This window comes from Pseudoalteromonas sp. 1181_04 (genome assembly GCF_052850545.1).
Genome location: NZ_VXCS01000019.1, coordinates 1 through 57,671, shown reverse-complemented (window position 1 = coordinate 57,671; position 57,671 = coordinate 1). Strand labels below are relative to the sequence as shown.

Annotated in this window: 53 protein-coding genes; 24 read left to right on the top strand and 29 right to left on the bottom strand. The window is 40.5% G+C overall.

Going from position 1 to position 57,671, the window contains the following annotated elements; translation table 11 throughout:
- The first annotated feature begins 205 nt into the window (after nucleotides 1-205).
- The 4 genes from FW757_RS16235 (at nucleotide 206) to FW757_RS16220 (ending at nucleotide 5,316) form a co-directional block, all read left to right on the top strand.
- Nucleotides 206-703 carry a TlpA family protein disulfide reductase gene (locus tag FW757_RS16235; RefSeq protein WP_145240416.1) on the top strand — a complete coding sequence of 166 codons (498 nt, stop codon included), beginning with the start codon at nucleotides 206-208 and terminating at the stop codon, nucleotides 701-703.
- 123 nt (nucleotides 704-826) lie between these two features.
- On the top strand, nucleotides 827-2,905 hold the full coding sequence (locus tag FW757_RS16230; RefSeq protein WP_182735591.1) for a TonB-dependent receptor plug domain-containing protein: 2,079 nt from the start codon (nucleotides 827-829) through the stop codon (nucleotides 2,903-2,905).
- Between the two features lie 139 nt (nucleotides 2,906-3,044).
- Entirely contained in the window at nucleotides 3,045-3,308 is a 264-nt protein-coding gene (locus FW757_RS16225) for a GrxA family glutaredoxin (RefSeq protein ID WP_182767915.1), read from the top strand.
- 160 nt (nucleotides 3,309-3,468) lie between these two features.
- A complete protein-coding gene (locus tag FW757_RS16220; RefSeq protein WP_145240410.1) occupies nucleotides 3,469-5,316 on the top strand; it encodes a DEAD/DEAH box helicase in 1,848 nt (615 codons plus the stop codon).
- Nucleotides 5,317-5,471: 155 nt separating this feature from the next.
- On the opposite strand, the gene FW757_RS16215 is transcribed toward FW757_RS16220, so the two are convergent.
- The 5 genes from FW757_RS16215 to FW757_RS16195 all read right to left on the bottom strand — a co-directional run bounded on the left by FW757_RS16215 (nucleotide 5,472) and on the right by FW757_RS16195 (nucleotide 10,632).
- Nucleotides 5,472-6,785, bottom strand: coding sequence for an ABC1 kinase family protein (locus tag FW757_RS16215; RefSeq protein ID WP_149983015.1), 1,314 nt, complete (start codon nucleotides 6,783-6,785; stop codon nucleotides 5,472-5,474).
- Between the two features lie 153 nt (nucleotides 6,786-6,938).
- On the bottom strand, nucleotides 6,939-8,498 hold the full coding sequence (locus FW757_RS16210) for an AbgT family transporter (RefSeq protein WP_182767916.1): 1,560 nt from the start codon (nucleotides 8,496-8,498) through the stop codon (nucleotides 6,939-6,941).
- Nucleotides 8,499-8,660: 162 nt separating this feature from the next.
- Complete coding sequence (locus tag FW757_RS16205) at nucleotides 8,661-8,936, bottom strand: YfcL family protein (RefSeq protein WP_145240403.1); 276 nt, start codon at nucleotides 8,934-8,936, stop codon at nucleotides 8,661-8,663.
- A 36-nt stretch (nucleotides 8,937-8,972) separates the two neighbouring features.
- Nucleotides 8,973-10,088 carry an ATP-NAD kinase family protein gene (locus tag FW757_RS16200; RefSeq protein WP_182767917.1) on the bottom strand — a complete coding sequence of 372 codons (1,116 nt, stop codon included), beginning with the start codon at nucleotides 10,086-10,088 and terminating at the stop codon, nucleotides 8,973-8,975.
- Nucleotides 10,078-10,632, bottom strand: coding sequence for an elongation factor P hydroxylase (locus FW757_RS16195; protein WP_149983018.1), 555 nt, complete (start codon nucleotides 10,630-10,632; stop codon nucleotides 10,078-10,080). The genes FW757_RS16200 and FW757_RS16195 overlap by 11 nt, the downstream gene beginning before the upstream one ends.
- Nucleotides 10,633-10,892: 260 nt before the next feature.
- Here FW757_RS16195 and FW757_RS16190 point away from each other — a divergent pair, with 260 nt between their 5' ends.
- A complete protein-coding gene (locus FW757_RS16190) occupies nucleotides 10,893-11,597 on the top strand; it encodes a 2'-5' RNA ligase family protein (protein WP_182767919.1) in 705 nt (234 codons plus the stop codon).
- Between the two features lie 13 nt (nucleotides 11,598-11,610).
- Here the strand turns inward: FW757_RS16190 and FW757_RS16185 are convergent, their stop codons facing one another.
- Both FW757_RS16185 and FW757_RS16180 read right to left on the bottom strand, forming a co-directional pair.
- Nucleotides 11,611-11,964: a DUF4112 domain-containing protein gene (locus FW757_RS16185; protein WP_145240395.1), complete on the bottom strand. Its 354-nt coding sequence runs from the start codon at nucleotides 11,962-11,964 to the stop codon at nucleotides 11,611-11,613.
- Nucleotides 11,965-11,998: 34 nt separating this feature from the next.
- Entirely contained in the window at nucleotides 11,999-12,649 is a 651-nt protein-coding gene (locus tag FW757_RS16180; RefSeq protein WP_145240393.1) for a glutathione S-transferase family protein, read from the bottom strand.
- 109 nt (nucleotides 12,650-12,758) lie between these two features.
- Between FW757_RS16180 and FW757_RS16175 the strand changes: the two genes are divergently transcribed.
- Nucleotides 12,759-13,604 (top strand): LysR family transcriptional regulator, encoded by an 846-nt coding sequence (locus tag FW757_RS16175; RefSeq protein ID WP_446441436.1) that lies wholly within the window; start codon nucleotides 12,759-12,761, stop codon nucleotides 13,602-13,604.
- 17 nt (nucleotides 13,605-13,621) lie between these two features.
- Here the strand turns inward: FW757_RS16175 and FW757_RS16170 are convergent, their stop codons facing one another.
- Entirely contained in the window at nucleotides 13,622-15,622 is a 2,001-nt protein-coding gene (locus FW757_RS16170) for a winged helix-turn-helix domain-containing protein (RefSeq protein WP_446441435.1), read from the bottom strand.
- A 128-nt stretch (nucleotides 15,623-15,750) separates the two neighbouring features.
- Here FW757_RS16170 and FW757_RS16165 point away from each other — a divergent pair, with 128 nt between their 5' ends.
- A complete protein-coding gene (locus FW757_RS16165) occupies nucleotides 15,751-17,760 on the top strand; it encodes a fused MFS/spermidine synthase (RefSeq protein ID WP_182767922.1) in 2,010 nt (669 codons plus the stop codon).
- A gap of 81 nt (nucleotides 17,761-17,841) precedes the next feature.
- On the opposite strand, the gene aroC is transcribed toward FW757_RS16165, so the two are convergent.
- A complete protein-coding gene (aroC, locus tag FW757_RS16160) occupies nucleotides 17,842-18,939 on the bottom strand; it encodes a chorismate synthase (RefSeq protein ID WP_145240385.1) in 1,098 nt (365 codons plus the stop codon).
- Between the two features lie 67 nt (nucleotides 18,940-19,006).
- Nucleotides 19,007-19,942: a 50S ribosomal protein L3 N(5)-glutamine methyltransferase gene (prmB, locus tag FW757_RS16155; RefSeq protein WP_145240383.1), complete on the bottom strand. Its 936-nt coding sequence runs from the start codon at nucleotides 19,940-19,942 to the stop codon at nucleotides 19,007-19,009.
- A gap of 147 nt (nucleotides 19,943-20,089) precedes the next feature.
- On the opposite strand from prmB, the gene smrB reads away from it, so the two are divergent.
- Together smrB and FW757_RS16145 are read left to right on the top strand one after the other, a co-directional pair.
- Complete coding sequence (gene smrB / locus FW757_RS16150; RefSeq protein WP_145240381.1) at nucleotides 20,090-20,647, top strand: endonuclease SmrB; 558 nt, start codon at nucleotides 20,090-20,092, stop codon at nucleotides 20,645-20,647.
- Nucleotides 20,648-20,683: 36 nt separating this feature from the next.
- Nucleotides 20,684-21,607: an AEC family transporter gene (locus FW757_RS16145; protein ID WP_182767923.1), complete on the top strand. Its 924-nt coding sequence runs from the start codon at nucleotides 20,684-20,686 to the stop codon at nucleotides 21,605-21,607.
- Between the two features lie 3 nt (nucleotides 21,608-21,610).
- On the opposite strand, the gene FW757_RS16140 is transcribed toward FW757_RS16145, so the two are convergent.
- The 4 genes from FW757_RS16140 to sixA form a co-directional block, all read right to left on the bottom strand.
- Nucleotides 21,611-22,348 carry an SDR family oxidoreductase gene (locus FW757_RS16140; RefSeq protein WP_182767924.1) on the bottom strand — a complete coding sequence of 246 codons (738 nt, stop codon included), beginning with the start codon at nucleotides 22,346-22,348 and terminating at the stop codon, nucleotides 21,611-21,613.
- A 28-nt stretch (nucleotides 22,349-22,376) separates the two neighbouring features.
- Nucleotides 22,377-22,850: an ASCH domain-containing protein gene (locus tag FW757_RS16135; protein WP_182767925.1), complete on the bottom strand. Its 474-nt coding sequence runs from the start codon at nucleotides 22,848-22,850 to the stop codon at nucleotides 22,377-22,379.
- On the bottom strand, nucleotides 22,831-23,181 hold the full coding sequence (locus tag FW757_RS16130) for a RidA family protein (protein WP_182784340.1): 351 nt from the start codon (nucleotides 23,179-23,181) through the stop codon (nucleotides 22,831-22,833). Before FW757_RS16130 ends, FW757_RS16135 begins: the two co-directional genes overlap by 20 nt.
- 74 nt (nucleotides 23,182-23,255) lie before the next feature.
- Nucleotides 23,256-23,732 (bottom strand): phosphohistidine phosphatase SixA, encoded by a 477-nt coding sequence (sixA, locus tag FW757_RS16125; protein ID WP_179959228.1) that lies wholly within the window; start codon nucleotides 23,730-23,732, stop codon nucleotides 23,256-23,258.
- A 180-nt stretch (nucleotides 23,733-23,912) separates the two neighbouring features.
- On the opposite strand from sixA, the gene FW757_RS16120 reads away from it, so the two are divergent.
- The gene (locus FW757_RS16120) at nucleotides 23,913-26,633 is read left to right on the top strand and encodes an insulinase family protein (RefSeq protein ID WP_182731359.1); all 2,721 of its coding nucleotides are present in this window, start codon (nucleotides 23,913-23,915) and stop codon (nucleotides 26,631-26,633) included.
- A 157-nt stretch (nucleotides 26,634-26,790) separates the two neighbouring features.
- Nucleotides 26,791-28,923 carry a putative bifunctional diguanylate cyclase/phosphodiesterase gene (locus FW757_RS16115; protein WP_257326390.1) on the top strand — a complete coding sequence of 711 codons (2,133 nt, stop codon included), beginning with the start codon at nucleotides 26,791-26,793 and terminating at the stop codon, nucleotides 28,921-28,923.
- Nucleotides 28,924-28,931: 8 nt separating this feature from the next.
- On the opposite strand, the gene FW757_RS16110 is transcribed toward FW757_RS16115, so the two are convergent.
- Nucleotides 28,932-29,240, bottom strand: a complete 309-nt coding sequence (locus FW757_RS16110; protein ID WP_182718636.1) for a hypothetical protein — start codon at nucleotides 29,238-29,240, stop codon at nucleotides 28,932-28,934.
- Between the two features lie 86 nt (nucleotides 29,241-29,326).
- Here FW757_RS16110 and FW757_RS16105 point away from each other — a divergent pair, with 86 nt between their 5' ends.
- Nucleotides 29,327-29,803: a DUF4234 domain-containing protein gene (locus FW757_RS16105; RefSeq protein ID WP_182740100.1), complete on the top strand. Its 477-nt coding sequence runs from the start codon at nucleotides 29,327-29,329 to the stop codon at nucleotides 29,801-29,803.
- Nucleotides 29,804-29,850: 47 nt separating this feature from the next.
- On the opposite strand, the gene FW757_RS16100 is transcribed toward FW757_RS16105, so the two are convergent.
- From FW757_RS16100 to efpL, 7 genes are all read right to left on the bottom strand, one after another.
- On the bottom strand, nucleotides 29,851-31,170 hold the full coding sequence (locus tag FW757_RS16100; RefSeq protein ID WP_182830642.1) for a DUF58 domain-containing protein: 1,320 nt from the start codon (nucleotides 31,168-31,170) through the stop codon (nucleotides 29,851-29,853).
- Nucleotides 31,167-32,150 carry an AAA family ATPase gene (locus FW757_RS16095; protein WP_182761606.1) on the bottom strand — a complete coding sequence of 328 codons (984 nt, stop codon included), beginning with the start codon at nucleotides 32,148-32,150 and terminating at the stop codon, nucleotides 31,167-31,169. The genes FW757_RS16100 and FW757_RS16095 overlap by 4 nt, the downstream gene beginning before the upstream one ends.
- A complete protein-coding gene (locus tag FW757_RS16090; protein WP_149983035.1) occupies nucleotides 32,147-33,292 on the bottom strand; it encodes a hypothetical protein in 1,146 nt (381 codons plus the stop codon). Before FW757_RS16090 ends, FW757_RS16095 begins: the two co-directional genes overlap by 4 nt.
- Nucleotides 33,282-34,748, bottom strand: a complete 1,467-nt coding sequence (locus FW757_RS16085) for a hypothetical protein (protein WP_446441434.1) — start codon at nucleotides 34,746-34,748, stop codon at nucleotides 33,282-33,284. The genes FW757_RS16090 and FW757_RS16085 overlap by 11 nt, the downstream gene beginning before the upstream one ends.
- On the bottom strand, nucleotides 34,738-35,376 hold the full coding sequence (locus FW757_RS16080) for a stage II sporulation protein M (protein WP_182761608.1): 639 nt from the start codon (nucleotides 35,374-35,376) through the stop codon (nucleotides 34,738-34,740). Before FW757_RS16080 ends, FW757_RS16085 begins: the two co-directional genes overlap by 11 nt.
- Before the next feature lie 302 nt (nucleotides 35,377-35,678).
- Complete coding sequence (locus FW757_RS16075; protein ID WP_182797953.1) at nucleotides 35,679-36,407, bottom strand: RDD family protein; 729 nt, start codon at nucleotides 36,405-36,407, stop codon at nucleotides 35,679-35,681.
- Nucleotides 36,408-36,818: 411 nt separating this feature from the next.
- Entirely contained in the window at nucleotides 36,819-37,391 is a 573-nt protein-coding gene (gene efpL, locus FW757_RS16070) for an elongation factor P-like protein EfpL (protein WP_145240366.1), read from the bottom strand.
- Nucleotides 37,392-37,593: 202 nt separating this feature from the next.
- Here efpL and FW757_RS16065 point away from each other — a divergent pair, with 202 nt between their 5' ends.
- On the top strand, nucleotides 37,594-37,980 hold the full coding sequence (locus FW757_RS16065; RefSeq protein WP_182718614.1) for an MmcQ/YjbR family DNA-binding protein: 387 nt from the start codon (nucleotides 37,594-37,596) through the stop codon (nucleotides 37,978-37,980).
- Nucleotides 37,981-38,033: 53 nt separating this feature from the next.
- Here the strand turns inward: FW757_RS16065 and FW757_RS16060 are convergent, their stop codons facing one another.
- The 3 genes from FW757_RS16060 to fadI form a co-directional block, all read right to left on the bottom strand.
- Complete coding sequence (locus FW757_RS16060; RefSeq protein WP_446441433.1) at nucleotides 38,034-38,552, bottom strand: GNAT family N-acetyltransferase; 519 nt, start codon at nucleotides 38,550-38,552, stop codon at nucleotides 38,034-38,036.
- Nucleotides 38,553-38,697: 145 nt separating this feature from the next.
- Nucleotides 38,698-40,992 (bottom strand): fatty acid oxidation complex subunit alpha FadJ, encoded by a 2,295-nt coding sequence (fadJ, locus tag FW757_RS16055; protein ID WP_182731357.1) that lies wholly within the window; start codon nucleotides 40,990-40,992, stop codon nucleotides 38,698-38,700.
- The gene (fadI, locus tag FW757_RS16050; RefSeq protein WP_145240359.1) at nucleotides 40,992-42,302 is read right to left on the bottom strand and encodes an acetyl-CoA C-acyltransferase FadI; all 1,311 of its coding nucleotides are present in this window, start codon (nucleotides 42,300-42,302) and stop codon (nucleotides 40,992-40,994) included. Before fadI ends, fadJ begins: the two co-directional genes overlap by 1 nt.
- A 285-nt stretch (nucleotides 42,303-42,587) precedes the next feature.
- Here fadI and FW757_RS16045 point away from each other — a divergent pair, with 285 nt between their 5' ends.
- The 9 genes from FW757_RS16045 (at nucleotide 42,588) to FW757_RS16005 (ending at nucleotide 51,885) form a co-directional block, all read left to right on the top strand.
- A complete protein-coding gene (locus FW757_RS16045; RefSeq protein WP_182718611.1) occupies nucleotides 42,588-43,544 on the top strand; it encodes an AAA family ATPase in 957 nt (318 codons plus the stop codon).
- Between the two features lie 3 nt (nucleotides 43,545-43,547).
- Nucleotides 43,548-44,492 carry a DUF58 domain-containing protein gene (locus FW757_RS16040; RefSeq protein ID WP_145240355.1) on the top strand — a complete coding sequence of 315 codons (945 nt, stop codon included), beginning with the start codon at nucleotides 43,548-43,550 and terminating at the stop codon, nucleotides 44,490-44,492.
- Between the two features lies 1 nt (nucleotide 44,493).
- Entirely contained in the window at nucleotides 44,494-44,931 is a 438-nt protein-coding gene (locus FW757_RS16035; protein ID WP_145240353.1) for a DUF4381 domain-containing protein, read from the top strand.
- Nucleotides 44,924-45,910 carry a vWA domain-containing protein gene (locus FW757_RS16030; protein ID WP_145240351.1) on the top strand — a complete coding sequence of 329 codons (987 nt, stop codon included), beginning with the start codon at nucleotides 44,924-44,926 and terminating at the stop codon, nucleotides 45,908-45,910. The genes FW757_RS16035 and FW757_RS16030 overlap by 8 nt, the downstream gene beginning before the upstream one ends.
- Nucleotides 45,910-47,763: a VWA domain-containing protein gene (locus FW757_RS16025; protein ID WP_446441432.1), complete on the top strand. Its 1,854-nt coding sequence runs from the start codon at nucleotides 45,910-45,912 to the stop codon at nucleotides 47,761-47,763. Before FW757_RS16030 ends, FW757_RS16025 begins: the two co-directional genes overlap by 1 nt.
- The gene (locus FW757_RS16020) at nucleotides 47,757-49,403 is read left to right on the top strand and encodes a BatD family protein (RefSeq protein ID WP_182740091.1); all 1,647 of its coding nucleotides are present in this window, start codon (nucleotides 47,757-47,759) and stop codon (nucleotides 49,401-49,403) included. Before FW757_RS16025 ends, FW757_RS16020 begins: the two co-directional genes overlap by 7 nt.
- A 69-nt stretch (nucleotides 49,404-49,472) precedes the next feature.
- Nucleotides 49,473-50,030 (top strand): sigma-70 family RNA polymerase sigma factor, encoded by a 558-nt coding sequence (locus FW757_RS16015; protein WP_182718608.1) that lies wholly within the window; start codon nucleotides 49,473-49,475, stop codon nucleotides 50,028-50,030.
- Nucleotides 50,030-50,833 (top strand): DUF3379 family protein, encoded by an 804-nt coding sequence (locus tag FW757_RS16010; RefSeq protein WP_182767930.1) that lies wholly within the window; start codon nucleotides 50,030-50,032, stop codon nucleotides 50,831-50,833. Before FW757_RS16015 ends, FW757_RS16010 begins: the two co-directional genes overlap by 1 nt.
- Before the next feature lie 212 nt (nucleotides 50,834-51,045).
- Nucleotides 51,046-51,885, top strand: coding sequence for a Tim44 domain-containing protein (locus tag FW757_RS16005; RefSeq protein ID WP_182761612.1), 840 nt, complete (start codon nucleotides 51,046-51,048; stop codon nucleotides 51,883-51,885).
- Nucleotides 51,886-52,011: 126 nt separating this feature from the next.
- Here the strand turns inward: FW757_RS16005 and FW757_RS16000 are convergent, their stop codons facing one another.
- The 4 genes from FW757_RS16000 to FW757_RS15985 form a co-directional block, all read right to left on the bottom strand.
- Complete coding sequence (locus FW757_RS16000) at nucleotides 52,012-53,202, bottom strand: amino acid aminotransferase (RefSeq protein ID WP_149983417.1); 1,191 nt, start codon at nucleotides 53,200-53,202, stop codon at nucleotides 52,012-52,014.
- A gap of 79 nt (nucleotides 53,203-53,281) precedes the next feature.
- Nucleotides 53,282-53,941 carry a histidine kinase gene (locus tag FW757_RS15995; protein ID WP_182740821.1) on the bottom strand — a complete coding sequence of 220 codons (660 nt, stop codon included), beginning with the start codon at nucleotides 53,939-53,941 and terminating at the stop codon, nucleotides 53,282-53,284.
- Between the two features lie 54 nt (nucleotides 53,942-53,995).
- A complete protein-coding gene (locus FW757_RS15990) occupies nucleotides 53,996-55,654 on the bottom strand; it encodes an ATP-binding SpoIIE family protein phosphatase (RefSeq protein ID WP_446441431.1) in 1,659 nt (552 codons plus the stop codon).
- The gene (locus FW757_RS15985) at nucleotides 55,654-55,959 is read right to left on the bottom strand and encodes an STAS domain-containing protein (RefSeq protein ID WP_145240332.1); all 306 of its coding nucleotides are present in this window, start codon (nucleotides 55,957-55,959) and stop codon (nucleotides 55,654-55,656) included. The genes FW757_RS15990 and FW757_RS15985 overlap by 1 nt, the downstream gene beginning before the upstream one ends.
- Before the next feature lie 157 nt (nucleotides 55,960-56,116).
- Here FW757_RS15985 and FW757_RS15980 point away from each other — a divergent pair, with 157 nt between their 5' ends.
- A complete protein-coding gene (locus FW757_RS15980; protein WP_145240330.1) occupies nucleotides 56,117-56,446 on the top strand; it encodes a stress response translation initiation inhibitor YciH in 330 nt (109 codons plus the stop codon).
- A gap of 140 nt (nucleotides 56,447-56,586) precedes the next feature.
- On the top strand, nucleotides 56,587-57,138 hold the full coding sequence (locus FW757_RS15975) for a hypothetical protein (RefSeq protein WP_182740823.1): 552 nt from the start codon (nucleotides 56,587-56,589) through the stop codon (nucleotides 57,136-57,138).
- The last annotated feature ends 533 nt before the right edge of the window (nucleotides 57,139-57,671 follow it).

The following is a 57,671-nucleotide window of genomic DNA, read 5'->3' as shown; positions in this document are numbered from 1 at the left end:
AATTTCAATTACTTATGTTTAGTTGGGACCCATCAGGCGTCCTCACTAAACTATATATGGACGGCAAAATTGTTTTCAAGATTATTTTTGAAAAAAGTTTTATTTTTTTCAAAATCTCTTTTTGCCTACTCAATAAAGTGAGGACTCAAAGTTTGCTTTTCAAGTCTTTAAATAGTAATAAGGGGAATTAGCTTTAGAGGTCGATATGAAAAAAGTAACGAGTTTGCTGCTCAATATAATTATGTTAGTTGTGGTGTTTTTTGTAGTGACTACATATCAGCAACGCAATTTACTCAGCTCAGATAGCAGCCCTGCTCCATATTTTAATTTACCTGTGCTCAATGACAGCGAACAACGTATTGATATTGCGATGCTCAAAGGTAACACCACCGTGGTTTATTTTTTTGCGCCATGGTGCACAATCTGTCGTTACAGTATGCCAAACCTAGAAGCGGCATTGGTTGATTCTAATATCAACGCCATTGGCATTGCACTTGATTATAAAAATGAACAAGCAGTTGCGCAGTTTGTTAGTGAACTTAAACTCACAATGCCCATTTTACTAGGCGATAAAAATACCCAGAGTAATTATAAAATCAGCGCCTTTCCTACTTACTATGTAATTGATCAACAACTGCGAATAACCGCACGCTCAATGGGCTATTCAAGCCAATTAGGTATTACTATCAGAGCTCAAAACTAAATGTAACAGCTTGTAACACCTCCCTACATTTGCCTACATTTTCGTACAGTTTACTACGTATTTTTATATATTTTCTCATTACTATAGGTCGCAGTCACACTTACTCATAACCATGGAAGAATCATGTTAGCCACCTGCTTGCCATCACTTTACCGTTTAACGCCACTGGCGTTGTGTTTGCCATTTTTAACGCACGCCAACGTTGATGCTAATGAAGAAATAATAGAGCGTCTTGAAACCGTTTATAAACGCAGTAGCATTACCAGTGAAATAACCGAAAATACTGAAAAACTGATCACTATGCCCGGTGCTATGGGCGATCCACTGCGGGCAGTATTTGCATTACCAGGCGTTGTCGCCGCTGGCGGCTCAATGAGTGAACCGGCGGTACGTGGCTCATCGCCCGATGATAATTTGTTTGAAGTGGATTTTATGCCTGCAGGCTATATTTTTCATGATTTCGGCAGTTCTATTTTCAACAAGTACATTATTCAAGATTTTCAACTTTACTCAGCCGGCTATGGCACCAGTTACAGCAACGCCACCGGTGCCGTATTTGACGTAACACTGCGTAATCCTAAATATCAACCGATTACTACCACGCTTGATCTTACAATGTTTAATGCCGGTGTCTTTGTTGAAGGGCAACTCACGCAGAACACCGCGTTTTATTTATCAGCACGTAAAAGTACATTACCACTGTTCTTCTCTAAAGGTGAAGAGCTTGAAAACGACGATGGTGAACTCAGTGGTATCACCATCAATGATCCCCCAGATGATCATGATTACCAAGGCAAATGGATCTGGGATATAAACAATCAAAACGCCCTAACAGTGTCATTTACAGGCGCAAAAGACTCGGTTGCAGCAGGCTTTAATCAACGCGCTGAACTTTCACTAAAAAATCCTGAGTATCAAGGCGATGCTGATTTTATTCGTGAATTTACCAGCCAAAGTATTTTATGGGATCACTTTAATAAAGACTTTCATTTACGCTTAGGCGTTGGTTCGCTCGAACATTCTGGCCGATTGGAATACGCTAAACGTGCCACGCTAAGTGATGGCTATTTTGATGAAGAACAACAAAAGCAAATCACTTATAAAGGACGATTAAATTGGCGTGTTACTAAAGCCCAGCAACTGGTGTTTGATGCCGCCTATTTTGATAACGACAGTACTTACAGTTACGATAGTTTTCAATATCTTTGTACCGAGCTCGATCCTGATTGCGATCTAAACAAAGGTGAGCGAATAACGGGTAAAGACAAGCTAGCCCTTGATAAGTTCTTTGTTGGTGTTAGCCATGTTTGGGTTATTAACGAACAATGGCAAAGCGAAGTCGGCGTGCAATATCAAAGCAATGATTACACTGATGAAGATTTTGTGATGCCGCGTCTTGCGCTTAGCTATTTTATTAATGATCACAATAGCATCAATGCTAAATACGGGCATTATAATCGCATGCAAGATATTGACACTCTATTGCCTGAACACGGCAACCCGAATTTACGTTCGCAAACCTCAAAACACAGCAGTTTAGGTTTTGCACAAGAACTTGCCGATGAATGGACATGGTCTATTGAAGGGTATTACAAAACCATGGACGATTTACCGTTGGCATTAAACAATTATTCCGATGCAGCAATTCGTTACAGTAATGATGTAACTGGGCGAGCTTACGGTGTTGATCTATTAATAAACAAAAATAAAACTGATAAATGGTATGGCTGGCTTGCAGTTAGTTATGCCAAAAGTGAACGCACTGACCAACGCCAAAATATCACTCGGGATTATTACGCTGATACCCCTTTAGTTGTCAACATGGTGTTTAATTACCAAATCAGTGAAAAATGGCAAGGGGGCTTTAACTTTACTGCCCGCAGCGGTCAAGCTTACACCCCGATTGTTGGCGTCACAGAAAATTCCGAATTCGAAGGACGTTTTTTACCACAATATGGTGATCCATTTTCTGAGCGTTTCGATGTTTATCATCGGCTTGATCTTCGTTTTGAACGTCAAACCGACTTTTGGGGCTTAGACGGTGTGTTAATTTTAGAATTAATGAACGCCTACGGCCAAGCAAACACCAGTAGCATTGATTTAGATTATCAGAAAGTAACCTCGACTAATGATTTAATTATCAAAGAAAACGAGGATGATTTTGAAATGCGCCCTTCAATTGGCTTTAGTGTTAAGTTTTAATTAGCCACCCCACATACACCTTTAATACTGATTAAAGGTGTATGTAATCATTAAAATAGAATTCATCAATCGTTTTTTTACGCTGTTTATTTTTTCTCAATTAGTTAAGATGAATGTAAATAAAATCGAGGAGAGCGATATGTTAACTGTAATTTTTGGCCGTGAAGGCTGCCCTTATTGTGTGCGTGCTAAAGAGGTTGCTGCAAAACTAGCAAATGAACGTGATGATTTTAAATACCGTTATGTTGATATTATTAAAGAAGGCGTGAGTAAAGCCGATTTAGAACAATCAGCAGGTAAGCCTTGCCCAACCGTGCCACAAATCTTTATTGACCAAGCACACATCGGTGGTTTCACTGAGTTTGAAGCTTACGCTAAAGAAAATCTTGGACTTTATCAATAAGTTCTGTATAAAATTTGTTAATCAATTTGATTTACCCACAATCAAATTGATTAAATTATGACCAACATCAACTACATACAAATTAGTTTCAATTTATACAAGCATTTGCCTCGTAAATCCTATACAATGCGCGCCTCTTTAAATTCGTTGAGGCGTATTAATGTCAGAACCAGTCACGTTTGAATCTCTAAATCTTTCTCCTGCAATTTTGAAGGCAGTTGAAGAGTTGGGTTACAAGACACCATCTGAAATCCAAGCTCAATGTATACCGTTATTGCTAGAAAGAAAGGACGTACTGGGACTAGCTCAAACGGGTACAGGTAAAACCGCAGCATTTGCACTGCCATTACTTAATAATATTGACCCGTCTGTGAAGCAGCCGCAGATCCTTGTACTCACACCAACCCGTGAGCTTGCGATCCAAGTAGCTGAGGCATTCGAACAATATGCTAAACATGTTCGTGGTATTGAAGTATTGGCACTTTATGGTGGCCAGAGCTACAGTATCCAATTAAGTGCACTTCGTCGTGGCGCGCAAGTTATTGTCGCTACTCCAGGTCGCTTAATCGATCATATTAACCGTGGCACTATCAAGTTTGACAGCTTACAAGCTCTTGTACTTGATGAAGCCGATGAAATGTTACGTATGGGCTTTATCGATGATGTTGAAAACATCATGGAAAAAACGCCGCGCGAAAAGCAAACATGTCTTTTCTCTGCGACCATGCCGAAGCAAATTCAAAACATCAGCAGCAAATATATGAATAACCCTGAACAGGTTCATATATCTGCGCGTAACTCAACGGTATCATCTGTTGAGCAAGTGTTTTGGAATGCCAGCGTACACAAGAATAAAGCGATTGTTCGCTTTTTAGAAGCTGAACAATATGAAGGCGCGATTGTTTTCGTACGTACACGTAACGATACAGTACAACTTGCTGAATTATTAGAGCGCGAAGGTTTCTCTGCAGCTCCACTTAACGGTGACATGAACCAGCAAGCACGTGAACGCACAGTAGAACGCTTAAAAAGTGGCATGCTAAACGTTGTTATCGCAACAGACGTTGCAGCACGTGGTCTAGATGTTGACCGTTTAAGCCTTGTTATCAACTACGATATCCCACAAGATTCTGAAGCTTATGTTCACCGTATTGGCCGTACAGGTCGTGCTGGTCGTACTGGTAAAGCGATTCTTTTCGTAAAACATAACGAACGTTATTTACTTAAAAATATCATTCGTCATACGAATTCAGATATTGTACAAGTTGAACTACCAACTGCAAAAGTTGTTGAAGAAAAACGTATCGAAGCGTTACAAGCTAAATTAGCTATTGCGCTTGAAAATAAAGATATTACTTTCTTTAATGAAGTAGCAGCTAATATGGCGCAAAAGCTTGAACTTGCTCCTGAAGACCTAGCAGGTGCGTTACTGTGTTTAGCACAGCAACAATCACCAATTAAGGTTGAAGAAGTTAAGATCCAACAACGTGAGCGTAGCGAACGTAATGACCGTAACCCACGTGAGCGTAATGATCGTGGTGACCGTGGTCGTCGTAATGAACGCAGCGAACGCCCTGCACGTGACCGTGATGCTAAACCACGTGAACGTAATAGCCGTGATGCAGGCCCTATGGATACTTACCGTATCGAAGTAGGTCGTGAACATGGTGTTCAAGTTAAGAACATTGTTGGCGCTATCGCTAACGAAGCTGACATCTCAAGCAAATTTATTGGTGATATTCGTTTACACGACAATCACAGTACGGTTCAATTACCGCAAAACATGCCTAAAGATGTACTTGATCATTTCCAAAAAGTGTTTATTTGTAAACGTCCAATGGGCTTAACATTAACACAAGATCAAGGTCCTGCTGAACCACGTGCTGAACGCTCTGAGCGTCCATCAGGTGACAAAAAACGCAGCTTTAACAAAGATGACAGTGCACGCGGTGATAAGCGTAGCGGTCCTCGTAAAGAACGTCGCCCAGTAAGCTTCACAGCTAAATAAGCAACGACTCTTTAATAAAAAAACCTTGCCACGAAAGTGACAAGGTTTTTTTGTGTTTGGAATAAAGTAAATATTCGTGAGGGGAAGATTTTGTGAAGTCATAAGAGTCGTTGATAGCAATTGCATTGAATGAATATTTGAATTCGCTAAAATAATCATGTTTTTAATAAAATTGGCATAAATAACGCTCTAACATCTATTTTTGCTTCTAAGCGAGCCGCAATCAAATATAAACCAGCAAGTTTACGGTGAATAAATAATGCATCCACTGGTGGTGTATGCCATTGCTGTGCTTGTGCACTAAGTTGCAACCCAGCATCTTTAATATTTGCTGCCAGTTGGCTATTTTTAAAATCAAAATCACCATCGTGACGCAGTGGCTCACACGCCATTAAAAATAGCTCTATGACATTATCTTTATAACTGTCACGCAATGTATCTTTAAAATAACCAATCTGAGTGGCCGCATTTAATACCCCATCACGATTATTCTCACTGCCTGCTTTAAATAAAGCTAGATAAGCTTGGCTCAACTGAGGCGAAATCTCGCGGGTTGCCCCAAAATCAAATAAAACGATTTTTTGTGTGGCTGGTTGATAATGAAAATTAGCAAAGTTTGGATCTGTTTGTATCAGTCTAAATTCAAACATTTCTTTGAAAAATAACGCAATAAGTTGCTGTGCCACAAAGCTTTGCTCTGCTTTGGGTAAATCGGTAATTCCCTCTATAGGCTGAGCCTCAATATACTGCATCGTTAATATTTGTTTAGTACTGTGCTCTTTATAGACGTTAGGAACAATAAAGTGTCGGTTATTTGCCAATGCATTTTTATAACGTAATAAATACTGCGCTTCACGATGATAATCAGCTTCCGCTAATAATTGTATTTTAGCCTCTGCGACGAGTGGCTTAATATCAAGATCTTTAGGTAATAAACGAGACAATGTAAGCAGCGATATAACATTATCAACATCACTGACCACACTTTTTGCGATCCCCGGGTATTGAATTTTTACAGCTAATTGCTCGCCGTTTTCATGGTAGGCCAAATGCACTTGACCAATAGAAGCGGCAGCAAATGGCCTAAGCTCAATATGTGAAAAGCGCGATAACCAGTCATCTCCCCACTGCTCTTTTAATACAGTAATGAGTTGTTTGTGTGGCATGGGGTTAGCGTCTGATCGAAGTAATGCAAGTAATTGAGCAAGCTCTGGACTGAGTAGATCCCCAGCATCCATTGACAGTAGCTGCCCTAATTTCATTGCCGCACCGCGTAAGTGTGATAGTTCTGTCGCTAGGTTTTTTATGTTTTTAGGCTGCAGTAATAAGCTCTTATTATCCCAACCCTTTCCTGAAAGAGTACTTTTGGCTCCCTCAAATAACATATTACTCGCGACACTGGTTGCTAATGAGCCTAACTTTGCAAAGCGTGAAAATCGAGATGTAGGAACAGCGCGTTCATTGGCCATACTAAAACCTAGTTAACGAATATATTTACCGGTTTATACGTACCAAGCTGGGTATACGATCGAATTGACAACTGGCTGGATAAAACTAACCACAAAAAAACCTCGCCATTATAATGACGAGGTTTTTACACATAAATATTTAGCCGTGATTTATTAAGGCGCGACTGCTGGGTACACGTAACTTGCGTCTAATCCAAGCGGGATACCCAGTGCCCAGTAACCGAGTAAAAATAAGCTCCAGCCAATCATAAAAGCGATTGAATATGGCAGCATCATCGCGATAAGCGTGCCAATGCCCGTGCCTTTGACGTATTTTTGGCAGTACACCACAACTAATGGGAAATACGGCATTAAAGGAGTGATGATGTTTGAACTAGAATCGCCCACGCGATAAGCCGCTTGAGTTAAATCTGGCGAGATACCTAACTGCATTAACATAGGCACAAACACCGGGCCCAGTAGCGCCCACTTTGCTGAACTTGAGCCAACAAACAAGTTTACAAAACCAGTTAAAAAGATGATACCGACAACAGTCACCGCACTTGGTAACTGCATGGCTTTTAACAGCTGTGCGCCTTCAATTGCCAGCAGAGCTCCCAAGTTTGATTTACTAAATGCAGCAATAAACAAGGCACAAAAGAACGCCATTACAATATAATACGCCATGCCGCCCATTGCTTTACTCATGGCATCTATCATATCTTTAGAGCTTTTAAAGGTGCCAACGGTAAAACCATACACTGCACCAGGTATCCAAAACAGTAGGAAAATTAGCGGTACGATAGATTGCATTATAGGCGAGCGAAAATTAGTTAAAGAGCCATCTTCGCTTCGCATTGCAGAGTCCGCAGGGGCTGACACATAAGCTAATAACGCAAGACCTGCAATCATCACTGTACTTGCAATAAAAAACGCGCGTTTTTCGTCGCTACGGGCATCTTCAAATGCAGGTAAATCTTCTTTATTACCATCTAATTCGGTATTTTTTAACCGTGGTTCAATGATTTTATCGGTGATGTACCAGCCTAATAAAATAATGAATAAACTTGAAGCCGAGGTAAACGCCCAGTTATTTAATGGGTTAATCGACATCGCGGGGTTAATAATTTGCGCCGCACTTTGGGTAAAGCTTTGCAATAGTGGATCAATCCCCGACGGAATAAAGTTTGCACCAAAGCCACCACTGACTCCCGCAAATGCCGCCGCAATACCCGCCAATGGATGGCGCCCTGCTGCATAAAATATAACACCAGCTAACGGAATGACTAACACATAACCTGCATCGGTTGCTGTATGGCTGACGATGGCGACTAAAATAATTGACGGTGTTAAAAGTTTTTTAGGTGTCACCTTTAACATTAACTTAAGGCCAGTATTAATAAAGCCAGAATGTTCAGCAACCCCTACACCCAGCATGGCCACTAACACCACACCTAACGGTGCAAAACCGGTAAAAGTTTTTACCATTGATGATAAAAAGGTCGCCAACGAATCACTCGCCAACATATTATTAATAATAATGGCTTCACCGGTACGAGGGTCGATAGCGTCAAAAGTAACACCTGAGAACCACCACGACAGTAGCCAAATTAGTAACATGGCAAACAAAAAGATGATTGCCGGATCAGGCAGTTTATTTCCTACCCGCTCAACAAAATTTAAAAATCGCGCAACTATGCCCGAGGGCATTGCCGCATCTTTATTATTATTCATTTCACTTGTTCCCTAGAGTTTAGTCAGTGGTACTTTAGCGTATCTAGGGAATGAGGTAAATTTTAAGTGAACAGAAAATACATTTTATAGGAACTAAATAGGCTCAATGCACAAAAAAACGGCACTATTGCCGTTTTTTTAAATAACTTTTTATTTAGTCTTTTAAGCGAGTGCTTTTACTTCTTCCCATAATCTTACTACTAGGGCTTTATCTTCTTCGTTAAGCTCACCATTGCGATACGCTTTCACTAAACTTTTTTCAACGGTTTCATTGAGCTCATCTATTTCAAGATTAAGCTCTTCAACTTGCGCATAGCCTACTGCTAAATCAAAATGGCCTCGTAAATAACCACCGGCAAATAACTCATCATCAGTGGCTTTGATCACTAAGTCATCAAAATACTGTTGGGCTGCGTCAATATAATTTACTAAACTCACTTCTACTTCTCCTGATTTTGCAGGGTCTTCTACCAATCAATCTTGATGGCCTACTGCATACATAATATGGTCGTTAAATCCGCAGGTTACACGAATATAACCGCTTAATTCATCATCCAGCTCACTATCGCCTGTATCGCAAATGAGCGGGCGGCCGTTTAAAGCCTGTAATTTAGTTTTGGTAGCCACCACAATAATATTATCCAGCCCTATCGCGCGAATAAGTGCTGGGCTTAACTGTTGATTGCCACGGCCAAAAATATGGCCTTGGCCACCAATTAGCGTGATCACTAATTTAGTGTCGCGCTGATGGGTCATCGCTAATAATTGTTCAGCTGTAAGATCTTGCGCAATTAAGCTTTGATCTGCAACTAAATCAACACCTAATAAGGTATTTTCAAGTCCCATTTCTTGCATAATAGCTGCAACTGTTGAGCCACTGCCCATTACATATAACGTATCTTCATCCATTTCACTGACGACATAGCCGGCAATATCAGCAAGTACCAGCTCGTCGGTTTCTTTACCGCCATTTTTTACCGCTTGTACATAACGTACTTCACTGGGTACTTGCATTTCACCATAACGTTTTGCTTTAACTGTGCCTTGACGAAACGCATCTTCGTCAATATCCATCACATCGGCATCGCCTAAGGTAACTAGTTCACCTTTGACCAGCATTTCGACTACCCGCCCTGCGGCCTTTGGCGTGATTGCATAAACCCCTGAATGAATTTTACAGCCAGCAGGAATGCCAAGTGCCGGTACGCTATCTTCAACCGCATGACAAATATTGCGCGCAGTGCCATCGCCACCAGCAAATAAAATTAAATCAACACCTAGCTGTTGCAATACCTTGGCTGCACGCTCAGTATCATCTGCACTACTGGGGTGCTCGCTTTGATACACAACTTCGGTATTAAAACCAAGATCTGTCGCGGTGCTTTCACCCATTGAGTGATTAACAGTATAAATTGTTATTTTATCTTGATAAGGCAATAACACCTCAAGCGCTGCTTTAGTGCGTAAATTAGCTTTTGGCTCAGCGCCAAGGGCCAGAGCTTTAGCCGCAACACCATCACTACCTTTGAGCGCCACACTGCCACCTAAACCAGCAACTGGGTTTACAATTAGTCCTAACTTAAACTGCATTACTTAACTCCTGAGGATGTTGCCATACAAACTGCCCGGCATTCAATGGCCATGGCGTATTGTAAAATTCGCTTAATGCTTTTAAAAGTGCAGTAGTCCGAGGATTAAAGCCTATTTTTAGTAACTGTAAAAGTTGCTTGTGTACTCGCGCCTGAAAATCAAAACGACAGGTTTGCTCACCATTTAAATTATCAACCGAAACATTAAACTCAAAACCTGTAGCAACACTCAACGCCCACTCGATTGCTTGCGGTTTTACTTCAACGGCTTCAAATTCTGCTTGCTGAGCTTTATCACGGCCATCTGGGCAATACCAATAACCGTAATCTTCGAGTAAACGACGTTTATCACCCGCCACTAGCCAATGAGCTATTTCGTGCAGTGCACTGGCATAAAAACCATGGGCAAACACAATTTGATGATACGGCGTTTTAACATCAGCGGGAATATAAATAGGCTCATGCTCACCTTTGACCAAGCGTGTATTATGGCTGTGGTAAAAAGTGCGTTCAAAAATAGATGTTAAATCGGCTATTTGATGCATAAAAGTCTGATTAATTCGCCTCGGTAAAATGCAACAAATGCACATTAAAATCGAGGCGAATTGTACGGGCTTTTAGCAAGAATGTAAAAGTTGATAACGACTAAGCAGCCATGCGTTATTGTCTTGCCTTTACTTTGCAAATTTAGCTAAGCCAAAAATATGTATTCGCTGCAATCTAGCTGCTTTTATTTACTGTTCAAGTAATAACCCTTATCCTCTTTACACTTACTATCCGAATTTAAGAATAAAATTATAAACCCATGTTCAAATTACTTTTTATAAAACGACCGAAGCTTTTAGTTGTTACTTTAATTACGCTGATAAGTATCCCCCTGCCCTCATTTGCAAAAAGTGTCAGCATCAATGTGTTTGCAATCCCTTCCAAGTCAATCATTAACTTAGTTGAGCAAACTAGTGATGCATTAAAAAAAGAAGGGATCATGAGTTTTTATGAAAAAGGTAAGCCAGTGCACGCTACTTTGTATTTAACTGACTTTGTTGAAGGCTCAGAAGAAGACATTAAACGTGCTGTAAAAAGTATCACCGAGCAACATCAAGAGTTTGCTATAACAGCGCAAGGTTTTAGTGTTACGCAAAGTAATTGGGCATTTATTAACTTACAGTATTCGCCTAAGCTGCAAAGGCTATCGGACGAAGTAACACTGGCGATTGAGCCATTACGCGATACAAATGCCACAATCCCTAGCTGGGTTAAAAACTACCCCAACAAATTAACGGCATTTGAGCGCTATGGTAGCCCCAATGTATTTCAGAACTTTCAGCCGCATTTAACATTATTAGCTAACGAGAAAAGCCCTAAGCTCGTTATTTTAAATAAACAAATGCAAGCCCACCCGCCTGAAGCGCAGGGTAAAATAATCGGCATTGGGATTGGCATTTCAGACCCGTTTGGCCAACAGAAACAAGTGATCGCAGAATACTTTTTTAATAACGATAAAAACTAACTTATTTTTATCGTTATTGTTTTACTAAGTAGCGTTTCAGTAGACGGGTATTGCGGGTATTTGCTTTAAAGTAAGCGTCAAAAATATCACCGACAAGCGGAATTAGGCCACCAAAAAAATCAATCAACATATTTATTACGATACGTAATTTTATACGCTTACTAACTCCTAGACGCTGGGCTTCAAATAGAATATAGCTAGATAAAATTAGCCCAGCTAGATCTCCAATACCAGGCAGAATACCGATCAGTGCCTCTACGCCAAACTTAAACCGAGTAAAAGGAATGCCAATACTGCTGTCGGTAAAGCGACTAAACCTTTCTAGCCGCTTTAATGTATCTTGGTGTGATAGCTTAATCTGTTCCATACGTCCTCATAACCTTATCGCTTGGCAAGTTACTTTAAGTAACATCAACCCCTGCTTCATCGCAAGCAACAATATCAGTTTCTTTTAGCGCTTCGGTGATCCACTGTTGTAATGTAGGGCAACTTAAAACATGCTGACAATAATGCTCCGCCAAAGCTGAAAGTGAAATTTGGTAGGTTTTTAACCTAAGTACTACAGGCGCATACATAGCATCTGCGATACTAAACTCACCAAACAACCACGCATTTGGGTAACTACGTTGTTGCTGGCTGAATATTTCATCAATGCGGCTAATGTCTTTTTTAGCCGCCGCAGATAACTCAATTAGGCGAGTTGCACGAATATTCATTGGCATTTCATTACGCAGCGCCATAAAGCCGGTATGCATTTCAGCGCTTAAACTGCGGGCTGTCGCTCGCTGCGCAGTATCAATAGGCCAAGCTGTATTTGATAAATAAGCATCATTGATGTATTCACAAATTGCCAATGAATCCCATACCTGCAAGTCGCCATCGACTAAGGCGGGTACTTTCTGTACTGCAAAACTGTTTTTAAGCGTTTCATAAAACTCAGGGGTGTCTAATACGAGTTGTTTCTCAGTAAAAATAACATTGAATTTACTCATTAAATACCATGCTCTAAGCGACCATGTCGAATAGTTTTTATTACCGATAAATAATTGCATTTGCGTTCCTTAGTAGTGTTTAATATCCCTAATATAGAGCAGTAGTAAATTAATTACTTACCAATAGTTTTTATACAATACATAAATAAAATTGATAGATGAGTTAAATATGGATTTAGACGCCCTACGTACTTTTTGCGCTTTTCTTGAAACGGGCAGCTTTACTCGCGCTGCTCAACAAGTATGCCGCACCCAATCGGCAGTGAGCATGCAAATGAAAAAGCTCGAACAAGAGCTGGGTAATCCATTATTTATCAGACAAGGCAGGCAGCTTGTACTATCGTCAAGTGGCGTTCACTTAGCCAGCTACGCAAAACAATTATTAGCACTGCATGATGAAGCCTATAAACAACTTAAAACCGGTGGTGGGCAAACTCGCGTGCGCTTAGCATGTCCTGACGATTATGCAGGCACAGTATTACCTAAAGTTGTGGCTTTATTACATAAACATATACCGCAACTTGATTTACAAATCAGTTGCGCGCCGACCAACCAGCTCAAAACACAACTAGATCAAGGCTTGCTAGACATGGTGATTGCGACGCGCTCGCCCAGCTCTGAAGAAGGTTATTTTTTAGAATCAAGCAAAGGTGTGTGGGTTAAAAGTGCCGAATTTAACTATCAATCCGCTATGACCCTGCCGGTTGCAATATTTCAACGAGATTGTAAATTTCATCAAGCGGCTATTGAAGGGTTACTAAAGGCTGAACGCCCATTTAACATTGTTGCTTGCTGCGGCTCGCTCAGTGCGCTCACAGCATTAGTAAAAGCCAATCTAGCCGTTGGTGTGATGGCTGAGGTAAGTAACACTCAGGAGCTGGTGACGGTTACTGACTCAACTCTGCCGCCCTTGCCCGTTATTGATATCGTACTATTACACGCAAACCACGCTCATAACCCGATAAAACGAGAGTTAGTAAAGCTAATAGCAGCAGATTATGCACTTACCTTGTGAATTTTGGGTTTTAAAGACTATCGCAGCCTTACTAAGGTGCGTTTTCGCTTTGGCTCAGTAAGATATAAAAGTTGCGTATTATCGTGTGAAGCATTAATTAACATATTACCTTTCTCGTTCGCGATATGGCGTATTTCTGAGTGAGCGCTTTGTAAATCAAGCATATTAAGCTCATAACCATCTTCTTGCTCTAAGGTAATACTCAACGTTTGCTCATCGACCGCCAGACCAATAATATCACTATCATCTGCGTGCCATACTTGAGCAAAATTGCCATCTTGATCGAGTCGAAATACCTGTTTGTTATTTGAAAAATAAATCTGATCGTGTTTGTCTAAAGCCATTGCATAACAAGCCAGCCGCTCTCCTTGGCCAGTGAATGGCGATAAACTTAATGTTTGCATGTCTAATTTTGCTGGGTGAAATGTAACGCCATCGTCAGCGCGATATGAAACCAAGATCGCATCTTCATTATAAAACTTCTCTCTGAGATAAAACGAATGATGATGGTGGGCTATTTCTTGATAATCGCCACTTTTTAAATCAATTCGAAACAGTTTATCTTTGCTTGCGGTGATCACTTCTTCGCCATTTTTTGACCAAACAACCCCAAACAGTTCTTCATTATTAGGGTTTGCAAAAATCAGCGTTTGTTTACCTTGCTCATATAAAAATAGCTGTTTTAAACCAAAACGATGGGATTCAAAGACAAACTTAGTTGAATCAGGTGAGAATACCGGCAAAAAATCAACCGACGAGGTATCGACGAGCTTTTCATACTGCTGAGGTGTTGCACTAGTTGCACGCAAAATATCAACATCAATATTTACAAGCTCCATCAATATCTCCTCACCAGATGGCGTGAATGCAGCATCTCGAATAACTTGATAATTATTAAATTCGATATCAGTTGAGTTGCCCTGACGATCAATAAGTAATAGATTATTTGTGTTGCTTATCAGCAAGTATTCACCACTTGGGTGCCAACTAAGCCCCTGAATACCATCTTCAATAACGGCAATTGTTTTACTACTATTATCCGTTAAATTCAGTATTTCAATACGGTAGTTATTTTGTCCTGCTTCATAACCAAGCGCTAGTTGCGTTTGATCTGGCGACAACGCATGTAACTTTAACCAGTCTTGACCCATTGAGGCTTTGATTACCTGTTTTTGTTTAGTTTCTATATTGACGGTCGAAAGCTGCGTATCATTTTTATGTTTTCGTCGCTCAATAAAATAAACCTGATTGTTATTAGTCCATTGTAATTGCTGGCTGGTAACTAAATATTCTTTAAATTCCAGTACGTTGGCGTAATTTAAACTCGTTAGAGTTACCATGTCTAAATTAAAATACGCTAATTGGCTAACATCATTTTGTTTTTCTATAAAAGCCAATGCGCGATTATCCGCACTCCACCCTAGACTATAGTAGGTCGATGGGTGCTGGGATAATTGTACCTCTTTACCTGTCGTTAATTCTTTTAGCCAGATATGCTGATTATCATTGTCACCGCGAACAAATGCTAAATAATTGCCGTTATTAGATTGCGATTGAGAGGATTCATTGGCTTCATTTGATGTTACAGGCACCAACGCAGAGAAATCAGTTTTAACAACCTGCGTTGCAAATGCGCACCAACCACCAACCAAACATACAATTGTCACGGCAATAAAAGCCAACAACGGCCACTTTACACAGTGAGAACGTGTTTGTTCGTTAAGCTCAAGGCAATAACCCCGTTTCGGGTGGGTAATGATGAATTGTGGATTTTTAGAATCTTCATTTAATGCTTTCCTAAGCAGTGCAATATTGCGTTGCACATTACTTGGGCTAAACACTGAATTAGGCCACACAGCTGCAAAAATTTCTTCCTGGCTTACCACATTGCCCCTATGAGAGTACAAAAATTGGAGCACATCCATAACCTTAGGTTCGACAATTTGTACGCCTTCAGCTGAGGAAATTTTACCACGGCTAACATCGACGTCAAAATTCCCGATTCGAAACCTACCCACTTACAACTCCAATAAATTCATACAAATCATAGATTAAGATTTTCTTAAGATAAACTCAAGGGTTATTACATTGCCGCATTAATTAGTTCAGTTAATGGTTAGGCACCATTTACTAAGTAATAAAAAAGATGCAACGGATATTATCGACATTCATTATTTTTGTGAGCGCGTTTCTACTCTTTCAAATTCAACCTATCTTATCTAAAGAGCTACTACCCGAGTTTGGCGGTGGCGCTTCGGTTTGGTCAACCAGCCTATTTTTTTATCAAAGCATGCTGTTACTCGGCTATTTATATGCTCATTTGTTAAGCCGTTATCAGCTCAAACGACAATTATTTATACACACATTGTTAGTGGCTGTATCGAGCATCATTACTTTTAACACAATGGAAGTCAGTCTATTTTTATCACTAACACCAGCGTGGTCAGTGATTGCTAAATTGTTTTTACAGGTTGGCTTAGTCTTTATGTTACTAAGTGCCACCAGCGTACTATTGCAGCGCTGGTATATTGAATCGACCGCTATGACTGTACCTTATCAATGGTATTCGCTTTCGAATCTGGGTTCACTACTTGCTTTGCTGAGTTACCCATTTATTTTTGAAGTTTTATTTTCAATCGATGAGCAAAAGAGCTATTGGACAGTGGGGTTATTTGCATACTGTATACTGTTATTGTGCCTAATTTATGTATTATTTAGTAATGGCAGTATCGCTGATAAAGCTATTACTAAGTCAAAAACGACTTTGCTCGTCAAACCTAATTGGCTGTGGATTGCGTTCTCAGCAACCAGTTCAATGATGTTGATCGCGACAACTCAGATGATCAGCATCAACATCCCGCCTATGCCTCTGATATGGGCTTTACCATTGGTAATATATTTGCTGACCTTCAGTTATGCGTTTGCATCCGCAAAAAGCTATAATCGCGCCCATTGGACGTACTTATTAATATTTAGCGCATTCGCAGGGCTGATGATGTTTTTCCTTGGCAGCCAATTTAATGCTTTAGCTCAACTGGTGATCTACAGCTTTATTTTATTCATTGTTTGTATGATCTGTCATGGTGAACTTCGAAAACTCGCGCCAGATGGCTCACTGCTTACTGTATTTTATTTATATATCGCTTTAGGAGGAGTGATCGGCAGTTTACTCAGTGCCTTAGTCGCACCGCTACTGTTTGAACAAATAACAGAATTCATTGTGGCGTTAGCTGTAGCGCTTTCATTATTTATATACACGCTACTCACCCAGACGACGAAAACGTCCTCTTGCTATAAAATAGCTTTACTGGCTACGCTGGTTATTTGGGGCACAGGATATAGCTATCTTTTTGTTAATTTTAATCAATACAACTTAGCGTCTGAGAGAAATTTTTACGGTTATGTCACTGTCAAAGACATTACAACGTCTGATCTTGCTGAACGACGCCTAATCGATGGCACAACGATTCATGGCTCACAGCCACTTAATAAACAAACTGAACTCACAAACAGCTATTACCATCACCATACTGGTATCGCTAAATCATTGTCAGCATTAAAAAAGCAACAAGATTTAAATATAGGTATTATTGGTTTAGGTGCTGGAGTTTTAGCAAAGTTTGGCGATAAGTTCGATAAAATCCGCTTTTATGAACTTAACCCTGCGGTTTATAACATGGCCATGAATTATTTTTCATATTTAACAGATAGTCCTGCACGCATTGATGTGGCTATTGGCGATGGCAGAATCACCTTAACTGAAGAGCAAAAAAATAATGCACCGTTAATGAATGCGTTAATTATTGATGCTTTTTCAAGTGATGTTATTCCTACCCATTTACTGACTGAGGAAGCTTTTCAGTTATATTGGCAGCGACTAACAAAAGGCGGCTTATTAATTATCCATATATCCAATAATCATATTGATTTGATGCCAGTGCTCCAAGCTCACAGTAAGCGCTTCGATAAATCTCTGATCAAATTTAACTATAGCGGTACGCAGTTAGGCTCACAATGGGTCGTAATGACGAATAACCAAGCATTTTTAAATTCGATAGCCATGACAGACTTATCACCGATAACACCTTATTCAACAGTACATTTGGCGCAATGGACAGATCAAAAACACAGCCTGATCCCGCTCCTGAAACTTTGATGTCTATCTTAAAATAACCACAACAAAAAAGCGCGATTAACATCGCGCTTTTAAATAATTCTAAATGCTTTTAACTAAACCCTAAACAGAGCCATTTATTGGCCCATGCTCATGATGAACATGCGGGTTTTGACCACGTTGACGTAGTAAATGATCCATTAAAGTAATGGCCATCATCGCCTCGGCAATCGGGATTGCACGAATGCCAACACATGGGTCGTGACGGCCTTTGGTGATCATCTCAACCGATTCATTACTCGTGTTAATACTATTACCGGGGATCGTAATACTTGATGTCGGTTTGAGTGCAATTGACGCGATTATATCTTGCCCTGTAGAGATACCTGCAAGCACCCCACCGGCATGATTTGAGGTAAAGCCATCAGGGGTTAACTCATCACGATGCTCAGAGCCTTTTTGCTCAACCACATCAAAGCCGTCGCCAATTTCAACGCCTTTTACTGCGTTAATACTCATCAGTGAGTGGGCAAGTTCTGCATCAAGGCGGTCAAATACCGGCTCACCTAAACCAACAGGTACATTCTTAGCCACTACTTTTACTTTCGCGCCGACTGAGTCACCTTGTTTTTTAAGGTCGCGCATATAGTCGTCAAGCGCGTCTAACTTGCTTGCATCTGGGAAAAAGAAAAGATTATTTTCAACTTCATCCCAATCGTAATTTTCAGCTTTAATTGGCCCAAGTTGGCTCAAGCACGCGCGTACTTCAATACCATGAAATTGCTTTAGATACTTTTTAGCAATCGCACCTGCGGCAACACGAATAGCGGTTTCGCGAGCAGATGAACGGCCACCACCGCGATAATCGCGTAGGCCGTATTTATGCCAGTACGTGTAGTCACCATGACCTGGGCGAAATACGTCTTTAATTTTGCCATAATCTTGTGAACGTTGGTCGGTATTTTCAATTAATAAACCAATACTGGTTCCGGTGGTTTTACCTTCAAAAACACCCGCTAAAATTTTAATTTGATCACTCTCACGGCGCTGCGTAGTGTAACGGCTTTGCCCTGGTTTACGCCTATCTAAATCGATTTGTAAATCTGCCTCAGTGATTTCAAGGCCTGCTGGCGTGCCATCCACAACACCGCCTAAGGCGACGCCGTGGCTTTCGCCAAAGGTGGACACTTTAAATAACTGCCCTATGCTATTACCTGCCATTAACTTTCCTCATTCCTAATGACTACTAAGTACCGAGCCTGAGGCTCGGCTTTGATTTTTGTGGTGATCAGTCTGCGAAATATGCAACGAGTTGTTTTTTGCTGATCACAAATACGCCAAATCCACCTTGCTCAAACTCAACCCATTCAAAAGGCGCATTTGGATAAAGGGCATCCATGTGTACCATAGAATTACCAACTTCGACAAATAACAAACCGTTATCAGTTAGATGATCGGCCGCTTCACTCAAAATAGTACGGGTTACATCAAGACCATCATGGCCTGATGCTAAACCAAGCTCTGGCTCATGGTGGAACTCACGCGGTAAATCAGCCATATCTTCGGCGTCTACATACGGAGGGTTTGCCACGATCAGGTCATATTTCTGCCCTGGTACACCGCTGAATACGTCGGATTGAATAGGTAATACACGGTCACTTAACTGATAATCAGTGATATTGATATCAGCAACTTCGAGTGCTTCATAAGAAATATCAACGGCATCAACCTGCGCTTCTGCAAAAGTTTGTGCTAATGCAATCGCGATACAACCAGAACCGGTACATAAATCTAAAATACGATTTACCGATTCAGGCTCAGCTAGCCAAGGTGAAAAGCGATTATGTATTAACTCTGCAAAAGGTGAACGTGGGATCAATACGCGCTCATCGACATAAAATGGCATATTAGCAAACCATGCAATATTAGTCAGATAAGGTACTGGCGTGAAATCATTTATACGTTCTGCAATTAATCCCGCAAGGCGGTTTTTTTCGGTGCTAGTTAACCGGGCATGCATTAATTCTTTTGGTGCATCAATGGGTAAGCTTAACGCGGGCAGTAACAAGTTGACTGCTTCATCCCATGCGTTATCAGTTCCATGACCAAAGAAAATACCACTGCTGGCAAATTGACTCGTGGTCCACCGTAGCCAATCGTGTAACGTTGACAGTTCTGCTACAGCTTCATCTAAGGTTGCTTCTTCTATTAATAATTCGCTCATATTCGTTATCTACCTGCTGCTTTAGAAAATATCAATTCAATCGAGGCGCAATTAAGGCCCCATGATTGCCCTATTGTAACGCTTTTTTACACAGTTTTTACTCTGTTTTCACTCGATTTCTAGCGTTTTTTTGTTTAGACTGCCGCTATGAAAAAAGATCCTCTCTCAAACGCAGATATTAGCCCTGACGACATCGATATGTTTCGTCAAAGTATTAATGGTGCCCGTGTATTTAAACAAGACACGCATCGCTTTGCTAACAAACCTAAAATCTCACAAGCTAAGCTGTTTGCCCAGCAAAAAAAGCAACATCAGGCAGAATTTTTCTTTTCTGATGAATATGTGCCAGATATTGATACCAACGGAACGGTTAATTATGTGCAAGACGGTCAAGATCGTTTTTTAGCAAAGCAGTTACGCCGAGGTGACTTTGTACCTGATTTAACCCTTGATTTACATGGTTTAAATAAGGAGTTGGCAAAAGATGAACTCGCAGGACTGATCCATGAGTGCAAAAAGAAGCATTACTACTGTGCGTGTGTAGTACATGGTATTGGTGGGCATATACTCAGACACAAAGTGCCGCAATATTTAGTACAGCATCCAGATGTCATAGCAATACACCAAGCGCCACTTGAATACGGTGGTAAAGGTGCAGTACTTATTTTAATAAACTTACCACAAAGTGATGAATTTAGACGCTAAGCGTTAACGTTATCCCTATTTCAAGGCAACAGTGCAGTGCATATTTTCTCTATCATCTTTCCGCTGATTTTCATTGTTGCGCTTGGTTTTAGTTGTTGTAAATTAAAGTTTTTTGAACAGCAACACATTGCAGGGCTAAGTAAGTTTACTTTTTACATTAGCCTGCCGGCATTTTTATTTTTAAATATGTCGCAAATCGATTTACAGCAAAGCATTAGTTTATCGGCCTTTCTGAGTTTTTATATTCCTGTACTGAGCGTATTTGCCTTAGGTATTTTGGTTGACCGCTGTTATTTAGCTAAGCAAAAAAATTATCAACAACACAGTGTATTTGGCTTAGCGTCGAGTTACTCAAACATGGTGTTGGTGGGCATTCCTATCATCATCGCATCCCTTGGCAAAGAAATGATCGCCATCGCTTTTATGATCATTACCTTTCATAGCACATTGCTATTTGCACTCACCTATTTAATCGGCGCAAAGGGCAGCGAACATGCATTTTCATGGTCAAGTTTTGCTAAGAGCATGGTACTGAATCCGATTGTATTGAGCATCGGCTGCGGGCTAATATTAAATGTCAGCAGCATTGTTTTGTTTGATAACCTAGCAAAGAGTTTAGAGCTTTTAGCGACCCCCGCCATTACCTGCGCGTTATTTGTATTAGGCGCCAACTTAGCGTTTTACAAAATTGCAGCTAACTGGCAACCCGCATTAATCGCCTCGTTAATGAAGATTTTGTTACTTCCTGCTGGGGTATTTTTAATCGGTGCATACGCATTTGAATTAGATAGAGAGATTTTGAACGTGTTAGTGCTATTAAGCGCCTCACCGGTTGGTGTAAATGCTTACCTTATTGCCAGTCAAATAGGTCAACATCAGGTGACATTAGCCGGTGCAGTAGTACTGTCAACGGTTTTAAGTGTGATTAGCTTTAGTTTTTGGTTGTCGGTATTGCTTTAACCTTTACAAACCGCCAGCTACATCAACAAAGCTACCTGTGGTAAATGATGCCTGCTCAGAGGCTAAAAAGTAAATTGCAGCGGCAACTTCCTCAGGTTGTCCACCTCGACCCAATGGCAGCTTGTCTTTAATACGCTCCACCCGATTTACTTCACCACCATCGCGGTGCATATCGGTGTAGATTAACCCTGGGCGCACTGAGTTAACACGAATACCTAACTTGGCTACTTCTTTGGCTAAACCAATGGTTAACGTGTCCATTGCTCCTTTAGATGCGGCATAATCAATATATTCATTTGGTGAACCGGTTTTAGCCGCTGCCGATGATACATTAACGATACTGCCGCCACTGGGCATTCGCTTAATCGCTTCTCGGGCACATAAAAAAGCGCTTGTTACATTGGTGGTTAGCACTTCATTTATACGCGAGGCTCCCATCTCAAGTAATGGCATTTGCGGTTTCAAAATACCCGCATTATTTATAAGCACATCTAATTTGCCAAATAACTCATCTACTTTTGTAAACAGGGTCAGCACTTGCGTTTCATCAGACACATCGGCTTGCACTATTTCGGCTTTTACAGCAAAGCCGCGTGCTTGCTCTGCTATTTTTTCTGCGCTGTGTTGATCCGTTTTATAATTAATACAAACATCATAACCGTGACTAGCAAAATAAATTGCGGTTGCAGCACCAATTCCTCGGCTTGCTCCGGTTATAAGTACTACTGGGTTAGATTTCATAGTTTGTCCTTATCTATACAAAATAATATTACGCCACATAAACCAATTTAAATTGTTCACAAACTAAGGGCATCATATTACTACGTTCAAATTTAGTTTCGGCAAGTTCCCGCTGATAATACGTCCAGTGCACTTTTCGCCAATAGTGAAGACTTTTATCTCCTTCACCTTCTAACGCCGCATATTCAGCGGTTATTTCGTTGTAAGGCACGATTGCGACACTCATTGTTTCAATAACCCCTAAAGGCTCACCATGCCAGTTAGTGAAAATGGCTAAATCACCAACTTTGGGGAGCGCTTCTTTACTATGCTCAAACCAATAAAGTGATGTTGTAGTTGCTTGCTTTATGCCCTTTAAAACCAGTGCTGCACATTCATCGGCATCAATTTGATTATCACAAAAGTGCCAAACCGGGAGCTTTGTGATTGAACGACTGTAGGCGTGATTAAATTCATTTATAAGTCGTTCAATTGCTTGGGGGTTACTTGATTGCAGCAACAACTGAAATCTCAACTAACAAAGCATCGCGGGCCATTTTAGCTTCTACGCAGGCACGTGCAGGCGCATGATCTGCTGGTACCCACGCATCCCAAACCGCATTCATATCGGCAAAGTAATCCATGCTTTTTACATAAATAGTGGCGCTGAGCATATGCTCTTTTGAACTTCCCGCCTCATTTAAAAGTAACTCAACTTTATCAAGCATAGTTTGCGTTTGTTCGGTGATGCCCTGCTCTGCGTCAGCACATACTTGGCCACATAAGTACACCGTACCATTGTGCTTAACGATACGACTCATGCGAGTTGCGGTTTGAATACGTTCAATTGTCATAAAATTGTCTTTGCTAAATTAGTGTGTCGCTAATTTAGCAAATTTAAAAAGGAACGCAAGGTTTGGGTATGAGGCTAAACTGCTACGTTATTAGGTGCATGAATACTGAGGTATTGGCTTTTATGGCGACTTTCATCGTAACTCAATACGGCAACCGCTCCAGTGTTAAATATCGGCATATTCCCAGCACTCAATTGGTCAACTAAATAACTAACTATTGGCATGTGAGCTACGACCAACCAGGTATCGCATTGTGGATGCATCGCGATGAGAGTTTCTAGATAATCGGCGGCAATTTGTGGATTGCCTTCAGGGATTATATCGCTGCAAGTTTCTTCGAATAAAAAAGCGTTATGCTTTTTTACTCCTTCCGCTGTTTGCTGAGCACGAATGTAAGGGCTTACTAACAATGCCGTTGGGGTATGTGTTGCTTGCAACCATAAACCCATTTTTTCGGCCTGTTGTTGGCCAACCGAGGTCAAATTTCTACTTGCATCGTCAGCTTGCATCGGTGTTGCTTCGCCGTGGCGCATTATTAAGATTGTTTTCATAAAAAATCAACCGATTAAAGAATATAAAACAGTAGCCAGTTTGCCTGTTTGTCCGCTATATTAAAACAACGTCACACATTTCGCTTATGATATTCAGGTAAAAATCGCCAAGCAATTTAATCGCAGCCCTGAAGTTATCATTGTTGTTAACGAGTAAACTTAACGTTTCAGGAGCATCATTTGAATATCAGCCGCAATGATAACAGAACATACCGTGCCCTCACACTGGACAATGGTCTAAAAGTCCTGTTAGTGCAAGATAAAGATTCAACTAAAGCCGCTGCATCGATGGCCGTGAATGCTGGTCACTTTGACGATCCTGTTGATAGACAAGGGCTCGCGCACTTTTTAGAGCATATGCTTTTTTTAGGCACAGACCAATTTCCGGAATCCGGCGGGTTTGGTAATTTTGTTTCCCAATCCGGTGGCAACACCAACGCATGGACCGGCACCGAGCACACGTGTTATTTCTTCGATATTAACAATCAAGAGTTTGCACAAGCACTGAGCCAATTTAGCCGGTTTTTTATTGCACCTTCTCTCAACCCTGGCGAAACTGAAAAAGAACGTAATGCCATTGATGCTGAATTTAAATTAAAAATAAAAGACGATGGCCGACGCATCTATCAAGCACACAAAGAAACCGTTAATCCTGCTCATCCATTTGCTAAATTTTCAGTGGGTAATCAGCAAACCTTAGCGGATCGTAATGGCTGTGTAAGCAAAGAATTGCGAGATTTTTTTAACACCCATTATCAAGCCCAGTGGATGAGCCTAGTGATCTGCGCTGATGCAGAAATTGACACTATGGTGCAATGGGTAACTACATTATTTAATGATATTAAAGGTCAGCAGCAACCAAAACCCGTCATTGAGGCATCACTTTATCGCGCGCAAGATCTTTGCAAAGTACTGCATATAGAACCGCATAAGCATATGCAAAAACTCATAGTAAGTTTTGCGATGCCTAATATTGATGATTTTTATCGCCATAAAACCGTTAGTTTTATTGCGCATTTATTAGGGTATGAAGGGCAAGGGTCGCTTTACTCTATTTTAAAAGCGCAAGGTTGGATCAATGCCCTCTCTGCTGGAGGTGGCATTAACGGTAGCAACTTTAAAGATTTTAATATCAGCATGGCACTGACCGATGAAGGAATTGAATACTATGAAGACATCGTTGAAATGGTGTTTGAATATATTTGTTTAATTAATCAAAACATCGATAAATTACCGCGCTTATATCAAGATAAAAAAAATCTATTACAAATCGCCTTTGATAACCAAGAAAAAGCCCGCTTAATCGATTGGGTCAGTAATTTAAGCATCAACATGCAACACTACGATGAAGCCAATTATGTGCAAGGTGACTATCTCATGGATGGTTTTAATCAAACGGCTCATGAAACTGCAATGCAATGGTTAACGCCGCATAATATGCGCTTGGTGTTGATCCATCCTGATGTTGAACCTGAGCATACCACTCAGTGGTATCACACGCCCTATCGGATCGAAAGTATTTCTAGCTGTTGGCTGGAAGCGCTGTGCGAAATTAATACTCCACTACCAGAAATGCTATTACCTACAGCAAACCCTTATTTAACCAAAGAAGTGTCATTGTATGACGTTGAGCAGCCACAAAATCACCCACAACTATTAGTAAAAGAACCTGGCTTTGATTTTTGGTTTAAACAAGACAACACTTTTCGAGTTGCCAAGGGGCACTTTTATTTGGCGATGGATTCTGACTTTGCTGTTAAAGATATCAAACACATGGCACTTACTCGTCTATTTGCAGACTTATTTATGGATAGTGTTGCAGAACAATTTTACCCGGCAGAGTTAGCTGGTTTAAGTTATCACTTAACCTCACATCAAGGTGGTTTAACCCTGCACACTGCGGGACTCTCATCGAGCCAATTAGAATTAGTTGATGAATTACTCCAAGCGTTATTTAACGTCGATATTTGCGCTAAACGTTTTGCCGAGTATAAAAAACAGTTAGTCCGCCATTGGCGTAACAGCAATCAAAATAAACCCGTTGGTGAATTATTTAGCGTGCTGGGTGCAAAAATAATGCCGTGGAATCCAGAACCAGAGCAGCTTGCTGTGGCACTTAAAGATACCAGCTTTCATCAGTTTAATTGTTTTCGCCGCGAGTTTTTTAATGCCTTGCATGTAGAGTCATTTTTGCACGGTAATTGGCGAGAAAGTGATGCAATTGAGTTTCAAAAAAAGATTGCTCACCACTTAGCTAAATCAGCTACGATTGAAGATCTAACCCGTCCGTTATTTGAAATAGACAAAATAACCCGCTCGCAACTGACCCTAAATTGTAGCGATCATGCGATGGTTATTTATTACCAAGCACAAACCGATGACGTTGTTGAAAAAGTAAAAATGATGGCGCTAAACCATCTTATTAATCAAGATTACTTTAATGAACTTCGTACCAAACAACAGTTAGGCTACCTAGTGGGCGCAGGTTATGCGCCCTTTAATACTCGTGCGGGCATCGCCTTCTACGTGCAGTCACCTAACTACAGTGCAACCGCGATTTTTGAGCGTCATAATGCGTTTCTTGAGCAATTCCTTGCTTCATTAGAGCAATTAAATGAAGAGCAATGGCAGCAACAAAAACATGGCTTAACCACCCACATCGCCGAAAAAGATAAAAACCTCCGGCTGCGTTCACAACGCTTGTGGCTTGCCATTGGTAATCAAGATCATCACTTTCATATGCAACAAAAATTGTTAGAAGCATTGGAAAACCTTAGTCTTGCGCAGATAGTTACTTATATTCGCGAGACATTTGCAGAACATAGACCAAGATATGAGCTACTAAGCGTACCTAAAACAAACAAAACGACAAAAAAGCTGATTTCTTCTCATTCTCTTTGACACAACACCGTGCTTCAATTAGATTATCAAGTGCAAAATACAGAAGTGCCCTATGATAATAATAAAAATAATATTCAACACATTCATATTCGTCTCATTATTACTCTGCTTTAGCCCATTGGGCTATAGCGAGCAATTAGTCGATCAGCAAACTTTAATGCTTTATTTACCGAGTGCATTTGTTACGTTAGTGCTGCCTTACTTATTATTCACAATCTACAAATTACGCCGCTCACGACGCCAATTATGTATTTCTGAACGGCGTTTAAAAAGCACGGTTGAAGGCAGTGGTGACACACTTTGGGATTGGAATATCAAAACTGGTGAAGTACTGCGCATTAACGATAAATACATGATGGATAGAAATACCATCATTGATGTTCCACCTAATAAAGCCCTTATTCACCCTAATGATATAGCGCAAGTTGAATTACTGTTAAAGCAACACTTTGCGGAGCAAACCGCTTTCTTTGAAGCCAGCTATCGCATTAAAGACAGCTTTGATCGCTGGCATTGGGTACTCGACAGAGGCAAGATCATTGAAAAAGACACCAATTTAAACCCGCTAAGAATGACTGGCACGGTACGCGATATCACGCAATTAAAATCAACCGAGGCACGCCTTAACTTATTCGCTAAATGTGTTGAATCACTCACTGATGCATTAGCCATTTACGATAAAAACTTTAACCTGGTTGATCTTAATCCCAGCTTTTTATCGCAGTTTGGTGGGAACCGAGATAACTATTTAAACAAGCCATTTACCTTACCAGGTTACGAGCAAAGTTATATTGATGATATTAAAAATACTGTTCGTCTTACCGACCATTGGCAACAAGAAGTTAAACTGCGCAACAGTGAGCGAAAACTACTACCGATTGAAATCTCAATCGATGAAATTAAGAATGAACATAATCAAATTTGTAACTATGTCATTGTATATTCAGATTTAACCGAGCGTAAAAAAGCCGAATCACAACTACATAACTTATCAAATCGCGATCGTACAACTGGCTTACCTAACCGAAATCTATTTTTTACCGATCTTAAAAAGCTGGCAAAACAAGACAGCCACCATGCATTACTAGTATTTGATTTAGATAACTTTAAAAAAATTAATGACTCATTAGGGCATCAACTAGGCGACAGTTTACTGGCAAAACTAGCAATGCGGTTGAGTAAACTCACCCGTGAAAAAGATGTGTTTTACCGCTTAGGTGGCGATGAATTTGCCTTAGTTATGTCTGGCACTAACGATATTCATACCATTACCAGAATGGCAAAACAGTTTTTAGCCGCCATTGCCACGCCATTTAAAATGGCAGGTCACGAATTAGTGATCACTTCAAGTGTCGGTATTGTGTTATTCCCAGAAGATGGTAATACCCCAGAACTACTGCTTAAAAATGCCGATACTGCGATGTACCATGCGAAAAAGAAAGGTAATAGCTACTTATTCTTTAACGACACCATGAACCGCCAAGCAGTAAAACGCCTGCAAATTGAAAACTTAATGCGATTTGGTTTAAAAGAAGATCATTTTGAAGTTTACTACCAACCAAAAATGAATATCCGCACCGGTAAATTCACTGGAATGGAAGCCTTGGTGCGTTTTATTACTCCGAAAAAAGGCATTATTAGTCCTGGCGTGTTCATTCCCATCGCAGAAGAAACCGGGCAAATCATCGAAATTGGTGAAGTGGTACTTCATAAAGCATGCCGTGATGTTAAAGCCTGGCTGGATGCTGGCTTATTTAATGGCCGAGTTGCGGTAAACTTGTCTGCTAAACAATTTAGCCTACCGGATCTAACTACTCGTATTGATGTGATTTTACAAAATCACGCCTTGCCATCGTACTTTTTAGAACTTGAAATTACTGAAGGTACGGTAATGGACGACCCACAAGATGCTATTTCGATCATGCGCTCTCTCAGTGCTCGTGGTATTCATTTAGCCATGGATGACTTTGGCACTGGCTACTCATCACTTGCATATTTAAAGCAGTTTCCACTTAATACCCTAAAAGTTGATAAAGCGTTTATTGATGATATGCAAACAGAGCGAGGCCGTAATATGGTTGACTCAATAGTTACTATTGCACATAACTTAGACTTACATGTGGTGGCTGAAGGGGTTGAGCAAGCAGAGCAAATTGCAATCTTAAAAGAGCTTAATTGCGAAACGATGCAAGGCTACTACTATTCAAAACCTTTATCGCGAGCTGAATTTACAGAATTTTTGAAGAAACAACAAAACCAAGCGGCACTTAGTTTAGTACAACAGGCATAAATGACAGCCTATGGTCGCCATGTGCACGCTTGTATACCCACACAGCGCACTAGTGCACGACGATAATGTAAGTTAAACAAGCACCATGCAACGGGGCCTAACAACCCTGCTAGCAGCAACCAGCGTTTAACTGGCATACCTTTTTTAATTGCCTGTGCATACATAACGACAATAGATACAACACTGATCAATAAATATTGCAAATTCACCACACCCATACCGCTTAAAATTAACCTGTAATGTACAATAATTAGTTCTTTATTTTCACTAATAAAATCAGAATATTTAATTCTTTCAGTAACAAGAATGATATACAAAAACTATTACTGTTGCTATTATCTACCCGTGTATTTGCGTGTGCAATACACATTTAAAGGATAATTAAATATTTCTAGGAGATATCATGTCAGAAAATACTTCAAATGTATACGAAGCACCAGCAGCAAACCTAACCAAAAATAATGAAAGCGGAGATAAACCTGTTTTAAATTTTGATCGTTTTTCGGCTTGGGGAGTGTTCTTTTTAGCCGTCATTACTTTTGGAATTTATGGTGTATATTGGCTAATAAGCAGAACCAATAAAGCCAATGCATTAGCAACTAAACAAATTAGCCAAGGATTGATATATGGTTATTTAGCTTTATACGTTGCGAATTTAATTCTCTCTATAACCGAAGTACTACCAGTGTTGTCAATTATTATTTCGCTAGCTTCTATCGTGGTCGGATTAATCTTTATTTTTTCGTTACGTTCTTCTATTTCAGAACTAATCAATAAAGGTAGTAGTGAACCCGTTAAGCTCAATGGCGTTTTAACCTTCTTCTTTAATATAATTTACTTCCAATACAAAATTAACGAAGCAATTGATCAACAGAAATAAAAAGTAAAAAGGCATTATTTTAATGCCTTTTTCATCTCAACCTGTTTCTAAAGCACTCCTGAGTGCTTTACATTCAAATATGTATTTAGCACATTAGGAAGCAACTTTTGTGGTTGTGTATCAATTGCGATAACGCCTTCTTTTTTAAGCCTTGCCATATTAGCTTTGTGCGTATTTAATAAATCTAATGCAGCACAATAGGTCATAGCTTCATCATAATTCTCTATTGGCTCTGCAAGTACTTCTGTCAATGCATGATTAGAGAGGTTAATAACTGCAACAAGGTGATGCTTTTGCAATAACTTTATAGCTGGAAGCACCTCATCTAAGCTTTGATCATCAAATGTCGTAACAAGTAATACTAAAGAACGCTTACTTCTTTTTGCGATTAATTGATTAGCTGCAACAAGGTAATCGCTGCTACTTTGGTCAGGGTACAGATCATAAAAATGATTCATCACACGCGATACATTCTGTGCACCTTTAACATTAGGTAACCAGCGAATATCATGATTAAAACTTTGCATGCTAAACCAATCCCCTTGTTTGAGTACTGTATGAGCAAGTAAGAGCAAAGCATTTAATGCGTGATCAAAGTGAGTACCCGATATGGTATCTATATTCATCTTCTTCGATGCATCAAGCATTACAACAACATGCTGATTTTGTTCTTCTTGGTACTCTTTAGAAATTAGTTTGCGACGTTTACTTGTAGCCTGCCAGTCTATCTGTTTAATACTGTCACCTTGTCGGTATTCCCTAAGTTGATGGAATTCAATACCATCACCTCGTTTTTTTGTCAGTTTTAAACCACTTATTGGTGTGTTTGTCACCCCATTAAGCACTTGATTTTGAGCTACTCGACTAAAATCTGGGTAAACTTTTAACGCTAAATCTTGCGGTATTATCCAATTTGCCTGCCACAGCTTTAACCGTGAACTAATTCTAAGCTCAACGGCAGCCAATTGCGCATCTCCGCGTTGATGTGCGCACATACTCCATTGTAAACGGGCTTGCTCATTTTCTGCCAGAGTTACGCTGGTATATAATTCAGATAGCTCAATCGCATTGCTTAGGTGCAAACTTATATCAGTAATTAATAATTGCTCTGAGGTATTTTTAATACTTAGTTTAACTGGTTGCCAACGTCCCAATGACATGTTTTGATTGGTGTTTACCTCAATACTTAATTTATGTTTGAAGCGAGTAGGCAAATAATCTAATAACGCTAGTACAAGCAGTCCAGCAATGAGTACTGTAGTTAATAAACTCGCTGTCTCAGTAAAGATTAATATGGGTAACAGCAAAACTAATGCGCAAACCAGCTGCAACAAACGCTTTGCTGGTCGTAACTTAGTGCGGATCATGATCTAGGCGCTTCAACACTGGCTAGTATTGCTGAAATCACTTCATTAAAAGACACCCCTTCTAACTCTAGATCGGCTGAAAGTATCAAGCGGTGGCGTAAAATATTAGGTACCACTAGCTTAACGTCATCAGGGGTAACAAAATCTCGGCCATTCATCAATGCCATTACTTTTGCTGCTTTAATAATGTTGATTGATGCTCGTAGTCCTGCACCATGTAATACTCCTTGCCATGTTCGCGAACTACGAACTAACTCCACCGCATAATTATAAATCTTTTCATCTACTAAAATGTCAGCACATAATTGCTTAATCTGAGCAATATTACTGACGCTTAATACTGCCGGCAATTGGCTAACTTCTGACTCATTCGAAACAACTTTGGTGTTGAGCTTTAATAATTCAACCTCGGCCTCTAATGATGGAAAACCCAATTCAATTTTCATCATAAAACGGTCTAACTCAGCTTCAGGTAATGGATAAGTCCCCTCTTGATCAAGCGGATTTTGCGTTGCAAGTACCATAAACGGTGAGCCAATAGATAAGGTTTCGCCATCAATGGTAATTTGTTGTTCTTGCATTACTTCCAATAAAGCTGACTGAGTTTTAGCAGGTGCTCGGTTGATTTCATCAGCAAGCAAAATATTGGTAAATGCTGGGCCTTTTTTTATATTGAAATCGCCAGACTTCATATCATACATACTGTGTCCTACAACATCAGATGGCATTAAATCGGGTGTAAATTGCACTCGTGAAAACGACACACTTAAGCTTTTCGCTAATGCTCTTACAAGTAAAGTTTTGCCAAGGCCCGGTACTCCCTCAAGTAATACATGACCTCCTGCAAATAACACAGTTAACACATCTTCAATAATGGCATCTTGTCCAACTAACACACGGGAGATATTATCCTTAACTTGCTTAACTGCTTGCGCCGCATCCGTTAAGCTTATTTGTCCTGTTGCAAATTCGGTGCTCATAGGGCATTCCTTAATTGTTTAAATAGTTTGATATACTCTGTTCGTTGTTGCTGAGATTCTGGCAATTCAACACTTAGAAGCTCAGCTACCTGTTGCTTATCAAAATGCACTAAGTTGGCGATTATCTCTGCTTGGCGAACTTCGGTTAGTGATTTGAAGTGAGGGATCCTAGTTTCTACTTTGGCGTTAAAATCTTTTTTTAATGCAGTAAACAAGCGTTGCTCAAAACCGTGCTTTATATAAAAATTAGCAATCGCTCGAATGTGGTGTTTAAAGCCTACGGTTAAAATTAAATCAGGCGCATAAGCGCGACCAATACGACTACTAATATGCCAAATAAATAATAACATCAATAGCATCACACAGATCACCCACTGCCAGCTCCATTGCCATAACTTAGCAAACCAATTAGGGTAACTTAAATAAGGAACATAAGTTATTACATCAACCCCCTGACTCAACCAAACCAGTAAACTGCCATGATCTAAATGGCGCAACTGATAGTTTGTAAAGGGAGCTAGAGACGGCATCACAATAATACGGCCATCACCAAATTTAAAATCACACATGATAACTTGATCATCACTATTTTTGGTGGCTATACCTGGGCAGTTTTCAATTTCAAATGCCTGACTCAATTCTAAATCCAGTTGGGTATTTTCATTGAGCGTTAACACGCTATTTTTCTGCCCCTCTTTTACCATCACAAAATGATTTTCAAAAATCCCTTCACTCGTGTTTACACTAATCCCAAGATCTTGAAAGGTAAAAGTATTGTCTAAACCAAGTTCATCCCTTTGCTTATTTAATATATAAACAAGACGCCCACCTTCACTCACCCATTGGGACAATTGCTGATCAAGTGTGTGCGAATTACTAAGCGCCGCTTCATCGACAATTAACATACTGCGGTGATCAATAATAAGTGGTTGTTGATTATTGTTATCTAATTGCTTTTCTTTTTTCCATAGCACCCCATGTTCAGCTAATAATCTCTGCGCCATTGTGAAATTATCTTTGCTAACTTCGGAGTGAAAACCTATTTCAATCTCTTCTTTTTGCCAGTCAGCTGACAACAACGCTGAGCCAATAAAAAAAACTAACACACAGCACAAAAAAACCACCACAAACTTAAGCTTCATTTATTTGCTCCTTGTTTGCTGATGCCATAGCCTCTATTTGTGCTATTAATACGTTAAAATCAAAATTAAGTGATTGATGGCCCCAAGCCACTTTTACCCAAGCAGAAAAAAGTTGAGTAAAAACATCTTTGCTTTGCTCAGTGACTTTTGCATCAATTGCTGATTTACACTCTGTTTCGGTCATCGAACGGTGTAATTTTACTTGATGAGTGCTCTGCGCCCAGCGAAGCGAAAAATGCAGTAAATAAGCAAGCGCTAGACGCTGATTATTCTCCTGATATGCTGACCTTGCAGCTGCAATTAAATCCTCAGGTAAGTCTTGCGGTTTAATATCAGCAAACATGGTTGGGATTATATGTTCTCGATGCTGATTTTTTTGTCTTTTCGGTAATTCTAGTGCTAAGAAGAAGCCACGCTTTTTAACTAATAAATACACCAACCACAACACAAATAAAACAATTAGCAACCAAATAAAATAACTAAGAAAATTGCCTAAGCTCTTGAAAAAATTAGCAAGCCAACGATAATCACCATCCGCTGAAGAGTCCTTTTCTAAATCAAAATTTGGTACCCAAGTGGTTTTCTTTTCGATAACATCATCCTGCGCATAAAGTGTAGAAACTTGCTCTTTTATAATTAACTTATCTATTGGCTCTGCCATTGACTTACTCGGCACAGCAAACAAACAGCAAGCAAAAAACAAGCAAGCACTTGATAATAAAGTATTTAATCTGGACCGCATATTTTTGAAGGTTAGCTCAATGTCCCAGCCTTCTAAATCTATACGGCGGTGCAAGTAGGCCATAAAACCTCCGGTGACAAATAATGGTGCGACTAAAGCGACACTGATCACATACACACTATTAAATGCAATTTCCATCCACAAAGGGCTTTCTAATATTTGATACAATGGCTCTTCAAGTGACAACGACGTTGGAATAAGGGTAAAAATAATCGCAGAAATACCGATCATTAAGATAAACTCAAAATGTACGCAAAACATCATCCAAAGCGTTTGTTTGGGCTTTGATGTTGCAAACAGCACCTGTTTTCGCATTTCTTTACGACGGCCATCTAGCCTTTCTAACTGTGTTACAGGTGCTAAAAAAGCTCTGTTAGGGCTCAGTCGATAAAGCGTCATATTGATGAATATGTCACCCGCTTGCAGCTTCAGGATTGATTTTAAACTACTCGAAATGGTTGCCTGTTGATTAAATACTACTTTTGACATGTAGTCTAAAATTGGCCGTTCAAATAACGGTTTAAAAAACCATACAATAAAGGCGCTCCATGACCAACCAAACAATACACCGGCAAGGATGAACACTGGCACAGCTAAACAAATATACAAACTAAATAATGGTAAAAAATGTTGTTTAGTAAGTAATACCGTCAAATCAAACGTTTCATAGGCGCCGCGTTTTCGAGGATTAAAGCTAAGACGATTAAGTTCCATAGCGCATACCTCTATACAATCGATAAATTACATATGTCCAACAAACAGTACCTACGACGAATTTAATTTCATGAGCAATGGCACGGGGCGACCAAAATGCTTCAATAAAGGCAGCTAAAACTAACATAACAAAAGCACCAACAATTAATGGTAGTGCTGTTTGAGCCGCTTTTTTCATAGCATAACTGCGTGTAAATTGGCTTGGGTTTAATAACGCGTAGCCAATCTGACATCCCGCTGCAGAGGCAATAATAATCGCTGTTAATTCAAACGAACCGTGAGTAATAACAAACGAGAAAAATGTTTTTTCAAAACCAACATTGACAATATGCGCACCAATGGCGCCGAAATAAAAACTATTAAATAGCAAAAAGAATACAGCACCGAAACAAAGTAAAACTCCCCCTGCAAACATTTGAAAGGCAATACCAATGTTGTTATATATATAGACACCAAACATCAATATATCTTTGTCAGGAGCACGGGTCTCTGTTTGAACAGCTCCAGTTGGGTTATACATTTTTTCAATTTCAAGCACCGTACTTTGACCTAAAAAAGTATAAACGGCATCTGGATAAAGGGTGACCCAAATAAAAGCAATAACCGCCAACCCCCAAAATGCCAACAAATTAGCGCCTAACATGAAACGATTTTCGTACAAAGCACGAGGAAAAGCGGTGCGGGCTATTTGCCAAATTTCTGAAAATTGGTTTTTGCGGGATAAATACAGTGTTTTTTGACCCTGTTGTACCAGCTGATTTAGCTGCTGAATTAGTAAAGGACTGTACTGCCTACTTCTTGCGATGGCTAAATCGTTGCAAATTTTTCGATATAATTTAGGAAAGTCTTCAGGAAAAGTACTATTTAGTTCGCAATATGCTTGAAATTGTTGCCATATTTGGCTGTTTAAATTTACAAATTGAGTTTGCTTCATTGCTTACTCTCACTATTGGAGCGACCACTGTTGATATTATTCTGCCCAGCAAAATGCCTTGCGTAATTAAATAATGTTTCAACACTATCATTTTCTTCGATATTTAATGGCTTGGATAAAATATTTGCTATTTCTTGACGTCTTGCAGGAGAAAGTTCATGGGCACGCTCAGTAAAGTCTAAAACAGCTAATTGCTCTTCGGTACTAAACGCAATGCTAGGTACTTCAGCTGGCCCGTCTGGTAATAACTCCCGACTCATAGCGTCTTCTTCGTAAACTACGATAGTTCCTGCAGCCCAATCACCGATGCGTTTGAAACGGGTATTAAAACACATAACAATTAACCCAAGAAAATAACCAACAGGCAGCATATCTGCGGGGCGAATTAAGTTTCTTACAACAATTTGTGAAAAGGTTGGAGGTAAGCCATTATCTTGAACAACACGAATTTTTAGACGTTTTTTACCTGGGGTTTGGCCATTTTTAACTTCATAAAAGATGTTATACCCCCATGAAATTAAAAAATATATGACAAGTAAAATACCTTCCCCAAAATCGCCGAATAACATAAGCACAGTAGCAATAATGGCTATCAAAATTGTGCGAAGAATAAAATCGATGATGTAGGCGTAACTGCGCGAAACCAATCCAGCGGATGTGATAGCTATATCCACACCTTCAGGTAATTTAACAAACGCTCTATTTTCCAATCCATGGTTTAGCATTACATTTACTACAAATTTGATGATTAGATAAAGTTGAACGTATCGAAAGAAGTAACATTCAACCAAGGAAATGACGCGTTATAATGCGCGTTTTTGTGTTATTTTTCAATATTCCTTTAGTATAAAATGTTTAATCATGAAAAACATTAAGTAGCTGGACTTAACCGCTTCAGCCATTTCACACATTTCTAGTTTACTTTTGAGGTATTTATAAACTCGGTAAAAATAACAAAACATAGAGGGGATTTAAGTGTGGAGGGGATTGATTATTCAATTTAGTTCAAGAGTTTTTTCTCACCCTGCTTTAAATAAAGAATATACCTACGAAGTCCATAAAACACCCAAGCTACTTAAATTAATTAAATAGCTTGGGTGTTTGATGGATTAATACTGCAAAAGACGTAAAGATTATTATTTTTCAGCACGGCCCATAAATTTATGCTCTGCGGTATTAATACGGATGCGGTCACCTGTAGAAATATGCTCCGGCACTTGAATGATCAAACCAGTTGATAATCGTGCAGGTTTAGAGCGAGCGCTCGCTGAAGCACCTTTAATTGAAGGGTCTGTTTCTTCAACCACAAGTTCAACACTTGATGGTAAATCTAATCCCACTGGTGCGCCATCAATTACAATGACATGCACGCCTTGGGTTTCTTCGTTGACGAATAAAATTTCTTCGCTGATCGCTTCTTTATTAAGATTATATGGCGTGTAATCTTCGTTATCCATAAATACGTATTCTTCGCCATCTAAATACGAGAACATTGCTTCACGACGAGTTAAATCAGCTAGTTTTAACATGTCGCTATCTTTGAATGTTTCATCTACTTTGCTACCAGTTACTACATCGTACAAGCGCATACGGTACAAACTTCCACCAGCACGGCCTTGTGGTACAGAACGAACAATATCTTTAACCACTAAAACGCGGCCATTAAACTCAATCGCAGTACCTTTTTTAACTTCACTTGCCTTTGGCATCAGTGTATTTCCTATAATTTATAAATCCCCAGAAACATACCACGAACTGGATTTTCTTCAATAAGAAAATATCACATACCGCTATTTTTCTCGTAGGGCCTGTATTTACTCATAAATTTTACCTATTAATCGATTTTTCATGACTAAACTACGAAAAAGCTGCTATGGTTAAACTACCAAAAATGACCTCAAGGACTGGATCATGGATCAGCACACTGCACATGAGTATTTAGCAAAAAAACCTCTGGTTATGGTTACCAAACCTTTCGGCCAAGAAGTTGATGTATATAAAGTAAACCATAAAATGTTTGCCACTTTATCGGTTGGCAACGAAGGGGAAACTGACGAAGACGGCAACCCTATTTGGTGGATGAATTTAAAATGCGACCCGGATGAAGCGCAATCACTTCGTGATATTTTTCCTTCAGTGATCCCGGGCTATCATATGAATAAACGGTTATGGAATACTGTTATTTTAGATGGCTCAATCCCGCAAGGTGAAATTGAACGTATGATTGATAATTCATTTAACTTAGTGGTTGCCAATATGCCGGAAAAAGATCGCAAAGCGATTGAAATTCATATGTAAGTCAAAATTTTAATGTTGTACTGCGCAAGCTACTTGTTCAGTACAACTTAGCCTTACTCAGTAAACGTTAGTAAAAAATGATGATCATCAAATAATACCCCACCAATTTCGTAAGCTGACGGTTCAACGCTAACTAACTTAAAGCCACATTTAGTCAACACTTTTTCTGAGCCTACATTCCCTTTCGTAACCACAGCAGTAAATTGTTGAATGTTAAACGCTGTCGTCGCCCATGTTAAAAATGCTTGTAGTGCTTCAGTTGCATAACCTTGACCATAAAACTCAGGCATTAACAGATAACCAACTTCGGGAGTGTTTGATGAGGATGTTGTAAGCCCTGTAACGCCCACTTTTTTGCCTGTTTTTATTTCAATGATCATCAAACACAAAGACTTATTAGCTGTAGGGTGCCCCGGCGCCAACCGCTGCATAAACTTATTACGTATTTGCGTATCAGAAGGCCTGTCAAAACATTTTTCAATAACGCATGGCTCATCATGCAAAGCTAAAAAAAACGCCCAATCGTCTTGTTCAAGGAGCCTCAATTGTAATCTTACAGTGCTGATGTTCATTATTCGTCTTTACGCGGTATCAGTTAGGGATGCCCCTGTTATAACAACAAAGCAAAATGATTTCAGCAACTAAATTTTTTAAATTCTAGGCATAAAAAAACGCACTTCAAACTATCCGTGCGTTTTTATAACTAGCAATTAAATACTATTTCACTTTATCATCGCTTGCATCGGCTGGGTGCGTGTCGGTTACCGATTCAGCTTCAGTAGCTGGCGCTGGCGGAACAATAACTTCTTGAGCCTCAACCGCTTCGACAGGTTCTACATCGGTAACGTCTTGCGTAGCCGCCACGGTTTGTTCTACCACAACTGCTTTACTTGGCTGTGCAGGCTCAGGCTGATAAAAGCTTGCACCAGCATCAGCCATCGCAACTAAAGCTGCACACGGCGCAAATACCGGGTTAAAGTTAGCAAAAGTAGCCATTTCTGAGCTTACTTTGTTTGCGCCAAGTTTATCCATATAGCTAAATGGACCACCTAAAAATGGCGGGAAGCCAATACCAAAGATTGCGCCAATATCACCATCACGAGGACTGGCAATAATGCCTTCGTCTAAACAGCGGGCAGCTTCGTTAAGCATTTGTGCCACACAACGTTTAGCAATTTCGCTTTTATTTAAACGCGGTGATGGGCTCACGCCGAGTAATTCGTAAACTGATTCGTCTACTTTTTTAGCTTTCTTATCGTAAAGATAAAAACCACGGCCAGTCTTCCGGCCTAAGCGTTTGGCATCAATTAAACGTGAAAACGCATCGGGTGCTTTAAAACGATCACCGAGTTCTTTTTCAAGAATTGGCGCAATCTTAGAGCCGATATCAATGCCGACTTCGTCTAATAGTGCTAATGGTCCAACAGGGAAACCAAACTCAACGAGTGCCGCATCAATCTTTTCAATTGGCTCACCTGCCAGTAATAAGTTAGCCGCTTCATTCACATAAGGCGCTAAAATACGGTTAACGTAAAAGCCTGCGCTATCTTTAACAACGATTGGTGTTTTACCTTGCTTACGGGCAAAATTTACAATCCGGGCGATAGTCTCTTCTGAGGTGCCTTCGTGTGGAATGATTTCAACCAATGGCATTTTCTCAACTGGTGAGAAATAATGTAAGCCAATTACATTCTCTGGACGGGCAGCTTCTGCCGCAATTTGTGAGATAGGCAATGATGACGTGTTACTAGCAAAAATTGTGTTTGCTTGGCATTCACGTTCTACATCTGCCACCATACCTTGCTTAAGGCTTAGGTCTTCAAATACCGCTTCAATCACTAAATCAATGTGTTTAAAACCACTGTAGTTAGTTGTACCAGTAATTCGGTTCATAGTTTGTTGCAGTTCAGCCTTAGATAAAATACGGCGCTTTTGCTTTTTATCTAAAATTTTATAGCTGTAATTCATGGCATTACTTATGCCCTGCTCTGCAACATCTTTGATACGAACTGGTACACCGGCTTTTACAGCACTAACATGGGCAATACCTGCGCCCATTAAACCACCGCCTAGTACGGCTGTTTTAGTGATTGCTGGAGCGTCGTCGTTGCGCCACTCTTTTTTCATTTCAGTGGTGGCAAAAAATATCCCACGTAATGACTTTGATTCGCTACTCATTACTAAAGTAGCAAAACCTTCCGCTTCTGTTTTATAAGCTTTTAGTTCATCCAGCTCAACACTTGCGCGTATTGCTTTGATAATAGCCAACGGCGCAGGATAATGACCACCGGTTTTTTTCAGTACATTTTCTTGTGCTTTTTTAAAGATGAAGTTTCGGCCAAACGGATTCGATTCTAATAATTGGCTAATACGATCAAGCTTAGGCTTGGCCGCTTTCGCTTTACCTTTTGAAGCAAATTCTTTTGCTACTTTTAGCAATACGGTCTGTGGTACACAATCATCTACCAAACCCGATTTTTTAGCTTGTTTCGCGCGAATTTGTTTACCTGTTAACGTCCACTCAAGGGCTTTTTGCAAACCAACCAGTTTAGGCAAGCGTTGCGTTCCACCACCACCGGGTAATAAACCAAGTTGTACTTCAGGTAAGCCTAGTTTAGTGATATCACTGTCTGTACATACGCGATAATCGCACGCCAAGGCAAATTCTAAACCACCACCCAATGCCGCACCATGAATGGCACTAACAGTTGGAAATGGCAGTTTTTTCATATCAAAAAATGCACGGTGGCATAATTCGCTGATCGCCAGTGCATCATCACGGCTTTGCACGTTATCAAGCATTTTTACATCAGCACCAGCAATAAAGTTATCGCTTTTACCACTAATGAATACCATGCCCTTCACTGACTGCTGTTTTGCGTCATCAAGCAAGGCTGTTAAATCATCTGCAAAAGTGTCGCGCAGGGTATTCATTTTTTCGCCCGGCACATCAATGGTGACAACGGCAATACCGCTATCATCAACGTCTAAATTAAATACTGACTGTGTCATTACGCACTCTCCAATACAAAGGCTGCACCTAAGCCACCTGCGGCACACGCAGTTGTTAGTGCTAAGCCACCGCCACGGCGGTTGAGTTCATGTAAACTTTGGGTGATAAGTCGTGCGCCGGTGGCTGCAAATGGATGACCATATGCAAGCGAACCGCCTAAAACGTTAAACTTATCCATGTTAATTTCACCAATCGCTTTGCTGCGACCGAGTTTTTCTTGCGCAAACTTATCTGAGGCAAACATTTTCATGTTCGCTAACGTTTGTGCTGCAAAGGCTTCGTGCATTTCAATTAAATCAAGATCGGCAAGCGTTATGCCAGCTCTCGCTAAGGCAACAGGCGTTGAATGAGCCGGCCCCATTAGCATGTCTTCATTCACACCAATGGCAGAGAATGCAAAGCTACGTACATAACCTAAAATGTTATAGCCTAATGCTTTGGCTTTACTTTCGCTCATCATTAATACCGCTGCTGCACCATCAGTTAGCGGTGTTGAGTTTGCCGCAGTGACTGAGCCATGCTGACGGTCAAACGCTGGTTTTAATTTAGCGTACCCTTCAACCGTTGAATTATGGCGAATATTATTATCTTGTTCGATAAAACTTTTATACGGCGGTAAATGTGCAGTCATCACTTCATCAGCAAGTTTACCATCTGCCCATGCTTGGCTAGCAAGAGTATGTGAACGATGAGCTAAGGCATCTTGATCTTCACGGCTAATACTGTGAGTTTTTGCCATCTGCTCGGCAGTTTGGCCCATAGATAAACCAGTTGAATATTCTGCAACCGCAGGCGGTACTGGTAATAAATCTTTTAAACGCAGCTTAGAGAATATTTTTAAGCGTTGCCCTAAGGTACGTGCTTTATTAAGATCAACAAGGCTACCTGCTAATTTTTTACTTACGCCGATTGGCAATACCGATGACGAGTCTGCACCACCAGCAATACCCACTTGCACCGAACCTGCCATGATTGATTCAGCCACATTAGCAATCGCCTGAAAACTAGTGGCACAAGCGCGTGATACGGAGTACGCATCAACAGATACTGGCATGCCAGTACCCAATACAATTTCGCGGGCAATGTTTGGCGCTTCTGGCATTTGTACTACTTGACCAAACACTAATTGATCAATTTCAGATTTATCAAAGTTAAGACGTTCAAGCATTTCGTTAACGACTAACTTCCCCATATCAAGGGCTGGTACATGATGAAATGCAGTTGCTTGTTTAGCAAATGGCGTACGTAAACCACTGACGATGGCAATACGATCGCCCTTTGCTGTTTTTAGTATATTTTGCTCAGACATTAATGCTCTCCCGCTGACAGGTCTGACCTGTTTGTTTTCCTCGATTCTAAACAACCCGTGTGCTAAAGCCAATAGCGAAATTGAAAATAGTATAATTAGTTACCAACCATAGGCTTTTTTTAGCATATTTACAAAAAATACTGCGCTTTCTATGCTAGGGTAAAAATCGTTAAAAAATAACGAACTATTTTGAAAACTTGAGTCTAACACTTGTGTTATAAACTATTTACCCATATTACTAGTTAAGCTTTTATAAACCTTGCAAATCAGGACAGTTTTTTTACTATGGCCACTAACGTATTTTCACAATTAAAAACTTATTTAGATAGCCAAATTATTGGCCAGCCAGAATTAACGCAAGCACTACTTATTGCTATTTTAGCCGATGGTCACTTATTAGTAGAAGGCCCTCCAGGGCTTGCTAAAACTCGCGCAGTAAATGCATTAGCCAAAGGCGTTGAAGGCTCATTCCAACGCGTACAGTTTACCCCAGATCTATTACCTGCTGACGTAACCGGTACTGATATTTATCGCCAACAGACCAGCGAATTCGTTTTTGAAAAAGGCCCACTCTTTCATAACCTTATTTTAGCCGACGAAATTAACCGTGCCCCAGCTAAAGTGCAATCAGCCTTATTAGAAGCCATGGCTGAGCGCCAAGTCACGGTTGGTAAAAACACTTATCCGCTGTCGGATTTATTTATGGTGATGGCAACCCAAAATCCACTGGAGCAAGAAGGTACTTACCCGCTACCAGAGGCGCAATTAGACCGTTTCTTACTCCACCTAAGTATTGATTATCCAGGCGCCGAGCATGAGCTTGATATTTTACGCCTTACCCGTGGCGAAGCGTTGAGCGAGCATCAAGCACCAGCACAACAAATTAGTCAAAGCGATTTATTTGCCTCTCGCAAAGCAATTTTAGGGCTGTATTTAGCCGAGCCACTTGAGCAATATTTAGTGCAACTTATTATTGCAACGCGTGAAGGCGCAAAACTAGACGCCCAATTAGGCAGCTGGATTGAATATGGCGCAAGTCCGCGTGCCACCATCGCCTTAGATAAATGTGCCCGTGCTCATGCATGGTTACAAGGTCGTGACTTTGTTGCTCCAGATGATATTCAAGCTGTGTTACATAATGTTCTGCGCCATCGCATTATTTTAAGCTATGAAGCACAAGCCGATGGTATTACTAAAGATCAAGTCATTAGCCGTATTTTAGAACTTGTTGCCGTGCCATAAACCATGCAAAGCCAATTAGATAACCAACAGTGGCTCAGCCTAAGTCATAGCCATGGGGTCGACTTAGGCTTGAAAGAGCTGATGTATTATAAAGCGAAAGCTCGCTTATTAGAGCTTGCGCCAAAAGTTAAAATTAGAAATAGCCTGACCGGCCAATATCTCGCGCCTCATAAAGGCCGTGGTATGGAGTTTGCTGAAGTACGTCATTATCAACAAGGCGATGATATTCGCTCAATTGATTGGCGCGTTACAGCACGTACTGGCGAAACACACACTAAGTTGTTTCAAGAGGAAAAAGAACGGCCAGTGTTTGTGTTTACAGACTTTTCTAATTCAATGCTGTTTGGCTCAAAGCTATTACTTAAATCTGTGCAAGCGGCGCATATCAGTGCCTTGGTTGCGTGGTCAGCGTGCCAACGCGGCGATCGCATCGGTGGCATAGTGTTTAATCAACACGGTCATTTAGAGCTCAAGCCCAGCGCCCGCGAAAAAGCCGTGTTAAAACTATGCCACAATTTGTGTAATAACCACCAGCAAGCACTCGCGCAGATTGATGAGCCCGCAGACAATAAACTCAGTGATAACCTAAAACGTTTGAATCATTTAGCCAAGCCGGGCAGCTTAGTCTATTTAGTGTCTGATTTTAGCGCCCTTGATGATGCCAGTTTTAAACAACTCGAAATACTGAGTCGACATTGTGAACTGATCGGCTGCCATATTAGCGACCCATTTGAGCATCAGCTACCGGCGTTTAAACAAACAGTCACGGTGAGCGCCAACGGCAGTGACTTTGCGTTACCGCTGATGGATAAAAGTTTTCGTGATAAATTTGCTAAAACTGCTGAGCAAGCATTTACCACACGAATGCAACGCTTAACTAAATCGGGTCTTAATTTAATATCATTCAATGCAGCCACACCTCTTGAGCTGCAATTAGTGAGAAAGTAATATGCAAACCTCTCCATTAGCTGGCCTCCATGATGTGATTGTGCCAAGCCATGTTTCTTGGTGGCCTTTAGCACCTATTTGGTGGCTCATCATTGTCGTGTTACTCGTAACTGTAAGCTTTATAAGTTACCAGTTGTACCGGGCACGGCAGTTTAAAAAAGCCAAACGCCAAGCTATTTCCCTCAGTGAACAACACGCAGAAGATGCCCAGCAACTACATATTTTAATTAAACGCCTGGTTTTACACTATTATCAGCAAAGTGCTGCATCACAAGGCACGAAACAATGGTGTATTACTCTAAATAAGCTGACCGGACAACAATTTACTGAACACGAGCTGATGAGCCTTTATCAATCACAAAGCAATCAAACTGCGCTGGCACAGAAATTAAAACTCGCCATTGTGCAATTTAAATTAAAGGAGCCGCTGAATGTTTGAATTTAGCTGGCCTTGGTTATTTGTATTATTACCGCTGCCTTGGTTGTTGCGCTTATTTAAGCCAGTGCACAGTGAAGGCAATACCCGCTTACGTATTCCAAGCTTCGCCAAACACAATTTAGGCGCGCAAGTTGTCCAGCAACAGGCGCGTGGTATTAGTATATTTGAATGGTTGGTTTGGTTGCTTTTAGTCACCGCTTTAGCTAACCCAACCTGGCTTGATGAGCCAATTACCTTACCTAACGAAGGCCGCGATATCATGCTAGCTGTGGATTTGTCAGGATCAATGACCGAGCAAGATATGGCTTATCAGGGCCAATATGTTGACCGTTTAACTATGGTAAAAGCGGTATTAAGTGACTTTATTGAGCAACGTCAAGGCGATCGTTTAGGGCTGATTTTATTTGGTGATACGGCATTTTTACAAACACCACTAACGCGAGACGTTAAAACCGTAAGCCAAATGCTATCAGAAGCGCAAATAGGCTTGGTTGGCCGTGCCACCGCCATTGGCGATGCACTGGGCTTATCAGTAAAACGTTTTGCCAGTAAAGATGAAAGCAATCGCATTGTAGTGTTATTAACAGATGGTCAAAACACCGCCGGTAACTTAGATCCAGAAGAAGCCCTACTGCTTGCCCGCGAAGAAGGCATTAAAGTGTATACCATCGGCGTAGGCTCTGATAATCCGCGTGGCTTTAGCTTATTTAATATGGGTGGCATGAGCGGAGGTAGTTTAGATGAAACCCTGCTAAAACGTATTGCCGAACAAACTGGCGGCCTTTATTTTCGCGCAAAAGACGTTGCCGGCTTACAACAAATTTATCAAGAACTTGATAAACTTGAGCCGATCAGCGCTGATGAGCAAACCTTTCGCCCACAAAGTGCGTTATTTTACTTCCCTTTATTAATTGCACTGACCTTGATTGGTCTGCGCGTTATGTTTATCAGTGCAAAAGCATTAAGACAGGAGGCCTAATGGACTTTGAATTTATCCGCCCGACCGTATTGTGGTTATTAGTTCCTGTGTGTTTAGTGTTTACTATTGCAATGATAAAGCACAAGAAAACCAGCCAAGGTGAATTAATAGCAGCTCACTTAGCAAAATTTGTGATCAACACCAACAACCAAAAAAACACGCAACCCATGTGGCTAATTGCCCTCTTTGCAGTGTTAGCCGTTATTTTTAGCGCAGGGCCCAGTTTTGAAGAAAAACAAGTGCCGGTATTTCAAAGCAAAAATGCCCGTGTAATTGTGATGGATATGTCGCTATCGATGTACAGCACGGATATTGCGCCCAGTCGTTTAGTGCAAGCGCGCTTCAAAGCGCTGGATATGATCAAACTATTTAAAGAAGGTGACACTGCGTTAGTGGCCTATGCAGGCACTGCTTATACCATTTCGCCGCTAACCAATGATGCCGCGACGCTTGAAAACCTGATCCCAAGTTTAAGCCCAGATATCATGCCTGATAAAGGCTCCAACGTACTTGCTGGGCTTGATGCTGCAAAAGAGTTATTAACACAAGCCGGATACCTTGAAGGCGATATTATCTTAGTAACAGATGGTATTGAACAAAGTGAGCAACAAGATATCAGCCAATTTACAGACGCTAACCCTTATCGATTAAACATTTACGGTATCGGAACAGAGCAAGGCGCGCCAATTAAACTTCCTGAAGGTGGGTTTTTAAAAGATAGTTACGGGCAAATTGTGGTGCCCACCATCAACATCAGTATGCTTAATGGTCTAGCAAGAAACAGTGGCGGTAAATTTGCGACTTATCAACCGAGTGCCCGCGATATTCAAATTTTTGCTCCCAGTGCAAATAGTGAAATACTGAAAAATGAAAAACAAAGTCAAGCGCTCTGGCGTATTGATGCGGGGATTTATGGCTTGTTTATTTTACTGCCAATGATGCTGTGGATTTTTCGCCGAGGAGCTTTTGCAGCTGCATTTTTAGTGGTGAGCTTTTTACCGCAACACAATGCTTATGCAGTAGAGCTGCCTTCAGTATTTAAAAATCAAGATCAACGTGCGCTGGACGCTTATCAACAGGGTGAATATGAGCAAGCTGCCACAGCAGATTCTAGTCAATTAAAAGGCGCTGCGCTTTACCAGCAAGGTAATTTTGATGCTGCTTTGGCACAATTTAGCCAAGATAAAAGCGCCACTGGTTTATATAATTACGGTAATGCTCTAGCAAAGGCAGGCAAGCTAGACGAAGCAATTGCCGCCTATCAGCAAGCACAAACTTTGCAAGACGACTTTACCCAAGCAAAAGAAAATCAGGCACTTGTTGAGCAATTGAAAAATCAACAGCAGCAAAATCAACAAGGCCAAGACGGCGAACAAGATCAAGATCAAGACCAAGACCAAGACCAAAAAAGCCAAGATGGTGAACAAGGTCAAGATCAGCAAAATAAAGATAAGTCACAGCAAGGTGAGCAGCCAAATCAGGATCAGCAATCTCAACAAAGCGATGAATCTGAGCAAAGTGATGAACAGCAGACTGATGATAAACAGCAAGATGGCAATCCATCTGATCAACAAACTGATAAGCAAAACGATCCACAAATGGAGGCTGAACCTCAGCAAGGTGATAAAACTGATGAGCAACAGCAACAAGCTGAAGAAGCGGCAAAGCAGCAAGCTGTGCAAGCACAAACCGCAGAGCTTACCAACGAAGAAAAAGAGAAAGCGCAGCAGCTTAGTCAGTTATTGCGAAAAGTACCCGATGATCCCGCAATCCTGTTACGTAACAAAATGCAATTAGAAGCCCAAAAACGAAACAATCAACGCCGTCCACAAGGAGTCGAAAAATCATGGTAATGCGATTAATCTGTTGTTTATTGCTTATCAGCGCTATGCCCTCGTGGGCCGTTACGCAATTACAAGCCAGTGTTGATAAAAACCCGGTACTAGCGGGTGAATTTTTTATGCTCAATATCAGTGCAGATGACACCATAAAAAATGATCAACCTGATACCTCTGTCCTGTTAAAAGACTTCGTGGTTGGCCGCACCAGTGTCAGCACCCGCACAAACATCATTAATGGTAGTATTTCAAAAGAAACCACCTGGTCTATTAAACTTATGACCCGCACTGCCGGTGATTATACAATCCCAGCATTTAGTGTAGCTGGTGTCAGCTCTGCGCCCATTGCATTAAAAGTGGCTGAACGCAGTAAAGATGCGCAGCAAAACAACGATATTTTTATTAAAGCATCGCTTTCAAGTGACAGCCTATTTGTTCAAGAGGCAGGGCTTTACACGGTTAAGCTATATCTTGCCAAAGAGTTACTTGATGGTAATTTAAGTGCCCCCGCGATGCCCGATGCGCAGCTAAGTCAAATCGGCAAGCAGACTGAAAACTATGAACTTGTTGATGGTAAGCGTTACTTAGTGATCACTCGCGAGTATTTAGTACAGCCCCAAAAAAGTGGTAGTTACACGATTCAAGCACCAACTTTTCAAGGTCGAATTCGCCAAGACTATCGCCAATTAGATGTATCTGCACTGGGTGATAATGTCGATATTGAAATTAAACCGATACCAAGTGACTACCAAGGTGCATGGCTGCCTAGTGAATTAGTTAATTTAGATGAGCAATGGCAACCCGCTGACGACACAGTAGAAGTGGGTACACCTATTACGCGAACGCTGACCTTAACTGCACTTGGTATCACCAAAGAGCAACTACCTGATATTGAATTACCTGAAATCAAAGGTATTCGCAGTTACCCAGATGAAAAAGAAAATAATCATTTGGTTCGCGATGGTCGGGTAATATCACAACAAACAGCCTCGTACGCATTGTTACCGCAGATGCCAGGCACTTATACACTGCCAGAGGTAAGCGTGCCTTGGTATAACACCAAGATTAACCGGATCAGTTATGCAACACTACCAGCTCGTACTATTACAGTAACACCTAGTAGCACAAGCACTCCAGCAGCCGTTGCTGCGCAGCCACTTACGCCATCACAAAGCGCAACAACAGATGCTGCAGCAATAAGTTATCAAGCAACGCCGATAAATCAGTATCCGCTATGGTTAATTATTATCAGTGTGATTGGTTATTTATTATGGTTTATTACCTTGATTTTATGGTGGCGCAGTCAATCTCAGCGCAGCTTGATGCAAGCAAAGCCGACAGTAACCCATAGTGATTCATCAATTTCATTAGATGAATTAAAGAAACACGCTAAAAGCAATGATGTAAGTGCCTTTTATCAGGCGCTAAATCGTTACGCAATGCACTTAACAAAACAATCGAGCGGTGCAATAGACAAGCTTGAACAACTAGCTGATAATGCACAGCTTAGTCAACATATTGCTAAACTACGGGCTGCACTCTATAGTCCTAATGATACAGATGTTGATTTAATTGCGATTGTCGGCATGTTAGAAGAGCAACGTAAAGTACAAAAAAAATCACAACAAGCTGTATTAAAAGGACTTTATAAATAGAGTTTAAGTGACGGGGAGCAATCCCCGCGCTCAAATAGTAAATAACTTAAAATAAATAAAAAAGTGCTTATGCTTGGAAATGAAAACTCTAAAAGTCAGGTCTTAGTTGATATGGCAGAGAAAAAAACACGCTATGAAAAACTTGTTCATGTTTATCATAGCGAATTATATCGCTTTGCTTATTGGCTCTGCCGCGACCCTAATATTGCCGAAGATCTTGTCCAAGAAACATTTTTACGTGCTTGGCGATCTCTGGATTCATTATTAGATCAAAAAGCAGCTAAGCCATGGCTATTGACGATTTTACGCCGGGAAAATGCCCGTCGTTTTGAACGCAAACAATTTGATTATAGCGATGTTGAAAACGACACCTTAGTTGACGAAAAAAGCGTCACCTTGGATGACGAAATGGAACAAACAGTGATCCAACGTCACATCGCTAAGTTACCTGATGAATACCGCGAGCCATTATTATTACAAGTCGTTATGGGCTGCTCCGGTGAAGAGATAGCAGAAATATTAGATTTAAACAAAAACACGGTTATGACGCGTTTATACCGCGCCAGAAACCAGTTAAAAGAGGCATTGAGCCGTGATGATGAACAACTTAAAGGGGCATCAAATTAATGGATGATCTCGAGTTTCGTCGCCGAATTAGCGCACAGCCAAACAGCACAGATAAGGAGCTTGTGGAGTTTGCAGAGCAACACTCTGAGCGACAAGAATTTATTAATGATATGCAGGCCTTTGATTTAGAGCTTGCCAATGCACTTGACGTACCGGTGCCAGCAGGTCTTGCCGAGCGTATTTTGGCAAACACCGCAGCGCATGCACAAAACGAGTCGCTCACAACTGAGCAACTCAACCAAGCACCAGCTGATACCAGCGCGCAAACACCGCCGCAACGAACAGATAATCTAGTTGAGGCAAGTACACGTTTTAAACGTGCTCGTTTACCACTTGCCATGGCAGCCTCAGTATTGGTGGCTGTGGGGGCATTTTTATTTAGCAGCGAACAAAATGTCGCGTACGCAGCTGGCGAACATGCGCTTGCTCATGTTTACTATGAAATTAATTCGCTGCAAAAGACCGAAGCAATCAGCTTAGCAACGGTAAATGAAAAATTTGCTGTGCTAGGCGGCCATTTAGATGAATTGCCAGGTAAAGTGACTTACTTAATGTTTTGTGACTTTAAGGGACAAAAGGGATTACACCTGGTTTTTGAATCAGACTATGGCCCGATGACGGTATTTATAGTGCCATCAAAACAGCAATCGTTCGGCATCGGCGACGATGATTTTCAAGACGATCGTTTTGAAGGCCATATTAACCGTGGTACTAATGCAGATACTATTTTAGTAGCAAGTCTTGGTGCGCCATTAGAAAATTACAATGATCGTATTAATGGTGCGATCCGCTGGTTAAATTAACCTTCCTTTTGCATTGCCGTTATTATGGCGGCAATGCAATTTATACCTTCGCGAAACAATCGTTATATTCTTCCTGCTTGAACCAATAATTGCTTTTAAATTAGTCTATTGACCAAGCTACTGAGCATTTTAGAACTAATTCAGTTTGTCGCTATTTATCTAATTCCTGAACTACTTTAGAATCGCCGTTCTAATTTGTTTTAAGGAACTTCATGAAAAACCTGATTGTTATATTTTCATTGCTTGCTCTACTATGTACTGCAAGTTTTGATGCACAAGCACGTAAAAAGTTTGGTAGTAAAAAACGTGGCCAAACACCAGAAACACAACAAACCGCACAAAAACAACAAACAGATACCAATACCCTCGCCCCTGCTGCAAAACCAAAATCAAGCAAAAAAGGCATGATGGCAGGTATTTTTGGCGGCTTATTAGCCGGTGGATTAATCGCCGCAATGATGGGCGATGACTTTGAAGGGATGCAACTACTTGAGATAATTTTAATGGCAGGTATTGCCTTTATTATCTTTAAACTTGTCATCGGTATAATGCGTCGTAAAAACGCCCCTGTAATGGCGCATGGCCAAGGAGCATTTACTGCACCGCAAATGAAACAAACTGCGCCTGAGCACACCACTACAAGTGGATTTAGTCAAACCAATGACGTACCGTTTAATTTACCCGCTAACTTTGATACTAACGGCTTTTTACAAGGTGCGCGTAGCCATTATCATACTTTGCAAACAGCATGGAATAATGCTGACTATGCAACGATGGCTGAATACTTAAGCCCTGAACTAGTCGCTGAATTTAAAGCGGAACGTGAAGCGATTGACTGCGTTGCAACTGACGTGATGTTTATTGATGCAGAACTTGTACGTGCCGATACCGACGCACAAAAATGGCAAGTAAGTGTTCGTTTTAAAGGAAAGTACCGTGACTTAGGCGATAATAAAGAACAGCCTATTTTAGAAATTTGGCACTTAGAGCGTGCCACCAGCGATGATGCGCCTTGGTTGATTGTTGGTGTTGAAGATTTAATTGACGCGTAGTTCTAGGTTCTAGGTTCTAGGTTCTAGGTTCTAGGTTCTAGGTTCTAGGTTCTAGGTTAAAAAATAAAACCGCACAACAATAAGTTAGTGCGGTTTTTTATTTCAATAAACGCTATTTAAATAAGATTATTTACAAACATCTGCAACAGCATTTGCAAAGTAATCGATATTAGCTTGACTGATACCCGCTACGTTAACGCGGCTTGAACCAACAATGTAGATACCGTATTCTTTTTGCAGGCGCTCAATTTGTTCTTTATTAATACCTAAGAAAGAAAACATACCGTGTTGACGGTCAATAAATGAGAAGTCTTGAGCAATCTCTTTTGCCGCTAGACTGTCTTTGATCAAAGTACGTAGGCCATTGATACGGTTACGCATTTCATCAAGTTCACTGTGCCATTGTTGTGTCAGTTCTGTACTGCTTAAAATAGTATTTACAATATCTGCACCGTGCGCAGGTGGCATTGAATAAATGCTACGTACCACACTTAACATAACAGAGTTTGAAATGTCTGCTGTTGCACTGTCTTTAGCAATAATTGAACATGCACCAATACGCTCGCGGTATAAACCAAAGTTTTTCGAACATGAAGAACAAATGATTAACTCATCAACTGCATTGGCTAAAATACGTAAACCGTTTGCATCTTCTTCAAGGCTAGAACCAAAACCTTGATATGCAATATCAACCAGCGGTGTAAAGCCAACATCTTTTGCCAGTTCAGCAACCGTGTTCCACTGTGCTTCGTTTAAGTCCATACCACTTGGGTTATGACAACATGCGTGCAGTAATACCACATCACCTTTTGGCACTTGGGTAAGGGTTTCGATCATTTCATCAAATAATAAATCTTTGTTTTCATAATCGTAGTACGGGTATTCTTTAACTGTTAGGCCAGCGGCTTCAAACAAGCTAATGTGGTTTGCCCAAGTAGGATTAGTAACCCATACTGTCGCACCTGGATTACAGCGAACTATAAATTCAGCTGCAACTCGCAGTGCACCTGTACCGCCTGGTGCTTGTGCTGTACGAACACGATTAGCTAATAACGCTTGGTGCTCACCTAATAATAGGTTTTCCATTTTTTGGCAGTAATCTAAGTTACCCGCCAAACCAATGTATGATTTGCTAGTTTCGTTTTCAAGACGAAACGCTTCAGCTTTTTTAACTGCTTTTAATACCGGCGTATTACCGAATTCGTCTTTATAAACACCAACCCCTAAGTCAATCTTATTTGGGTTAGTATCTTGCTTATAGGCCGCCATAAGGCCAAGAATAGGATCAGTGGGTAATGGTTTTAATACTGAGAACATTGACTATCTCTTTCATTATTTAGGGGTTAGCTGTTGCACTTAGCTTAACATAAAAGCTCACTAGATTGACTAGTGTTATTTACACTAAAAAGTGAGGAATTTTAATACAGCACGCAATTAATAGCGCTAATGTTTGCTGGTTGAAAAAATCGTTATTAAAGGCTTCGCCATCAACAATACCAACGCAGCGATTTGCACTGTCAAAAAGCGGTAAACAGGCTTCTGATTTTACTTTAGGGTCGCAAGTATAATATTCACCACCCGCAGCCAAATACTGCTCAACGTTGTTGATCACTCGCCCTTTACTACTCAGTGCCACCTGCACATTATTACTACCAGCAGCAAATGCTTCGGTAAGCGGAAAAAGCGGTCGACTTGGCGCGCCAAAGTAAGTCAGTTTAAGTAATTGCTGACCCTCAGGTGTTGCTGTACTTTGGTAAATGCCGTACCAATCAACCTTAGTTTGCGCTACAACGTAATCAACAATCAGTTGTAATTGAGCAAGCTTTTGCGTGGTGTGCTGATCTTGCGGTAAAAAATCAGTGAGTTTAAACGGCTCATCTTGTAAGTAACCAAATAAACTGCACGCCCCGCCTTCACCCAATTCTGGTATTTGATATTGCCAGCGTACCGCAGGAAGCGACTGATTTGATAAATAGCTTTCGAGCTTAGTAAGCTCAGCAGAGACTAACTGAGCAGGCACATCTAACTGCGCAAGAGATAAATAAGAAGAAACCATTTAGCCATCCAAACATCTAAAAAAATGAATCATAGCATGGCTAAACAATCACGACTAGCTTTGTTGTTGCACCAATCGATAACACATTTCAATTTGATTACCCGATGAGTTATAAGTCACCTGCTCTGCTATTTCTTCTAATATCGATAACCCACGACCGTGCTCGCGATTATTACTGTTAGCATTACTGTCGGTGCTTGCAAAACCATTGCCAGAATCGCAAATTATAAAATACAGGCTCAATGTATCAGGGCAATAACGTATATCCACAATGATCAATGCATCAACGAGCTTAGCTAATGTTGCTTCTCGAAGTTGATAATACTCAATAAAACCATCCTCTTTATTTTTAATCGCTGAATCGAGTCCTAATACACCGTGATCAAGTGCATTGTTATATGCCTCAGAGAGCAGTAAAAAAATATCAGAGCGGTGCTCTTTTAGCCCGCCAACTTGAGTGAGCACTTCAACGATTTCAAGCACCGGGTCGGTTTGTTTTATTTGCTGTGAATTAAGCGTTAAAGAAAAATTAAAGGGTAACCGAGAGTAAGCGGCTTGCTCTTCAGCCGCAGCAGGAACCGCCATGCAATTAAAAAGCACTAAACTAAGGTCATCCTGTTGTTTGCTACCATGAGCAAACTTGGTCACTTGCCCGATCACATCTTGACTAGTCACTTTAGGCTTGCTTGCAAGTGCCTTTATAAAGCGTTGCTCTGCAAAAAATTCACCGTCTGCATTGGTGGTTTCTATAATACCGTCGGTGGCCAGCGCCAAACGCATACTGCTATCAACTTCAAAATGAATTAATTCACGTTCAAATTCGTCGCCTTCTAAAATCCCTAAAGCCATGTGCTGTGACTCTAAGGTTTTTAATACGCTTCCTTGTTGATCAATTAAATAAGCGTCAGGCAAGCCACCAAGCCAAGCTGAAACACTTTTCCCGGAGCTACTTAACTCAATAATTGTCGCGGCACAAAACATATGACCGGGCAATAATTGTACTAATACGGCATTAACTTCTGCGGCAATATCACTGACCGCCATGCCTTTATTAACCATAGTGTAAAACACTTTCGATGCCGGTAATGCCCCCACCGCAGCTGCTAAACCATGGCCAGTAAAATCCCCCAGCATACAATACAAACTACCAATTGGACTTTGCCCAACCAAACACATATCACCATTAAACATAGAAGCCGGTGAAAGATGAAAATCAATGTTGTTGGTAAACTTATGTTGGTTTTCTAAGGCATTATTAAAAATATGCTCAACTATTTCGTGCTCGCGCTCGGTTTGATTGTAATGATATTCTAATAACTTATTTTGTTCGTGGGTCTTTAAGCTCAGCTTACGGGTGCGGCTATGAGCTTTTATTTTCGCGGTTAAAATTACTTTATCAAACGGTTTATGAATAAAGTCATCACCACCGACCTCTAAACAACGTTCAAAACTGTTTTGATCTTCCAAAGAGGTTATAAAAATAATTGGTAGGTGAACATCGTTGTATAACAGCTTAATTTTTGTCGCTGTTTCATAGCCATCCATTACTGGCATTATTACATCGAGTAGCACAATATCAATGCTTTGCTGTGCTAATATTGCTAATGCTTCAACACCGTTAGCGGCAGTCGATACCTCGTAATTTTGTTGCACCAGCATTACTTTCAAAAGCGTACAATTAAGTGGCTGATCATCAACAACGAGAATATGCATTAATCAATATCAAACTTTTTATCAAAACGTGATATTTGCAGGATTTTTTTCAGTTGCGGCTGACAATTACTGATTTGAATTGCATCAACTGAGGTACCCAAGGTCTTTTTCATATTCAGTAACATACCAAGTGCGGAGCTATCCATGTAATCTGTTTCTCGCAAGTCAATTACGACCTTAGCGGTTTTTTCATTGATATCGGAATACGACTGTCGAAATGACTGCACTAAATTAAAGTCGAACTTCCCTTTAATTTGAATAGTCAGTGTAGCACCATCTGCTGATGCACTCTTACTTAGACCCATTAGTTAACTCCTGCTCAGATTATCCATTCTTAATTAGTATTAAATATAACTTGTTAATGATAAATCACCAAAAATAAAACACCCTATGCACAAATTTGTTTTAGATTTGATATTATCTAGGCCATTGTTTATTTAACTTTTTAAATGCAGGTTAAGCATGAGTGATAGTAATCTCGTTTATTCAACCGAAACAGGCCGTATCAGCCAACCAAAACCAAGCACAGAAGTGGCTAGTAAAGTATTTAAAGACGGCGCCCTGCGCATCGAACGCCAAACCAAAGGCCGTAAAGGTAAAGGTGTTATGTTGGTAACTGGTATTGACAGCGAGCAACACGATTTAAAAAAACTCGCCAAAACCATTAAAAGTAAAATGGGCCAAGGCGGCGCGGTAAAAGACGGCATCATTGAAGTACAAGGCGACGACCGCGAAAAACTCAAAGCCATCCTCGAAGCACTTAAATTCAAAGTCAAAATTGCCGGAGGGTGAGCCGCCGGTTTGCCTATAAAAAGCAGAGACTTGATGACCTAATTGCATATATGTACTTTCTTAATTTATGATCAATGTATTGTAATACAAAGAAAAACATCAGAGATAAAATTGTCTACTCCCACACAAAGAGAGCTTAAATGATATTAGATAATCTACCCAATAAAAAACTAGTCTCTGCTCTAAAAGCTAGTGCAGCTTTGGATATAGAGCTTTGTGAAGACGAATACCTAAGGTGCTTTTCTTACAAAGCTAATTGGGCGCCAGGGATAGACGTTGCTTCATATGAAAATGGTGGTGGTGATGAAATCGTCATTGTCATAAAAGGTGATGCTATTTTAATTAAAGGCTTCGATCATGAATCAGAAGTTAGTCCTCATGCTCAAGAAGAGTTTAGAATTTGGCCAGGGATGTATGAAGGGGCTCCTGAAGAACTGCTCGGCGTTTTAGATAACGATTTCTTCGAAATAGCTCATGTGACCTTTTGTTTTTGGCGTACTTCCAACTCAGGGTCATGGCAACAAGGAACTGTTAATTTCCAAAACAATGAAGATAACGGAGCTAGTTGGCTGCTCCCTGCAATCACTATAACTCCAGAATATTTTATTGAGTATGCGAAGGACTACTACCAAGATGACTTTAATAAAATAACACCAGCTAGGGTACACCAAGTATTCAGCGAATATGAATAGCACAAAACTTTATCGGTGCTGTTGATACAATAAAACAAAGTAATAAAGTAATAAAGTAGCGTGGTAACTTGCTTCGCTTGTTCCTCGCGATTTAGCCACTCTCATTTTACCGCCAACTGCAGCGTTAATTTAACTGGAGCAACACTCAATTATGGATGATGTATCGAAGCAATTTAAACCAGTAAAAAAACGGTTTTATCTCATATTACTATTAACTGTTGTATGCTTTTCAAGTGGCTTTATTCTTCAATATTTTGATATTAAGTTTCTAAATCCTTTTTATGGTGCATTAATCGGAGTGCTCATATTTAACGTTGGTATTTGGTTGTATTACAGGTGTCCAAAATGTAACTCTATTCCATTTGCATCAGGTAGTGAAGGCGTAGAAATCAGACCTAAACTCTGCCATAAATGTGGTGCTAAATTCAGGTCAAAATAAACTAATAGATAGCAGCAAAGCCAAAGGGACTAATGCGGAGCAATAAAAGACGGCATCATCGAAGTTCAAGCGGTTGAAAAAGCATTATCTCAAT

Excerpts from the sequence above, each read along its gene's own strand:
- FW757_RS16235 (WP_145240416.1), top strand. The coding sequence starts at position 206 with ATGAAAAAAGTAACGAGTTTGCTGCTCAATATAATTATGTTAGTTGTG.
- FW757_RS16230 (WP_182735591.1), top strand. The coding sequence starts at position 827 with ATGTTAGCCACCTGCTTGCCATCACTTTACCGTTTAACGCCACTGGCG.
- FW757_RS16225 (WP_182767915.1), top strand. The coding sequence starts at position 3,045 with ATGTTAACTGTAATTTTTGGCCGTGAAGGCTGCCCTTATTGTGTGCGT.
- FW757_RS16220 (WP_145240410.1), top strand. The coding sequence starts at position 3,469 with ATGTCAGAACCAGTCACGTTTGAATCTCTAAATCTTTCTCCTGCAATT.
- FW757_RS16215 (WP_149983015.1), bottom strand. The coding sequence starts at position 6,785 with ATGGCCAATGAACGCGCTGTTCCTACATCTCGATTTTCACGCTTTGCA.
- FW757_RS16210 (WP_182767916.1), bottom strand. The coding sequence starts at position 8,498 with ATGAATAATAATAAAGATGCGGCAATGCCCTCGGGCATAGTTGCGCGA.
- FW757_RS16200 (WP_182767917.1), bottom strand. The coding sequence starts at position 10,088 with ATGCAGTTTAAGTTAGGACTAATTGTAAACCCAGTTGCTGGTTTAGGT.
- FW757_RS16195 (WP_149983018.1), bottom strand. The coding sequence starts at position 10,632 with ATGCATCAAATAGCCGATTTAACATCTATTTTTGAACGCACTTTTTAC.
- FW757_RS16190 (WP_182767919.1), top strand. The coding sequence starts at position 10,893 with ATGTTCAAATTACTTTTTATAAAACGACCGAAGCTTTTAGTTGTTACT.
- FW757_RS16185 (WP_145240395.1), bottom strand. The coding sequence starts at position 11,964 with ATGGAACAGATTAAGCTATCACACCAAGATACATTAAAGCGGCTAGAA.
- FW757_RS16180 (WP_145240393.1), bottom strand. The coding sequence starts at position 12,649 with ATGCAATTATTTATCGGTAATAAAAACTATTCGACATGGTCGCTTAGA.
- FW757_RS16175 (WP_446441436.1), top strand. The coding sequence starts at position 12,759 with ATGGATTTAGACGCCCTACGTACTTTTTGCGCTTTTCTTGAAACGGGC.
- FW757_RS16165 (WP_182767922.1), top strand. The coding sequence starts at position 15,751 with ATGCAACGGATATTATCGACATTCATTATTTTTGTGAGCGCGTTTCTA.
- aroC (WP_145240385.1), bottom strand. The coding sequence starts at position 18,939 with ATGGCAGGTAATAGCATAGGGCAGTTATTTAAAGTGTCCACCTTTGGC.
- prmB (WP_145240383.1), bottom strand. The coding sequence starts at position 19,942 with ATGAGCGAATTATTAATAGAAGAAGCAACCTTAGATGAAGCTGTAGCA.
- smrB (WP_145240381.1), top strand. The coding sequence starts at position 20,090 with ATGAAAAAAGATCCTCTCTCAAACGCAGATATTAGCCCTGACGACATC.
- FW757_RS16140 (WP_182767924.1), bottom strand. The coding sequence starts at position 22,348 with ATGAAATCTAACCCAGTAGTACTTATAACCGGAGCAAGCCGAGGAATT.
- FW757_RS16130 (WP_182784340.1), bottom strand. The coding sequence starts at position 23,181 with ATGACAATTGAACGTATTCAAACCGCAACTCGCATGAGTCGTATCGTT.
- sixA (WP_179959228.1), bottom strand. The coding sequence starts at position 23,732 with ATGAAAACAATCTTAATAATGCGCCACGGCGAAGCAACACCGATGCAA.
- FW757_RS16115 (WP_257326390.1), top strand. The coding sequence starts at position 26,791 with ATGCTTTATTTACCGAGTGCATTTGTTACGTTAGTGCTGCCTTACTTA.
- FW757_RS16105 (WP_182740100.1), top strand. The coding sequence starts at position 29,327 with ATGTCAGAAAATACTTCAAATGTATACGAAGCACCAGCAGCAAACCTA.
- FW757_RS16100 (WP_182830642.1), bottom strand. The coding sequence starts at position 31,170 with ATGATCCGCACTAAGTTACGACCAGCAAAGCGTTTGTTGCAGCTGGTT.
- FW757_RS16095 (WP_182761606.1), bottom strand. The coding sequence starts at position 32,150 with ATGAGCACCGAATTTGCAACAGGACAAATAAGCTTAACGGATGCGGCG.
- FW757_RS16090 (WP_149983035.1), bottom strand. The coding sequence starts at position 33,292 with ATGAAGCTTAAGTTTGTGGTGGTTTTTTTGTGCTGTGTGTTAGTTTTT.
- FW757_RS16085 (WP_446441434.1), bottom strand. The coding sequence starts at position 34,748 with ATGGAACTTAATCGTCTTAGCTTTAATCCTCGAAAACGCGGCGCCTAT.
- FW757_RS16075 (WP_182797953.1), bottom strand. The coding sequence starts at position 36,407 with ATGCTAAACCATGGATTGGAAAATAGAGCGTTTGTTAAATTACCTGAA.
- efpL (WP_145240366.1), bottom strand. The coding sequence starts at position 37,391 with ATGCCAAAGGCAAGTGAAGTTAAAAAAGGTACTGCGATTGAGTTTAAT.
- FW757_RS16065 (WP_182718614.1), top strand. The coding sequence starts at position 37,594 with ATGGATCAGCACACTGCACATGAGTATTTAGCAAAAAAACCTCTGGTT.
- FW757_RS16060 (WP_446441433.1), bottom strand. The coding sequence starts at position 38,552 with ATGAACATCAGCACTGTAAGATTACAATTGAGGCTCCTTGAACAAGAC.
- fadJ (WP_182731357.1), bottom strand. The coding sequence starts at position 40,992 with ATGACACAGTCAGTATTTAATTTAGACGTTGATGATAGCGGTATTGCC.
- fadI (WP_145240359.1), bottom strand. The coding sequence starts at position 42,302 with ATGTCTGAGCAAAATATACTAAAAACAGCAAAGGGCGATCGTATTGCC.
- FW757_RS16045 (WP_182718611.1), top strand. The coding sequence starts at position 42,588 with ATGGCCACTAACGTATTTTCACAATTAAAAACTTATTTAGATAGCCAA.
- FW757_RS16040 (WP_145240355.1), top strand. The coding sequence starts at position 43,548 with ATGCAAAGCCAATTAGATAACCAACAGTGGCTCAGCCTAAGTCATAGC.
- FW757_RS16035 (WP_145240353.1), top strand. The coding sequence starts at position 44,494 with ATGCAAACCTCTCCATTAGCTGGCCTCCATGATGTGATTGTGCCAAGC.
- FW757_RS16030 (WP_145240351.1), top strand. The coding sequence starts at position 44,924 with ATGTTTGAATTTAGCTGGCCTTGGTTATTTGTATTATTACCGCTGCCT.
- FW757_RS16025 (WP_446441432.1), top strand. The coding sequence starts at position 45,910 with ATGGACTTTGAATTTATCCGCCCGACCGTATTGTGGTTATTAGTTCCT.
- FW757_RS16020 (WP_182740091.1), top strand. The coding sequence starts at position 47,757 with ATGGTAATGCGATTAATCTGTTGTTTATTGCTTATCAGCGCTATGCCC.
- FW757_RS16015 (WP_182718608.1), top strand. The coding sequence starts at position 49,473 with ATGCTTGGAAATGAAAACTCTAAAAGTCAGGTCTTAGTTGATATGGCA.
- FW757_RS16010 (WP_182767930.1), top strand. The coding sequence starts at position 50,030 with ATGGATGATCTCGAGTTTCGTCGCCGAATTAGCGCACAGCCAAACAGC.
- FW757_RS16005 (WP_182761612.1), top strand. The coding sequence starts at position 51,046 with ATGAAAAACCTGATTGTTATATTTTCATTGCTTGCTCTACTATGTACT.
- FW757_RS16000 (WP_149983417.1), bottom strand. The coding sequence starts at position 53,202 with ATGTTCTCAGTATTAAAACCATTACCCACTGATCCTATTCTTGGCCTT.
- FW757_RS15995 (WP_182740821.1), bottom strand. The coding sequence starts at position 53,941 with ATGGTTTCTTCTTATTTATCTCTTGCGCAGTTAGATGTGCCTGCTCAG.
- FW757_RS15990 (WP_446441431.1), bottom strand. The coding sequence starts at position 55,654 with ATGCATATTCTCGTTGTTGATGATCAGCCACTTAATTGTACGCTTTTG.
- FW757_RS15985 (WP_145240332.1), bottom strand. The coding sequence starts at position 55,959 with ATGGGTCTAAGTAAGAGTGCATCAGCAGATGGTGCTACACTGACTATT.
- FW757_RS15980 (WP_145240330.1), top strand. The coding sequence starts at position 56,117 with ATGAGTGATAGTAATCTCGTTTATTCAACCGAAACAGGCCGTATCAGC.
- FW757_RS15975 (WP_182740823.1), top strand. The coding sequence starts at position 56,587 with ATGATATTAGATAATCTACCCAATAAAAAACTAGTCTCTGCTCTAAAA.